We start from the raw sequence: 57,671 nt of genomic DNA, 5'->3' as shown, positions 1-57,671 counted from the left end.
GGAATGGTTTTTCCAATGAAACCAATTTTGGCAAAGATCTAACAGCTCTTGTGGCCAAACTTAAAAACCGAAAATCGAGAAAGATCGATACATTTACCGTTAATAAAAAACTTTCAATAAATGTTTCAGGAACGGGTTTTGACGGTAAAGTAGTGAAGGAATTCGAAAAAACCAACCGCGGATTTAAAAATTATATCAAAGTTTCCTTTAAAACCTTTTTTAATTATAAACCGATCACACTGCGTTTTTTTGATGAAAAATACAGCGCTTACAATGGTCGATATCTGATGGTCAACATCGCGAATACGCGCCAGTTCGGCAATAACGCATACATAGCACCGATGGCAAGCAAAAGTGACGGTCTGGTCGATATGGTTTTGGTGAAGAAATTTCCGCTAACTTATTCGCCCCTTTTTGCCTACCGAATGTTTACAAAACAGCTTCGTGACGATGATTATGTGACGTATTTACCGGTTTCAGAAGTTGAATTTGAAGTGAATACCAAAAACTGGCATCTCGACGGTGAGTTCAACCAGATAAAATCACCGATTCATATCAAAGTGCAGCCATCAAGTTTGAATATTCTCATCTAAACTTCAAGTCTTTCCTCAATTTTGTGGGGATTATTAAGGCTATACTGCAGCTGATCTTTATCCAGTTGTTTTTCCCAGTTGGCCACCACAATCGTCGCTACAGAATTCCCGATAACATTAGTTAAAGCTCGGCACTCGCTCATAAATTTATCAATACCTAAAATTAAAGTCATTCCCGCAATCGGAATTTCCGGAACCACTGCGAGTGTTGCCGCTAAAGTTACAAATCCTGCTCCGGTAACACCTGCGGCACCTTTCGAACTCAACATCGCGACTAAAAGTAAAATAAGCTGTTTCTCCAGCGATAGGTCGACATTAAGAGCCTGCGCAATAAATAATGAGGCTAACGTCATGTAAATATTGGTGCCGTCGAGGTTAAAAGAATACCCTGTGGGCACGACAAGCCCGACGATTGTTTTGGAACAGCCCGCTTTCTGAAGTTTTTCCATTAGGCCGGGAAGTGCCGATTCTGAAGAACTCGTTCCCAAAACAAGCAGCAGTTCTTCTTTGAGATAATAAAGAAGTTTAAAAATATTAAAACCGTTGTACCAGGAAACTGCGCCTAAAATTAAAACCACAAAAAGCGCTGCGGTAATGTAGAAAGTCCCGACCAGATAGATAAGGTTGAGAACTGAACCCAAACCGTATTTTCCGATCGTGAAAGCCATCGCACCAAACGCTCCGACAGGCGCAGCTTTCATTAAAATATGAACGATTTTGAAGATTGGAGTCGAAAGATCCTGCAGGAAATCTGTCACTTTCTGGCTTTTTTCTTTCGTTAAGACCAATGCAATTCCCATTAAGATGGCTACCAAAAGTACCTGCAAAATATTGTCTCCAACCAGCGGACTTATTAATGTTTCGGGAATAATGTTCATAATAAAACCCGTAAGCGTAGTTTCATGTGCTTTTTGCTGATATTGAGAAACATCGCCTGACAGACTTGCCGGATCAATATTTAAACCAGATCCCGGATGTAGAAGATTACCTACTATTAAGCCAATAACCAGCGCGAGTGTTGAGAAAAAGAAGAAATACAGCATCGCTTTAATTGCAATGCGGCCTACCTTTTTCAAATCGGTCATATGCGCAATGCCCAAAGTGAGGGTGATGAAAATCACAGGCGCAATAATCATTTTTACCAGTTTTATAAATCCATCACCCAGCGGTTTCATTTTTTCACCTATCTCGGGGTAGAATTTACCTAGTAGAATACCGAGAAGAATAGCAACGATGACCTGGAAATAGAGTTGCTGATATATTTTTTTTGATTTCATCTTTTAGTTTTGATGGTCTAATGTAGGAAATTATTTGATTAGGTTTTTTGTTTCGGCGGAGCCGCAGGCCCCGCCGAAACAAAAAATATATTTTAAAAACTTATTCCACAGCAATAGAATCGTCGCCTCTTCCGTCGGCAACAGCATGTACCGTTCCGCCGTCATCAATCAAAATCATTTCGGTTCGACCCAACTGTCCCCATCGTTCCACTTTATAGCCCAGTTTTTCAAGATCCTGAATTACCGTTTCAGGAAAATTTTTCTCAAAAGCCACCGTTTCCGGCAGCCACTGATGATGAAATTTTGGACTGTTCACCGACATATTTGCATTAAGTTTAAAATCTATGACATTAACAATTGACTGATATACAGATGTTGGAATTGTCGTTCCACCAGGCGTCCCAACGATCATGTAGGGTTTCCCGTTTTTCAAAACAATAGTCGGCGTCATCGATGAAAGCATTCTTTTATTTGGCTGAATAGAATTGGCTTCTCCGCCGACTGCTCCAAACATATTTGGAACACCGGGTTTTACAGAAAAATCATCCATTTCATTATTCAGAAAAAATCCTGCGCCCGATACAATTACTTTACTCCCGTAAAGACCGTTCAGGGTTGTGGTGACGGCGGCGGCATTACCGTCTTTATCCAATACCGAAATATGAGTCGTCTCGGTGGATTCTTTCGTCTGCGGAATAATTTTTCCGACTGCCGAGCTGAGCGTCGCTTTATTAAAACTGAAACTTTTCCATCTGCTTTTCAGATATTCATCAGAAATAAGATATGCAGTTTTATCCTGAATAAAATCAGGGTCACCCATATATTCTGCGCGGTCTGCAAAAGCACGCCGCTCAGCTTCCACCATAATCTGAACAGCTTTTGTCGAATTCTGTTGATATTGCTGCAGGTTTTCAAATGACGACATTTTCAGCATCTGTGCGATCAGAATTCCACCACTTGAAGGCAAAGGCATTGAGATAATTTGGTTTCCTTTATAATCAAATTCTAGAGCTTTTCTTTCAGCGACTTTATAGTTTTTGAGATCTTCGAGACCTATAATTCCGTTGCCGTTCTTCATTTCTTTTACTAAAAAATCAGCAGTTTTTCCTTCGTAAAATCCTTTCTGACCGTTTTTCTGAATCAGTTTTAAAGTTTCTGCCAGTTCTTTCTGAATCAAAATATCTCCGGCTTTCCAGTTTTGATCTTTCACAAAAGCATTTGAAATCTTATTATGTATCAGGAAAAAATCTTTGTTTGCATTCAGTAATTCGGCCTCTTTGTCAGTAATTTCAAAACCTTTCTCGGCAAGGTCAATGGCAGGCTGGATGAGTTTTTCCATAGAAAGTCTGCAGTATTTTAAAGTCGCAAAAAATCCCGCCACACTTCCCGGAATTCCTACCGCCAGTCTTCCGTTTTGAGAAAGATCGGTATTTGCATTGCCTTTTTGATCAAGATACATATCTCTAAAAGCTTTACGTGGAGCAGTTTCGCGGTAATCAATCGTAAATTTTTCTCCGTTATTTTTCACACCAACCAAAAAACCGCCGCCGCCAATATTTCCGGCCTGAGGATAAACGACCGCAAGTGCGTATTGCGTGGCAACGACAGCGTCAAAAGCGTTTCCGCCCATCTTCAGAATTTTGGCGCCTGCTTCACTCGCCAACGGATGTGCAGAAACGACCACACCTTTATTTTTTACTTTCACTTCTTTTACAATGGTGATATCTGTAAACTGTGCGTTGAGTGTAGAAAAAGCTAAGATGGCAAAGAAGAGATATTTTTTCATTTGAATGTGTTTGCTGAATTCAATTAATATTAATTTTTAAGAAAAAAAATTTGTGAAGTAAAAATACCTTCTAATTTACAATTTTGTTTTCTTAAAGAATTCAAAATCTCTATTTTTGCGGTATTCATCATATAAAAAATAATCATGGAATCTGTCACGGAAAAAATATTAATCACAGGAGCTTTAGGACAAATCGGAACTGAATTAACAAACCGTTTGGTGGAAATTCATGGAGCCGAAAATGTTGTCGCTTCCGGGCTCGACCGCTACCAGAAAGGGATGACGTCGGCCGGCTATTACGAAAGAATGGATGTGACGAATACGCAACTGATGAAGCAGATTATCCAGGATTACGAAATTACAACCGTTTATCATCTCGCATCACTGCTTTCGGGAACTTCCGAAAAACAGCCGCTTTTTGCCTGGAAACTCAACCTTGATCCGTTAATAAATCTTTGCGAAATGGCGAAAGACGGACTTTTGAAAAAGATCTTCTGGCCGAGTTCGATAGCCGTTTTCGGGAAAGGAATTCCGAAAAATGACGTTGGGCAGGATGTTGTTTTAAATCCGACCACAGTGTACGGAATTTCAAAAATGGCAGGCGAAAAATGGTGCGAATATTATTTTGATAAATATGGAGTAGACGTGCGCAGCATACGATATCCGGGTTTGATTTCCTGGAAGACGCCTGCGGGTGGTGGAACAACGGACTATGCTGTAGAAATTTTTTATGAAGCAGTAGAAAACGGAAAATACACCAGTTTTATCAGTGAAAATACTGCGATGCCAATGCTGTATATGGATGACGCGATCAATGCAACGCTTCAACTTATGGACGCTCCAAAAGAAAGTCTAACCGTTCGTTCATCGTACAATCTGGGCGGAATGTCTTTCACGCCGAAAGAACTGGCAGAAGAAATTAAAAAAGAAATTCCGGAGTTTGAGATCGATTACAAACCAGATTTCAGACAGGCGATTGCAGATTCCTGGCCTTCGTCAATTGATGATTCTGTGGCGAAAAAAGACTGGGGATTATCGTATAATTTTGGGATTGCAGAAATGTCTGCCGATATGATTAAAAACCTGAAAATCAAACTTAAAGCAAATTAGAATATTAAAATTCGGTATAATAACAGCAGATGATTTTACTTACTTTTAATATACTGAATAACGAAGCACCCTGCAAACGCGGACAGAAAATGAAAGAAGGAGAGCGCCTGAAGATCACAGAATCCAATGTGCGTTCGGTTCTCCGGATTCTTGACATTTACGAAATCCGGAGCAGCTTTTTCGTCGAAATTTCTCTGGCTGAAAATCTGCTGGATTTACTTAAAATCATTTCTGCCCAAGGTCATGAAGTGGCTTTTTACAATAAAAATTCAACGCCTGCTGAGATTGAAAATACTAAGAAATCTGTTGAAGATTATTTAGAAAAACAGATCAAAGGTTTTCGTCAGAAAGACGGTGATATTTCGACCGAACTGATCAAATCGATGGGATTTTCGTACATCTCAAATACCGATCATTCAAACATTATGTTTCCTTTTAAAAGACTAAAAAGAAGCTGTGAAATTACGGAAATTAACGGTTTAAGTATCGTTCCGGAAACAATATCACCGTACAGTCAGATTCCGTATAATGATTTTGCGTTTCAGGTTTTGCCGATGAAATATTATCAGAATATGGTTTTTGAAACGCTGAAAAGTGAAGATTTTGTGCTTGTTTATCTTGAATCCTGGCAGTTTACGGATATGGAAAAAAATGCCTTCAAAGTTCCTTTTTACCGCCGTTATAATTCCGGAAAGAAAATGGAAGACAAGCTTGAGGAATTTTTAATCTGGATCAACGAAAAAGAACTGGCAACGTCGCGAATGAAGGATTATATTTTTTAGTATGAAACCTGCGCTTACAGGAACTGTTGCTGTTTCACTTATACTCATCGGTGTGCTTTTTAATTATCGTTGGTTTTGAAAATAAAAATGTTCCTTTTCTGATTATTTTTCTGTGTTTTGTTGCCCTTTGTTTTCTCATTTCCAAACTTTTATATAGTAAAGCTGGAGGTTATGATGATGTTGAAAAAGAAATAAATCTTGAGCATGCGAACTCAGGTGAGTTTAAATATACTGACGACAGTTTTAGATTTAAAAATAATAAATCTGAGATTGAAATTAAATATTCTGAGATTTTAAAAGTGAGTTTCCGAAATGGTGCTTACGGTTATAAGCAAACTTCGCACGGCTTGGAAATTATATCTTTAAACGGTCTTTTTTATTTTGATCAGGAATCGACAAATGGCTTTATCAAACTGATTGATCAGCTGAACAAACATCTCGATATTTCTGATCGGGCAGAAGGAAAAATCTATTACATCAACGGCAAAACGACAATGACTACTGTTTTTGAGAAATAATTAGCTCAACTCAAACAGCGTAATTTCCGGTAAAACACCCACTCTTCCCGGATACGCCAGAACGCCAAAACCACGGTTTACATACAAAAATTTACCTTCGCTTTCATATAAGTCTGCCCATTTCGGATATTTGTACTGAACCGGCGACCACTTGATATTTTTCAAATCGAGCCCAAACTGCATTCCGTGCGTGTGCCCGGAAAGCGTAAGACTGATGTCGGCTGGATGCTTCTTCACGACGTAATCAAAATGTGTAGGATCGTGACTCATCAGGATTTTTGCCGCATTTTGCGGAACATTTTCAAGTGCTTTGTCAATTTTCCCGAATTGAGGAAAAGGTTTTAAACCCCAGTTTTCAACGCCTAAGATATAAAGTTTTTCACCGTTTTTATTGATCGCTACATTTTCATTCCTAAGCATCGTAAAGCCAGCTTCTTTTTCGTAAGAAACAAGTGTTTCCAGATTTTGCTTCTTCTCCTGAGGAGATTTCCAGTCTACATAATCACCGTAATCATGATTTCCGAGAACAGAAAATTTGCCGTCTTTAGATTTTATTTTAGAAAAAAGCGGAATGAAAGGTTTAAATTCTTCTGCCACATTATTGACCATGTCACCCGTGAACAGGATAAGATCAGCATTTTGTTCGTTTATTAAATCAATCGCATGCTGCAGTTTTGAGGGATCAGAGAAACTTCCGCTGTGCACATCGGAAATCTGAATGATTTTATAACCTTTAAAAGCCTGCGGAAGATTTTTGATCTTCACTTTTACTTTTCGCACCCGGTGCCGGTACCTTCCGAAAGCAATTCCGTCTATGAAAAGTCCGGAAAGTACGCCTCCAAAAGCCAATCCAAGTAAACTCAAAAATTTTCTTCTGCCAGGAAAATGATTGGTTTCAGGTTTGAAAACGCCAAAGAAATACGAAATCAAGCGCACGATATCATCAATGAGAAGAAATAATGCGATGAAAATTTTAGGCAAAATGAACACTAAAAACAGCGAAAACATAATCTGCGCGCGCGTTGTACTTCTGTCCGTACGCTGAAAATTTAATGCCTCATAGGCAAATATTCCGTAGATAATTACAGTAATTAAAATATAACCGCCACGCACCCAAACATTGCCAGAAATTGTTTTGATTGCCTGATAAATGTAAAATTCTAGCAGCAGAAAAATCGCTGCAATAATTAAAATATTTTTTCGCATTGTATTTTTTTAAAAAAAGCACAAAAGAAATTTCTTTGTGCTTTAAACTTTTTATGATGTTGGCAGCCCTCTACGGAAATCTATAAACTATCGCATTAATGTTCATTCCCGCGCCCACAGATGTCATCACGATATTTCCTTTTTCTTTAAACGTCTGACCGTCCATTTTTCCTTTAATTATCAAATCATACATTGTAGGAATCGTGGCTACAGAAGAGTTTCCGAAGCTTTGAATGGTCATTGGAGAGATCGCATGATCGTATTCTCTAATGTCGTAAAGCCTATGCAGACGCTCGATCATCGCGTAATCCATCTTTGCATTTGCCTGATGAATTAAAATTTTGTCGATATCTTCCATGGTAAGATCTGCGCTGTCGATGGTTTCTTTGATTGCGGCAGGAACGTTTTTCAACGCATATTCGTAAATTTTTCTACCGAGCATTCTGATGTAGAGTTTTTTATCTTCCACATTCGGGTTGATGGTTCCGCCGTTTCGAAGGTATTCGAGTTCAGGACCGTTATCGCAAATCGTATTGTGCGAGATAATTCCTACATTTTCCTGTTCGGTTGCCTGTACAACTACTGCACCGGCGCCGTCAGCAAAGATCATTTTATTTCTGTCGTAAGGATCTGTAACGCGGCTTAATGTTTCTGCACCAACGACCAAGATTGTTTTTGCAGCTTTAGCTTTAATGAGATTATTTGCCAAAATCATCGCTTCCACCCAACCTGGACAACCGAAAATCATATCGTAAGTGACACATTTTCTGTTGGTAATTCCTAAAAGATTTTTCACGCGCGCTGCCATATTGGGCATAAAATTAGCGTTTCCTTCAGGGCCAAGTTCACCAAAATTGCTGGCGTAGATGATGTAATCTAATGTTTCAGGATTTATTTTTGCGTCTTCAATGGCCGTTTTAGCAGCTTCAAAACCGATTTTAGAATTGCTCATATCATCGCTGATATATCTTCGGTTTTCGATCTCGGTAATTTCTACAAATTTTGAGATAATTTCTTCAGCAGGTTTATCGATTTTTTCGCCTTCATCAGTAAAAAACTCACTTTTCATAAAGTAATCTCTACCAATAACTCTTTCAGGAATATAAGAGCCAGAACCAATAATGATCGTATTCGGCATTCGCGTAAATGATTTTTTTTGAAGAGGCAAAGTTAATGATTAATATTAATAAGAAAGAATTAAAAATATTATTAAATTTGCAAAAATTGGTTTCACCACACATGAAAAACAATCCGTCGCTGAAAGGTTTACTTATCGCTATCGCACTCGGTATCTTCGCTTTCGGAGTTTATTTTATATACCTCGCAAAGCGGAACGATTATCTCGTAGACAATCCTACGCCGCAGACCTATTATTTTAAAATAAATAATGGCTCAGAAGGCATCATTGCTGCCGGACAGTCGGTAAAAGTGGATGTGAAAAAAGGCAAAAATACGATTCAGGTTTTCGACAGAAACAAAAAAATGCTGTACGATTCTGCCTTTAATGTTGAAAGACAGCGTGGTCTATTGAATATCGCACATCAGGATTATTACATAAACCGCCAGTTTTATGGCTACAACGTAAAGAAAGATTCATTACTTTTGGCATTGGATAAAGTGATGATCGACGGAAAACCTTATTATGGCGGCCCGAAACATTTCAACAAACTTTATACAGAAGATTTTTATTATAACGTGAACGAAGATTATGATAAGATAATCAAAAATATAGACAAGGTAGAATCGCGCACGAAGATTTTCAGAAAGCAGGATTACCTTAATTATTACAAAGAATATTACCAGTTTTGACAAAAGATATCACCAAAGTAACGCCCTACAACTCAGAAACGAGCAAGAAGAGTCAGGTAGAGGATATGTTTGATAATATAGCGCCGAAGTATGATCTTCTGAATCATGCACTGTCGATGAAGATCGATGTGCTGTGGAGAAATAAGCTTGTGCGCATGATGAAAACCGATGTACCGAAGGAAGTTTTAGACGTTGCAACGGGCACGGGAGATTTAGCTATCGCAGTCGAAAAGGGCACCCAGGCCAATGTGGTAGGGCTTGATCTTTCGCAGCAAATGTTAAATGTTGGCATTAATAAAATAAAAAAACTTAATTTAGACCGCAAAATTTCGATGCAAAAAGGAGATGCAGAAAATCTGCCTTTTGAGGACAATAGATTTGATGCTGTTTCCGTTGCATTTGGAGTGAGAAATTTTGAAAATCTGCAAAAAGGTCTTGCGGAACTGAGAAGAGTGGTGAAGGAAAACAAAAGTGTTTACATTCTGGAGTTTTCTAAAGTAGAGGGATTTTTGGGTCCGTTTTATATGTTTTATTTTAAAAATATACTTCCTGCAATCGGTAGGCTGGTTTCTAAAGACAACCGCGCTTATACGTATCTGCCGGATTCTGTAAATGCTTTCCCGTTTGGCGAAAAAATGAAACAGATTCTTTCAGACACAGGATTCCGAAAAGTAGAATACACAAAATTGAGTTTTGGAATTGCCACAATTTATAAAGCAACAAAATAACCTATGAATAAATTTCTATTAAAAGCGCTGGTTTTAGCCTCCGTAAATATTGCTGTTTTCGCAGATGCTCAGTTCAGAACAAGAAACCGTATGGATAAGCTGGAAGGTTTTGATCAGCAGGTTTTCAGCTGGGGTTTTTATCTGAATGGAAACCGACTTGATTACCACACCGTTTTTGATCCGACGTATGGTATGAGTGGCAACAATATTTTGGTTCAGACAAAAGAAAGCTATAGTTTTGGAGCAGGTCTTATCGCGAAATTCAGATTGAATGATAATCTTGATGTGCGTGTAGAACCAGGTTTGCAGTTTGGCCAGAGACAGCTTATTTTCAATACGCAGTCTAACGATTTTTATCAAAACGGAACGCTTACCAATGCACCGTTTACGCCTATTCCGCTTACAGAAAAAGACCGCATAAGAGAGATTAAATCAACATTGGTAGATGTACCGGTTTTGCTGGAACTACATGGCGACCGTTGGTATAACTCCAGACCATACGTTGCAGCGGGTGTAAATTACATTGTCAATCTTCAGTCAAACTCAAGTTCTACAGAAGACAATCAGCAGCAGGTTTTCAGATCGACAACGCATAATTTTGCTTGGTCTGCGGAAGTTGGGGTACAGTTTTACTTTAATAAATTTAAACTTACGCCTGGCGTGAGAGGAACTTTCTTCATGAATAATGAGATTGTTGCTGATAATCCTACAACGCCACCATACTGGTCTGCCGCGATTTCTACCCTTCAGACAAGAGCATTCATGTTCGTTCTGAAATTTGAATAAACCATAAAAAAGAAAGATATAAAAAGGAGATGCTGATGCGTCTCCTTTTTTGTTGACTACTCAAAATACAGGGATTTTTATTTTTATTAATGTTAATAATTTCCTACTTTTGCTCATAGTTAGAATAATTATAAACCTGAAATGCTACAAGAGTTAGAAAACCATTTTTCAGAGCTTGAAAAAAAGATTTTGGCCTTGCAGAAAAAAAATCAGCTGCTTCGGGAAGCTTACGAAGAACTGGATAAGGATCACAGCGAGATGAAGCAGAAATATGCTGAGGAGCGCAAAAAAAATCAGGTTTTAGCAGAAGAACAGAAAAGTATAAAATTGTATTCAGCAATATCAGGAAATCCTGAGCACAACAGACTTATGAAAAACCACATCAACAGATTGGTGAAAGAAGTAGACTTTTGTATTGCACAGCTTCAAAACAGCGGATTGTAATGGAGGTAAGGAGAATAACCATCAACATCGCGGGAAGAATATATCCTCTGAATGTACCTGCAGCAGAAGAAGAAACACTGCGCAAGGTCGGGAAGCAGATAGAAAATATGATTAAAGATTTTGAACAGAATTTTGATGTAAGAGATAAGCAGGATGCGATCGCCATGTGTGCCCTGAAACTTGGAACCAATGCTGAAGTGCTTTCTCTGAGCAACGAAAAAAATATACAATCGGCAAATGAGCGTCTGAAAAAGATCAATCAAATGCTGGATGATGCAGCTGAGTAATACTCGCCGCAAAACCTCTGCCTACAGTAATTCTAACACATTAAAGGTAAACTCAACGCTAAACAATTACCGGACAAATGTCTATGGAATGGCGCGCCGGCCTGCCGGATTACAGACCATAGAAATCAGTTCAAATCGTGTTGATTAGGAGTTTACTCTATATCACTGAATTATTGTAGGCTTTTTTTATTTAATAAACAGGACAATTAAAACTCAATATATATGATAACACCCATTATAGTAGGCGTGATTTGTTTGGTCGCAGGAGCACTTTTCGGAATCTTTTTTTCTAAAAGTTCGCTTAATACCAAAGCAAAATTTATTATAGATGATGCCAAAAAACAAGCTGAAAATCTTATCGAAAAGGCTAATGTGCAGGCAGAATCTATTAAAAAAGAGAAAAACGTACAGGCAAAAGAAAAATTTCTTGAACTGAAATCTCAGCATGACGCCGATATCCAGACTCGCGAAAAGAAAATGCAGGACGCAGAAAAGCGAATCAAAGACAAAGAAAATAAATTAAATGATGATCTGAATAAGACAGGTAAACTTGAAAAAGACCTTGACCGTCAGATCGCAGATTACGCAAGAAAGTCTGAAATTATAGATAAAAAACAGCAGGAACTTGACACTGCGGTTGCGAGAAAAGTAGAAATGCTCGAAAAAGTCGCCAATTACACTGCTGAAGAAGCAAAAGTAGAGTTGGTTGAAAGTATGCGAGCAGAAGCAAAATCTAGAGCGCAGGCACACGTACAGAGCATTATGGAAGAAGCTCAGCTGAATGCTAAAAGTGAAGCGAGAAAAATCGTTATTCAGACCATTCAGAGAATCGGGACAGAGCAGGCGATTGAGAACTCGGTTTCGGTATTCAATATCGAATCTGATGAAGTGAAAGGCAGAATTATCGGTAGAGAAGGACGAAATATCCGTGCTTTGGAAGCCATGACAGGAGTTGAAATTATCGTTGATGATACTCCGGAAGCGATTCTTTTATCTTGTTTTGATCCTGTGAGAAGAGAAATCGCAAGATTATCACTTCACCGTTTGGTAACCGACGGTAGAATTCACCCGGCAAGAATAGAGGAAGTTGTAGAGAAAACCAAAAAAATGATCGAAGAAGAGATCATCGAAGTGGGCAAGAGAACAATAATCGATCTGGGTATTCACGGTCTTCATCCGGAATTGGTGAAAATTATCGGTAGAATGAAATACCGTTCTTCTTACGGACAGAACCTTCTTCAGCACTCGAGAGAAGTGGCAAATATCGCTGCGACAATGGCTGCTGAATTAGGTTTAAATGTAAAATTAGCGAAAAGAGCAGGTCTTTTGCATGATATCGGGAAAGTTCCAGAACAGGAATCTGAACTTCCACATGCACTTTTAGGAATGCAGTGGGCAGAAAAATATGGTGAAAATGCTGAAGTAATCAATGCGATTGGCGCTCACCATGACGAAGTAGAAATGACGTCTTTACTTTCTCCGATCATCCAGGTGGCTGATGCGATCTCCGGCGCAAGACCGGGCGCAAGACGTCAGGTTTTAGAATCTTATATTCAGAGACTGAAGGATCTGGAAGCGGCAGCTTTAAGTTTTGAAGGTGTTTCCAGCGCTTATGCGATTCAGGCCGGTCGTGAATTGAGAGTAATGGTGGAAAGCGGAAAAGTAAATGACGAGATTGCTTCGCAGCTCTCTTACGATATTTCTGAGAAGATTCAGAATGAATTAACTTATCCTGGGCAGGTTCGTGTAACCGTTATCCGTGAAACTCGTGCAGTGAATATCGCAAGATAATTAAGCTTAAAACAATTAAAAAGTCCTTTCAAACCTATTTTGAAAGGATTTTTTATGATTTAATAAAAATTTAAGGCTAAAAATTATGAATTTAATGAAAAAAAATGGTATATTGTCAAAATATCCGTTTGGGATTTATACAATTGTTAAATAGCGACTTTAAATAATGAAAAAAGTTTTTTACCTCAATAGCTGCGAGACCTGCAGAAAGATTATAGCTAAATTTGATTTGCGCGGCTGGGAAATGCGTGAGATTAAAAAAGAGCCGATCACCAAAGAAGAAGTGGAGGCCATGCATAAAATTACAAACTCGTACGAAGATATTTTCAGCAAGAAATCTACTCAGATTAAACTTCGCGAAATTGATCCTAAAACCCTTACAGAAGATGATTACAAAGAGTTACTGCTTGATCATTACACATTCCTGAAGCGACCTGTTTTTCTTACCGACAACGAGATTTTCGTAGGAAACGACAAAAAAAATATCGATAATCTGAGAGCCTTTTTCAACGGCAATTAGTTTTAAAGAAATAAAAAACCACAGAATTTTATAGTTCTGTGGTTTTTTTTGTTTTTGATGATTTTAATGTCTTATACGAAAGGCATTTTAGTCACTACCGCCGGAATATTTTTATTTCTCACCTGAATAAAAATTTCCGTTCCCAGTTTAAAATGCGGCTTATCAACATAAGCAATGCCTAAACCAATCTTTTTCATCGGTGACTGCGTACCTGACGTAACTTTTCCGATAACGTTACCTTCGGCATCTACCACCGGATAATCATGTCTCGGAACGCCTTTTTCTGTCAGTTCAAAACCAACCAGTTTTCTCGTCACACCTTCTTCGTTCTGCTTCGCAAAAGTATCTTTTGAGACAAAATCTTTATCAAATTTGGTGATCCAGCCAAGTCCGGCTTCGATTGGTGAAGTTGTATCGTCGATATCCATTCCATAAAGGCAGAAACCTTTTTCCAGACGCAAAGTATCTCTGGCAGCCAATCCGCAAGGAATCATGCCTTCGCTTTCTCCAGCCTTCAAGATTTCATCCCAAAGTTTTTCGGCATTTTCATTTTTAAAATAAATCTCAAAGCCACCGCTTCCAGTATAGCCAGTATTTGAAATAATCACATCATTAACTCCGGCAACAGTTCCTTCCGTGAAGTGGTAATAAGGAATTTCAGATAAATTAGTTTCAGTAAGTTTCTGAAGAATTTCTGTCGCTTTCGGGCCTTGAACAGCAAGAAGAGACATCTCATCTGAAGCATTGGTCATTTTCGCACCAAACGTATTGAATTTAGAAATATGATTCCAGTCTTTATCGATATTTGAAGCGTTTACTACGACAAAATATTTTTGATCATCCATTTTATAAACAATCAGATCATCAACGATACCGCCGTTTTCGTTCGGCAGACAAGAGTATTGTGCTTTTCCGTTTTCAAGAGCATCCACATTATTGGTTGTCACGTACTGCAAAAGTTCTTTGGCGCCTTCGCCTTCGATGAAGAACTGTCCCATGTGAGAAACGTCGAACAAACCTGCTTTTTCGCGCACGGCAAAATGCTCTTCGGTAACGCCCGAGTACTGCACAGGCATATCAAAACCTGCAAAAGGAACTATTTTCGCTCCCAGAGAAACGTGCTTATCGTACAAAGCTGTTTTTTTCATATATTTTTATTGTTAAATTTTCTGGATTGTCTGAATTTTTATTTGTCTAAATGATCTTTGTATTCGGCAAGAATGATTTTAAACCATTCTGTGAAATTTTCAGGATTTTCTTTCATCTCTGTATCAAGATCAGCTGGAGAAATGTACCGCACCTCTTCAACTTCAGCAGAATCAAGCTGAAAAGCATCATTATAGATACCGGTGAAAACGTGGTCGAGCTCATGTTCCCAAAGTCCTTTTCCCACGTCGGCTTTATAAATGAAAGAAAATTTGTGATTTAAATCTGTTTCGATTCCCAATTCTTCGCGAAGTCTTCTAGCAGCGCCATCGAGGTAATCTTCGTTTTCCCGGGGATGTGAGCAAACAGCATTTGTCCACTGTCCCGGCGAATGATACTTTCCGGAAGCCCTTTTCTGAAGCAGCATTTCACCGTTATTATTAAAAAGGAAAACCGAAAAAGCACGGTGCAGAAGTCCGTTTTGGTGCGCCTGCTGTTTTTCCATGAGACCCAAAACCTGATCGTCAGGATTCACCAATACTACAAATTCTTCCATTCTTACAAATTTAAGTTTTAATCGCCATTGGTTAAAATTTTTTAGAGTGAAATTTTAAAGTAGTTATATCTTATTTTGAAAATAAAAAAAATGTCATCTTTGCGAATTGTTTACCGAAGAAGCATTTGCGATATAATGTAATTACTGATTTTTTGGATTATCTAAGATAAAATTAAATTAATATTATTCGTGTTTTGAGATTACGTAGCTTTGCAGCTTATTATTTTTAAACTATGGAGCTAGATTACCAACAACATATCAGCCCGGTTTTGAAAAACGGCGTAAAGAATTATTTAATTGATATCGACGGAACTATTACCGATGATATTCCGAATGAAGAACCTGAAAGAATGATGACTTGCATGCCTTTTCCCGATGCGCTTGAAACGATAAACAAATGGTACGATGAAGGTCATCAGATTTGTTTTTTTACTTCTCGTACTGAAGATCTGAAGCAGATTACAAAGGATTGGCTTGATAAAAACGGTTTTAAATATCACAGTATTCTGTGCGGAAAACCGCGCGGCGGAAATTATCACTGGATTGATAATCATCTCGTAAGAGCAACAAGATACAAAGGGAAATTCACTGACCTCATTGAGAAGCAGGTGAATATTGAAGTTTTTAAAGATTAAATTTTACGAGAGATTTAAAATCAGGCAAAAGAATTTTTTTTGTTTTGGTTTTAAATCTTTTGTTTTTAAATAAGAAATAAAATGAAAATTTTAGCAAATGACGGTCTCGATCAGTCTGGAATTGATGCACTTACAGCTCAGGATTTTGAAGTGATTACACAAAAAGTGGATCAGAAAGATTTACCTGAATTTATCAACACACATCAGATTAAAATAATTTTGGTACGCAGTGCAACCACAGTTCGCAAAGAACTCATTGATGTTTGTCCCTCAATAGAAATTATTGGTCGTGGTGGTGTCGGGATGGATAATATTGATGTCGAATATGCGCGTGAAAAAGGTATTCATGTCATCAATACACCTTCGGCTTCGTCTGAATCTGTTGCTGAACTTGTATTTGCTCATCTTTTTTCCGGTGCACGTTTTCTTCAGGATTCAAACCGAAAGATGCCTCTAAAAGGTAATACCGAATTTGCTTCTCTGAAAAAAGCGTATACTGCCGGCATCGAGCTTCGCGGAAAAACCATCGGCATCGTTGGTATGGGAAGAATCGGGCAGGAAGTTGCCCGCATCGCCCTCGGATTAGGAATGCGCGTGGTTGCCGCTGATAACAATGTTGGGAAAGCCAGCATTAAAGTAAAGTTTTACAACAACCAGTATATTAATGTTGATATTGAAACCGAGCCTTTAGCGGAAGTTCTGCAGGAATCTGACTTCATTACTTTGCATGTTCCTGCGCAGAAAAATGGTTTTATGATTGGTGAAGATGAATTTGCTTTAATGAAAACCGGCGTGGCAATTGTGAATTGTTCGCGCGGTGGCGTTATCGATGAAAAGGCTTTGTTGCAGGCTTTAGATTCCGGGAAAGTGCGTTTTGCTGGTTTGGATGTTTTTATCAACGAACCAACACCGGATAATCAGATTCTCAATCATCCGAAAATTTCGCTTACACCACATACAGGAGCTGCGACGCTTGAAGCGCAAGACAGAATCGGATTGTCACTTGCCGAGCAAATCATGAATCTGTTGAAAAATAAGTAGATTTAAAATAAATAAAAAACGCCGCAAACAAAGTTTGCGGCGTTTTTTATTATGAAATGTTTTTCGATTTAAGCAAATCACGAATTTCCATCAGAATTTTCTGATCATCCGTGGGGCCTGCTGGTGCGGGTTCCGGTGCTACTTTGGGTTTCGTCAGTCTGTTAATACCTTTTATCATCATGAACAGTACGATGGCGATGCATAGAAAATTAATAACTGCGGCGAGAAAGTTTCCGTATGTCACACCTTTCCATGCAAGATCCTGAATATTTTTGGCTCCTGCAGCTTCAAGAGCAGGATTTAAAAGTAGCGGCGTAATCACATCTTCTACCAATGAAGAAACAATTTTGCCGAATGCAGCACCGATAATAACACCGACTGCCAGATCAATCACATTGCCTTTCACGGCAAATTCTTTAAATTCTTTAATGAAACCCATAGTTTTGTTTGTTTTAAGTGTTTTTAACGTTTTAATTTTTCATAAAATACATTTCATTCGCGGGAACCTCGTATTTTTATGCTAAATATAGATAAAATAACTGCATGAAGATTTATCCGGCCGAAAAAATTCGTGAAGCAGACCGACAGACCATTCAGGAAGAGCAGATTTCTTCTGCAGATTTAATGGAACGCGCCGCGAAGGCTAGTTACGATTGGCTTGTCAAATCAATAAAGAGTTTTCAGAAGATTGCGGTATTTTGTGGTTCAGGTAACAATGGCGGAGACGGTTTTGCTGTAGCAAGAATGCTTTGTGAAAAAGGTTTTCAAGTATTTGTTTTTCATGATCATAGTAAAGAAAAGATCTCTGATGATGCTAAAATAAATCTTGATAAGCTTAGTGGTACTAGCGTTGATCTTCGTGATTTTAGTGAAGCTGACCATTTTGATTTTGCGGAAACCCTAATTGTCGACGCAATTTTAGGAACAGGGTTCACAGGAAAAATCAATAAAAAACTTTCAAAAGTAATATCAGCGCTCAATAAAATTTCAACATCAAAAATATCAATTGATATTCCTTCCGGTATGTCTGCGGATCTTCCTTGCGAAGACACTGAAGAAATTTTTAAAGCAGATTTTACACTAAGTTTTCAATTCTGGAAACGCAGTTTTCTTCATCCCGAATGCGGAAAATTTGCAGGAAACATTCAGATTCTGGATATCGGCATCAGTAAAAAATTTTTACAGGAAAATGATTCAGATTATAGTTTAATAGGTGAAGATTTAATTTTAAAAATCTTTAAACCAAGAAACGAATTTGGGAATAAAGGCACTTTCGGAAAAGTAATGTTGGTGGCAGGAAGTTTTGGTAAAACGGGCGCCGCAGTTTTATGTACTCATTCAGCATTGAAATCGGGCGCCGGTTTGGTTGTAACGCAGTCGTCGAGTAGAAGCAGTGACATTTTGCAGGTCTCCTGTCCGGAAGCCATGTTTATAGGTGCGGGAAACTGGTTTGTAGAAAAGATTTATCTTGATGAAAAAGCAACATTTGGACTTGGTCCAGGTTTAGGAACCGATGAATTAACAGAAAAAGCACTTTTTTTCTTTCTGAAAAATCATATTAAACCTGTTGTTTTGGATGCTGATGCTTTGAATATTCTCGCTTCAGATAAAAAATATCTGCTTTTTATTCCAGAAAAATCGATCATCACCCCTCATCCGAAAGAATTTGAAAGGCTTTTCGGAAAAACTTCGAACTCATTTGAACGTCTCGAACTTGCAAGAAAAATGGCTGAGCTTTTTAATATTACGATCGTTCTCAAAGATCATCATACGCAGATCATTACACCGGAAAAAGAAGTTTTTTATAATGTTACAGGAAATTCCGGGTTGGCGAAAGGTGGAAGCGGTGATATTCTGACGGGAATTATCACTTCATTATTAGCGCAAAATTATACGCCAAATGACGCTGCCCTTCTTGGTGTCTGGCTGCACGGAACGGCTGCCGATTTAGCTGCAGAAAGACTTTCCCACGAAACGATGCTGCCGAGCGACGTGATTGCCGAACTCAGCAGTGTTTTCAAAAAATTAAATGAAAAGGTTACTAAAAAACTTTAAAATGTTTTGTCAACTTCCGGTTCGATGCGGTTGTTTTTAGAATAAATCATAATGGCAACTCCGGCGATCATGAAAGGAATGGAGAGAACCTGACCCGTATTTAACCCCGCAAACGAGATAAATTCGTCACCTTGTGGTTCTTTAAGAAACTCTACGAAGAAACGTACTGCCCAAAGGATGATGAAAAATAAGCCGAAAAGCCAGCCCTGCTGATATTTTTTATCAGTTTTTCTATACAAAACCCAAAGTAGAATAAACAGCGCAATATAACCAGCAGCTTCGAAAAGTTGGGTTGGATAACGCGGAACCGTAATTCCGTATTCGCTGCTCTGCTGCGGAAAGAGAAATGCAAACGGAGAATTTTCATCAACTTGTTTACCGATGATTTCAGAATTGAAAAAGTTTCCGAAACGCACAAATGCACCACCAATTGCCACGACAATTCCCAGACGGTCGTATACCCAGAAAGGATTTTTCTTAATAATTTTAAATGAGTAATATAGCGTCGTAAGAATTAAGGCCAATGTTGCTCCGTGACTTGCAAGACCAGAAAAACCGGTAAATTTAATTCCGTTTTTTGTGCTGATCGGTAAAAACACGCTCCAGAAGTCTTCTTTGAAAAGTTCAGGCTGATAGAAAATAACGTGACCCATTCTCGCGCCCAAAATGGTTCCGATAAGTGTCCAGGTGAAAAGTGGTTCAAGATATTTCATGTTTACACGGTCGATTGTAAACATTTTGTGCATCAGGAAATAACCGATCCCGAAAGCCAAAATAAACATCAGACTGTAATAGTGAATGGTGATGGGGCCAATGTGAATTCCTGTAGAAGGATCCCAGATTTTAAATTTGGTTTCTAACGAAACTTTTTCGTTTTCTGTGATCGTTTTTGGAATTTTTACAGCGTATTTGAAAGCATCAACATTTTCTTTTGTTACCTGATCTTCAATTTTGTTGTAATTTTTATCTAAAAACTGATAGCCTGAAGATTTGAAATTACTTAAAACAATTGAGCTACTAACGTAATGTGCCTCGTCAATATTTACCTTGTTTAAAATCACAATATTATTATCGCCACCCCTTTTTGAAAGTGAAAAACTCTGAAGACTGTCGAAGTCGGTGGTAGAATAAATTTTTACAGGAATTTGGCTTTCATTTACTTTCAAAGTACCGTCTGATAAGCCTTGCGGATAATTTTGCGCTAATACAAACTGCGCAAGCAAAGCAAAAACGACAACGTAAAATCGGATAAAAAATCTATTCATAATTTTGTAAAATTAATTTTCTGAGCGGGGTGGAACCGGATCGTAGCCACTTCCTCCCCAAGGATGGCAGCGAAGAATTCTTTTCGTACCAAGCCAAAAACCTTTAAAAAGACCGTGCGTTTCTAAAGCCTGCAACATATACGCAGAACAGGTCGGCTCGTAGCGGCAGTTTTTCGGAAGCAGCGGCGAGATCATCCGTTGGTAAATTTTAATTAAAACGACCAGCGGAAATTTAATTATTTTGTTGAAAGTAAGCCTCAAAACAGTGCAAAAGTAGTTTAAAAAATTTGAAATTAGTTTAAATTTGTTGTTCTTTCCGGTAATGAAGGCGAAGGAAATAATTACTTTGTCCGATTTCTAAAGTCAAAATTTCTAAAGTCAAAATTTTTATTACCGGGAATCTTAAAATCTGATATTTTGAATCATAATATACCTTTAGCAGAAAAACTTCGGCCGAAATCTCTCGATAATGTTTTGGGACAGGAACATCTTACCGGAAAAACGGGAACGATACGAAAGATGATTGAGAACGACAGTCTTAATTCGTTGATTCTCTGGGGACCGCCGGGAACTGGGAAAACGACCATTGCTGAGATTATTTCTGAAAAATCCGGGCGTAAATTTTTTAAACTTTCTGCCGTTTCTTCAGGGGTAAAAGATGTGCGCGACGTGATTGAAGATGCTAAAAAGCAGAATCTTTTTTCCGGAAAATCGCCGATTTTATTCATAGACGAGATTCACCGTTTTAATAAATCTCAGCAGGATTCTTTATTGCACGCAGTAGAAAAAGGCTGGATTGTTTTAATTGGTGCGACCACAGAAAATCCGAGCTTTGAAGTGGTTTCGGCGCTTTTATCACGCAGTCAGATGTATATTTTAAAACAACTGACTTTTGAAAAATTGGAAGAACTTGCAGATATTGCTTTAAAACAATTTAATGCCGACGAAAAAACTGATTTTTCTTTTGCCGATAAACAAGCTTTAATACAGTATTCAGGTGGTGATGGAAGAAAACTGATCAATTCGGTTGAACTTGTTTTGGGTCAGTTTAAAAATTCCGGAAAAATTGAAATTACCAATGAAGATGTACTTTCGGTTTTGCAGGAAACGATGGCGCTTTATGATAAAAACGGCGAGCAGCATTATGATATTATTTCTGCGTTTATAAAATCGATGCGAGGAAGTGATCCCAACGGAACTGTTTATTGGCTTGCCCGAATGATCGCAGGAGGTGAAGATATTAAATTTATTGCCCGAAGAATGTTGATTTTAGCAAGCGAAGATATCGGATTGGCAAACCCGAATGCACTGGTTATTGCAAACAGCTGTTTTCAGGCAGTGAATGTGATCGGAAATCCAGAATCGAGAATTCTACTAAGTGAAACTGCGGTTTATCTTGCAGTTTCTCCAAAAAGCAATTCCACTTATTCTGCAATCAATGAGGCGTTGGCTTTTGTCAAAAAAACAGGAAATCTTCCGGTTCCGTTACATTTGCGAAATGCGCCGACGAAGCTGATGAAAGATCTAGATTATGGTAAAGAATACAAATATGCTCATTCTTTCGACGGAAATTTTGTTGATCAGGATTTTTTGCCGGAAGAAATTAAAGATCAGAAATTTTATCAGCCGGGAAATAATGCAGTGGAAAAAAAAATTTATGAAGAGCTGAAAAAGAAGTGGAACGATAAGTATTAAAGAAGGCGCGGAAAATTCCAAAGGAATTTTCCGCGCCTCACAATTAACAATTAAAACTATTTTGCTGAAATGAATAGCATTTTTTTGCCGTTTACATCTTTTACTTCAGCAGTTTTTATCATCTCTGCGAAGATATTTGTATCGGAAGGAATTTCATAACCTTCAACCATTACAGGCTGATCTTTCGGCAATTTATATTGTTCGTTCAGTGAACCTGCGGAAAGGAAATCCAGCGTACCGAAATCTTTTTTAAATTTTATTTCAGCCAATCCCCGGTCAGAAATATCACTGAATTTTTTCAGATCTTGTGGTAAGGTTGCTGCTGATTTATAGACATGCATGCTTTGGATAAACTGCTTGTTGGCTTCAAACATATTAACCGTACCGATCGCGTTGTTTGCCACTGCAAATTTTACTGTATTACTTTTCTGCCCAAAAACGGTTGCAGAAGCGAAAATCAAAAGTGTATAGAGGATTTTTTTCATAGTGTAGGATATGATATGTTTAACGTGATAAATATACGCAAAAATTATTTTCACAAATCAATTATTTAATCATAGTTATAAAATATTGAATATTATATATTTTAATTTGAAGATTTCTATCATAATAGCCATTTAAATAATTTCGTGCAGATTGTAACAGATTTATATATATTCAAAGTTTTTTCTAAATGTCATAAAAAAAAACCCCACTTATAAAAGTGAGGCCTCTGATTATTATTTGATAATTTTAGTTGGAAACTTTGTGAATATTGATCGACGCAAAACTGGAAGATAAAAGTCCTGCGTTTAGAAGTCCGGTCTGATTCATTCCAAACGATATTCTGTCGCCTGCCTGAAAAGAATAGAGATTGGTAATGGTGCCTTCAGTAATCGTTAAATTTGCTATGGCTAGATTTATCCCATTAAAATTCTTGGAATCAATTACTGTAATTGTGTTAGCACGATTTCGCAGGATAGCAACATTGGGAGGTGTCGATAATAAAGAAGTTTGAAGACCACTTCCATAACGGAATGTGAAGCTAAGGTTATAGATACCAGTAGATGGTACTACATAACTATGATCCGAATCGGCTAATAATGTAGCTGCACCTATTGTGCGGTCAGTTGCTACAAAATTAATGACTTCATAACCTGACGGAAGAATTGCAATACTTGCCAGACCAAAACCTGAAGTTTTTCTTGCGGAGAATACGGTAGTATTTGTGATACCTTCGGTGCCAATCGTTGCAGGATCCATTTTTACAACTTCAAAACTGCCTTGGTTTACAGCAAGAATCATATGATTGTTCATGGTTGCTGCTAATGGTGTCGTTCTGATTTTTGTATTTCCATTTACATCAAGTGTGGCTGTAGGACTGCTTGTGTTGATGCCGACGTTTCCGGTTTGAGCGAATACTAACGGGAATATTCCTGAAAGTAACAGTGTGTAGATTTTTGATTTCATGATTTTGTATTTAAAATTAATATTGCCTCTTACAGTAACATTGTAAATTTAATACAAAATATGCATATAATCAATAAAATATTTACGAATAATAAGTTAAAATTACATAATTTGTAATAAAATATTAATTAAGATCTGATTTAAAATTAATTAGATACACCTACAAATTATAATTTGGTTAAAAATTTTAATCATTTAAGAGAAATTGATTAAATATTTTAAATTTTCAAGTAAAAAATTTGTATAATGTTATTTATTTACAATCATATTGAGGAATTTTTAGTAAATAGTAAATTTAAGATACCATTTCACTTTAAATATGAAAATGTTAGTATAATATTTTGAATAATTCTTCACACATTAATCCAGTTATTTTTTATTAAATCAAATAAAAATTCCGGACATTTTATGATTTTTTTATTTTCTGCAGATAGAAAAAACAAGGTAGTGGATGCCCTCGTGATTAATACTTTTTTTTCATTATAAATTTCATATTCAAACTCAATCCTCACATTCGGAATTTTTTTTAAAAAAGTATGAATTTCCAGTTTTTCATCGTAAAATGCAGGCTGTAAATATTTTATGGAATATTCTGCCACCGGAAGCCAAATTCCCTGCTTCTCGATCTCATCATAAGACATCCCTATACTTCGGAAAAGCTCAACGCGACCGAGTTCAAAATAGGTGGCGTAATTGCCATAATATACGTATTTCATAGGATCTGTTTCGGCGTAACGTACTCGTAATGTGTGTATTGAGTGAATCATAAAATTTTGTTAAATTTTTATACAAATATATTTTTTAATAATCAATAGCTGCATAATTTTTTTTTTGGGATAAAAAACTTCACCTTTGTCTTCCTCCGAAATATTACTACAAAACCATAATCAACTAGGGCATAAAATGGATGAAAATTTAATGATGATCTGGCAGAAATGCCTTCAGTTTATGCGGGATAATCTCAACGCAGCTGAGGACAATTCTGACCTGAAAAAGCTGGAAAAATCTTTCGACCTGCTTTTTGATAAGGTGCAGCCCATTTCGTTGGTTGACCACAACCTTACGCTTATGGTTCCCAGTGATTTTTATAAAGAATATATCGAAGACAATTACCTGTCGCTGCTTTCTGCTGCCCTGAAGAAAAACATCGGTAAAGGCGTAAAACTTTGGTATTCTGTGATGGAAAATAAACCCGCAGGAGAGGAAAAGCCGATGACGATGAATATGCGTGGCAAAACCGTCCCTACACCGAAAGTGCAGGAAACGATGCCTCAGGGTTTCTCCGGAAATATCGTCAATCCTTTTGTGGTGCCGGGAATCAAGAAAGTAAATATTGATTCTAATCTAAAAGCTGATTTTTCTTTTGACACTTACATTGAGGGCGAAAGCAATAAATTTGCAGCAACTGTGGCGCGTTCTATTGCGAAACGTCCAGGTTCTACGGCTTTTAATCCTTTATTTTTATACGGTGGTTACGGAGTCGGAAAAACGCATTTGGGTCAGGCAGTTGGTCTTGAAGTGAAGAGCCAGTTTCCTGATAAAGTGGTTTTGTATCTTTCTTCCGAAAAATTTATTCAACAGTTTATTTCGGCGGCGAAAGCTCATAAACAGACCGAGTTTGCCAATTTTTATCAAATGGTAGACGTACTGATTATAGATGATATTCAGTTTTTATCCGGAAAATCGGCGACGCAGGACAGTTTTTTCCATATTTTCGATTATCTGCATCAGAATGGGAAACAGATTATCCTTACATCAGATAAAGCGCCTGTGGATATTATGGATATTCAGGACCGTATTGTTTCTCGTTTTAAATGGGGACTTTCGGCGGAAATAAAATCTCCGGATCTTGAAACACGAAGAAAAATCATCGTTGACAAACTAAGCCGTGACGGTATTGTTCTGACGGATGATATGCTGGATTTTCTGGCAGCAGAAGCCAAAACAAATGTTCGCGAACTGATCGGAGTTATTAACTCAGTCATAGCATATTCTACTATTTATAAGTCAGATTTAAGTCTTGAACTTTTAAAGGAAACCATAAACAAGATCACCGCAAATCAGCGCAAAGTCATAAATATTCCTTTCATTCAGGAAGTGGTTTGCGAATATTTTGGTATTAAGCGCGAGCAGCTTTTATCTAAAACTAGAAAAAGAGAAATTGCGCTTCCTAGACAGTTGGCGATGTATTTTGCGAAAGAATTTACCAACGCAACATTTACAAAAATCGGTGAAGAAATGGGCGGAAAAGATCATTCGACTGTAATGTATGCGTGCGATACGATAAAAGATGTTTCAAAAATTGATAAAGAAGTAAAAAAATACGTGAAAGAGCTGACAGAAAAGATAAAAATGTAGCGACATCACTTTTGTTATTATATAAATGGAGAATATTTTATTCTTCATTTTTTGTTTAATTTTGATTTTAAAGCGAAGAAAATTCAATGAAAATATTAATGGTTTGCCTTGGCAATATTTGCAGAAGTCCGCTCGCAGAAGGCATTATGAAAACAAAACTGGGCGGCGATTTTTTCGTAGACTCAGCCGGAACAATTGATTTACATAAAGGAGAACATCCCGATAAACGTGCGGTAGAAACAGCAAAAAATCACGGCGTTGATATTTCGAAACAGTATTCAAGACCGATTACTGCGCAGGATTTGGAAGATTTTGACAGAATTTACTGTATGGATTCTAAAAATCTTGAAGATGTTATATCGCTCGCGAAAAATGATGAGCAGCGAAGCAAAATCGCTTTGCTGATGGAAGCTGCTGATCTGAAACCACGCGAAGTTGCCGACCCTTATTTTGGCGGTGTAGAAGGTTTTGAGACCGTTTTTAAACAAATTGATGCAGCCTGCGAATCGATTGCAGAAAAACTTTCCACTTTAAAATAATGACTAAAATCTGACGTATGCTTTTCCTTTTACCCGCTTATCTATCAGAAAATACTCCGGTCTCGCATTTTGGGCCGGTGATCCAAGAATACATCATGCAGACCAATTTTTTCTTTGTTGAAAACGAGAAAACGGCCCGCAAAGTCATCAAGTTTTTTGCTCCGGAAAAAAAACAGTCAGATCTGCGGCTTTTCCTTTTGGATAAATACACCGAAAGTGCCGACATCAAAGAAGCACAGGAAAGAATGCTTGACGGACAAGATTTTGCGCTCCTCAGTGAAGCTGGACTTCCCTGCATTGCAGATCCCGGGAATCTCATTGTGAAATGGTGCCATGAAAAAAATATCAAAGTGATTCCTGTTTCAGGGCCTTCGTCGATTATTTTAGCTTTAATTTCAAGCGGTTTTAACGGTCAGGAATTTACTTTCAACGGCTATTTACCCATCGATAAATCTGAGAAAAAGAAAAAAATTCTGCAGCTGGAAAGTGAAATGCAGAAGACAGGTTTCACACAGATTTTTATGGAAACTCCTTACCGTAATGTTCCGCTTTTTGAGGATCTTACGAAAGTATTATCTCCAAACACGAAACTTTGTGTAGCTGCCAATATCAACGATCCACAAGGTGAAATGATTAAAACAAAATCTATTAAAAACTGGCAGAAAACGACGCCTGAACTGCACAAAATACCGGCTATTTTTTTAATAGGAAAATAAGTTTAACAAACGTTAACATGACTTTTGCACCATCTTTGTGATTCTGGTCATAACATTAAAATTATATAATCATGACCGAAAAGAAATTAGCAGGATTGTGGATGGATAAAGAGAAAGCCATCGTAGTAAAAAATCATGATGCTCAGAATGCATTTAAATTTTTCCTATGTTCTCCTGTAAAAGCTACCATCCAGCACGGAAACTCAAGTGAAAATGCCGGAAATAATGCTGAGCAGACCAATAAGGCAAAGTATTTCAAAGAAATTGAGCATTTACTGATCAATTCTGAAGAAGTATTGGTAACTGGTCCGGGAACAATTCAGGAAGAGTTTAAAAATCATCTGAATGATACGGCTCAGTTCAAAAATCTTAAAGTAACTTTAGAAACCTCTCAGCAGATGTCTGAAGATCAGGTTTTAGAATTGGTGAAGGAGCATTTTAACGCATAATATTTACATCAGTAAAAAAATCCGGAAATCAATAGATCTCCGGATTTTTTTGTTATATTTTTCTTCGGTTTCTCCACTTTTTCCATCCAAATATTAAAAAAGGAATCAGGAGGAAGAAAGGCCAGAAAGAAATTAATCCAAGAAAAAAGGCTACAAAACTGTTCCAGCCCTGTGTGAATGAGTCGCCAAAACGGCTGCCGAAACCTACAGTTGAAGTTGTAGAAGTTCTTACTTTTTCCTTAAAAAGTATCAGTTCCAGCGTGCTGAAATTTACACGGTCATCGATAAACTTCAGGCGGCCTTCAGATACATCAATCTCATCTTCGAGTTCACGTATGTTTTCCTGAATCTCGAGCATATCTTTCGTCGTCTTTGCATTCAGCAGCATATCTCGATATTTATAAAGATATATTTTCTTATTTTCAAGTTTAATCGAAACATCCGTATATTCTTCAGTAAGGTCATCCGACGAAATATTTTTAGAAAGGACCGAGCCCACGCCGTCTGAAAGCGAGTTGACGAGTGCATCAAAGTTTCTGTGAGGAACGCGTATCGTTAATGCTAAACTTTCACTCATGTCACTGTTGTCAAATTCTTCCTTCTGTATGTACGCGCCGTTATCTTGGATGGCTTCTTTGACTTTAGTCTGAGATTTCCCGATGTCGCCCACCTGAATTCTTACTGCTCCGTTTTTGACTATTTTTTTATTGAAAGATATATTCAGCGAAGATTTTTTATTGACTTCAGATTCATCATTTGTCGCATCAGAAACATCATCGGTGCTTGTAACTGCTGAAGGCGGTGGCGGCGGCATTTCTGCAGCTGCAACGCTTGGTTCATCGATCACTTCCATCAGATCAGCTTTTAGCTGCGGTTGTCCTTCAGGATTATTGCAGCTAAAAATTAACAGGAGAAAAACAGGAATGAAAATTTTCTTCATGAGTCAAGTTTTTAATTTGTTTAAATTTAATCATAAATTAAGAATTAGTTTTTATTTTTAATCCATGAAAAACAGACTGCTCGCTTTTGCATTTCTTCCCGGATTATTTCTCAGTCAGACTAAACCCAAACTCAGTGATGATATGGCATTGAAATTAGCCGAAAAACCGCTGCACTGCATTCTTCAGGAATATCCAAACAAAACGGCGCACATCATTAATAACGCCGGCGAAGCGGCTTTAACGCCAAAAGTTTTACATCCGGCATTTTATGGCTGTTTCGATTGGCATTCTTCAGTACATGGCCACTGGATGCTCGTCCGTCTGCTGAAAACTAAACCTTCATTGTCGGTCGCAAAAGACATCGAAAATATTTTAGATCAATCATTCACAAAAGAAAATCTCCAGTCTGAAGCTGAATATTTTAGTAAATATCAGCTCACGACAACATTTGAGCGCACTTACGGCTGGGCATGGCTGTTAAAACTTGACCAAGAACTGATGACATGGGATCATCCGAAAGCAAGAATCTGGCACCAGAATTTAAAACCGCTTACCGATAAAATTATTGCTTCGTGGAAAACGTATCTCCCAAAACAAACCTACCCAAATCGTACAGGTGTACATCCAAATTCAGCGTTTGCGATGGCATTTGCGATTGATTGGGCTCGGGCCGCCAAAGATCAGGCGTTTGAAAATCAGCTTACTGAAAAAGCAAAATATTTTTTTCTGAAAGACGAGAAAACACCCGCTTATCTCGAGCCGGACGGTTCAGATTTCTTCTCGCCAAGTCTTGAAATTGCCGATCTTATGCGCAGGGTTTTGCCTCAAAAAGATTTTGTGAAATGGTTTGATGCCTTTTATGATCAGCGAAGCCTGGAAAATATCAAGAAAATTCCGGTGGTGAGTGATCTTTCAGATTATCAGACGGTGCATCTCGTTGGGCTTTCATTTTCAAAAGGCTGGTGTATGAAAGGCATCGCGAATGTTTTACCTGCAGGTCATCCTCAGAAAAAAACGTTTAGCAGTACCGCAGATATATTTCTTAATAATGCTTTGCCCTTGTTGTTTCAGGGGAATTATGGAGGCGATCACTGGCTTTCAAGTTTTGCGGTCTATGCTCTGGAAGATTAATATCTGATTCTTATTTTTTTTAAAATAAAACTTAAAAGCCAGACCGGCCCAATGAGAAGGAACTGCAGGTCTTTCAGAAAAGATGGTTTTTTGCCTTCAATTTTGTGCCCGACAAACTGAAAAATCCACGTGATAACAAAAACAATTGTGTAAACCGACCACGGATGATCGTATCTGGTATTTACGCCGTACACGAAACTTTCCATCAAAATCATCAGGAAAAACATAATGAAACCTAGCACGAATGAAAGTCTCATGTAAAATATCGTGACTAAAATTATGGCTGCCACGCTCACAAAACTGATGCATCCGATATAAATAAAGCAGATCGATTTGGAAGGAATCAGAGAAATAAAACCGAGAATCGACCAGAAAATCAGCGGCACACAAAGCCAGTGAATCAGCTTATTGGCAGCGTTTCTGTGACTATCACCGTACTCGGCAAAAAGCGAATCTATTTTTCTCATGACGTTCTTCTTTGGTTGCTCTAAAATAAAAAAAAATAACAGAAAATCTTTACATTAAATTTCGGTTTTTCAACATAAGATTATGCTTATTACTCTAAATGTTAAAGTTTTGGAAATAGCAATGTTATATAGTATAAAAGCCAAAAAGCTCATGAGTAAAGGGCCCAGCACACGTGCGTCAACTTTTCGGGAAGACCTGAAAGTCTCTTTCACCCATGCGAAAGACTTTCGGGTAAACTTGATTTGCCCTTGCACAACTGCAAGATACTTCCGGGAAAGTTTTGCCTACAAGATCTGTTTTTTCTGAAATTCAGCATTAAAAAAATCCTCTGCAAAACGCAAAGGATTCTATGTATAGGATAATCTGCTTATTTAATTTTTAAAATATGATTTTACATCTGCAGAATCAAACGTAAACGCCGCGCTGTTCTCGCTTTTATCAAGTTTTTTATTAATAGAAAGCGCCCAAAGCACCAGCTCTTTGCAGAAGTTTTTATCCTCAGCGCTCATCGCATCGATATTTTCTTCAATCAAAACATTCAGCGGAGTGATGCGGTCGAGTTTTGCGTAAAATTCTTTATCTGTATCGCTGTAATTCAGCTCAAGTGAATTTTTATTAAACCACTGAATCAAATCGGTGTATGGCGTTTTGATGCCTTCTTTTTCAAGTTTCGGAATTCTTGGGAAAAGACTTTCAAACTGCAGCATTACCGCCTGATCAATCAGTATTTTAGCAACGAAATCGGCACCTTCCTGCTCGCCTTCGTACACGAGTTCAATTTTTCCGCTGATGGATGGAATGATCGACATGAAATCTAGAAGCCTGATTTTTGTTTTATCTGAACCGGTTTCGATCAGTCTGAGTTTAGCAGCTGCGAACAGATTCTCCATGGCACTGATCGTCAACCTTGCGCTGACACCGCTTTTCGCATCAACATATTCGCTGTCTCTCGCTGCAAACGCGACCTCTTCCAAAAGATCTTTTGCCAGCTCCGGAATCTGAATTTTTGCACGGTCGTCAGCAGAAATTGTGGCCTCCTGCTCGGTAATCGATCTTGCCAAAGCCACGGTCTGCGGATAATGTGTAAAAATCTGCGAACCAATTCTGTCTTTCAAAGGCGTTACAATGCTTCCACGGTTGGTGTAATCTTCAGGGTTTGCGGTGAATACAAACTGAATATCCAAAGGCATTCTCAGTTGGAAACCACGGATCTGAATGTCACCTTCCTGCAGAATATTAAACAGAGAAACCTGAATTCTAGCCTGAAGATCGGGCAGTTCATTCAGCACAAAAATACAGCGGTTGGCTCTCGGAATCATTCCGTAATGCAAAACGCGCTCGTCGGAGTAGGGAAGTTTCAGAGTTGCCGCTTTTATGGGATCGATATCGCCGATAAGATCGGCAACATTTACATCGGGTGTGGCCAGCTTTTCAAAAAACCGGTCTGAGCAGTGTACCCACGAGATCGGTGTTTCGTCGCCTTTCTCTGCCACAAGATCGCGCGCAAATTTCGAAATCGGCTCAAACGGCGAATCGTTGATTTCCGAACCTTTTACAATCGGCATGTATTCATCCAAAAGGCTTACCATGCTTCTTGCAATACGTGTTTTCGCCTGTCCGCGAAGCCCGAGAAGATTAATATGATGACCGGCAAGAATGGCTTTCTTAAGCTGCGGAATTACGGTGTCTTCATATCCCCATAGGCCTTCGAAAACGGTTTCTTTTGCCTGAATTTTAGCAATCAGATTATCCTGAATTTCCTGGCTGATGGTTTTGTGTGTATATCCTGAAGATTTTAATTCTTTAAATGTTGTATCGTTTTTCATTTTTTTTACTTGGAATGATTTTTTTATTTTTTAACTAAAGTTGTGTTTGAAACATCAATCTCGCAGCCCGACTTGAACGGAGCTCTTTTTGTGAGGAGGTACGACGAGCAAAAAAGCGGGAGTGGAAGGCGGAATAAGCTGCCCAAATTATTATTAAATTAAACTTGTACCCTTAACTTTTGCCGTCGATTTTCTTAAATTCTTTTAATCCTGTTTTTCTCATAATCTTCAAAGATCATTTCACCGAGATTTGAAAGTCCGGTGAGGAAAGCTTTGCCTTTATTTTGTGCCGTGAATGCATTCACAAACTTTCTGAGGTAAGGATCCTGCGCGATCATAAATGTGGTGATGGGAATTTTCAATTTTCGTGCCTGCGCAGCGCGGTTCAGACATTCGGTAACGATTCTTTCATCAAGACCGACGCTGTTCATATAATATTCACCGTTCGGAAGTTTAAGGCAGCTCGGTTTTCCGTCGGTAATCATGAAAATCTGCTTGTTGGTATTTCTTTTCCGACGGAGAATATCCATGGCAAGTTCCAGCCCGGCAACGGTATTGGTGTGATAAGGTCCGACCTGCAGATAAGGTAAATCTTTAATCTTGATAGGCCATGCCTCGTCACCAAAAACAATAATGTCGATCGAATCTTTAGGGTATTTTCTTTTGATCAGTTCCACCAAAGCCATCGCCACTTTTTTGGCCGGTGTGATGCGGTCTTCGCCGTAGAGAATCATCGAGTGGCTGATATCGATCATCAAAACCGTGCTCATCTGTGCTTTGTGGCGCGTTTCTTCCACGATTAAATCATCTTCGGTAAGTCTAAGATCGGCAATTCCGTTGTTGATCTGTGCGTTTTTGAGACTTTCGGTCATATTCACCAGCGAAAGATCATCACCGTACTGATACGAACGGTTGTCGCCGTCTTTATCTTCGCCAACGCCCGACTTATTGGTCCGGTGATTTCCGATGCCGCTTTTCTTCAGCTTTCCGAAAATCTGGTCTAAGGCATACTCACGCAAAGCTGCTTCCAGCTTGGCAGTAAGTATGTTTTTGCCTTCGCCACTTCCTGTGTTTCCTTCTTTATTTTCATCCTCTCTTTTAATATAGCCGCGTTTGCGAAGATCTTCTTCAAAATCTGCAAGTGTATATTCGTCGGTGAAAATATCGTATTCTTTATCGAGCATCTCGAGCCACTCAAAAGCTTCCTCAATATCTCCGGAAGTGTGGGTGAGAAGATCTTTAAACACATCAAAAACACGGTCGAAGTGTGAAACTTCTTCGGGAGTGTATTTGCTGAAGGTAAATCCCTGATTAAAATTAAACTGTTTCTTCTTCATTAGTATTTCTTGTAATAGCATACAATTTAGGGAATTTAAATTTCAGATCAAATCATCAGCGAATAGAAAATATGAATGACTGTTATTTTGGTAAATACAATAATCTACCTCTAAGATTTACAGATAATATTTCTACTTAAATTTGCCATGTCTAAACCTATATTTGCTATTACTAAAAATTCAGAATGAAAGACTTAATGGGACGCGCGATCTGTGATTATTTTCAAAACGGAAATACTGAAGATCTGCAGACAGAAACTTCAATTTCCGAACTCGATGAGCTTCCGGTAGACTATCTTTTCAGAGATTTTGATGAGATGAATAAAATCGAGCAGAAAGCTTTAGAACTTTCTAATGGAAAAGTGTTAGACATTGGGGCTGGAGCGGGTTCGCATTCGCTTTACCTCCAGAATGAAAGAAAATTGGATGTTACGGCACTGGATATTTCTCCATTGGCAATTAAAGTGTGCCAATTAAGAGGAATTGAGAAAACAGCTGCCCAAAATATGCTTGAATTTTCAGCAGAAACTTTCGATACGATCCTTCTTCTAATGAACGGAACCGGAATTTTTCAAAGCCTGAATGTGATTGATATTTATTTACAGAAACTTTATTCTTTACTGAACAGAAAAGGACAAATCCTCATCGACAGCACAGATATTCTTTACATGTTTGATCAGGACGAAGACGGCGGAGTTTTGATTCCTGCAAATGGATATTATGGCGAACTGGATTATATCGTTCATTACAAAGGCGAGTCGGAAGATCCTATCAAATGGCTGTATCTTGATTTTAATACTTTACAAAATGCTGCAGTAAACAATGGTTTTAAAGTTGAAATGATTGTGAAGGACGAAGATTCTTATCTGGCAAGACTGACAAAGAAATAGTTTTTCAGGAAAAAATGCTTTGATTGCGCTCAGTATCTCTTTATATTCAAACAAAAAAGACGCACGATTTGTACGTCTTTTCTTATCTGAAATATTAGAATATTATCCTATCTCAATTCCATTCTCAACGGTTTCCTCAGGCATCACAAATGACAGTTTTCCGTCGGCTTTTGTTGTCAGCAACAGCATTCCCTGAGATTCAATTCCACGGATTTTTCTTGGAGCAAGGTTTAATAAAATCATGACCTGCTTTCCGATTACTTCTTCAGCAGTAAAGCTTTCTGCAATCCCTGAAACAACCGTTCTTACGTCAACACCTGTATCAACAGTCAGTTTTAATAATTTGTCTGCTTTTTCAACTTTTTCAGCCGTTAAAATTGTTGCTGTTCTCAAGTCTATTTTCGTGAAATCATCAAACTGTATTTCGTCTTTCATGGGGTTGGCGTTAGGGTTTGTTTTTTTATTGCTTTGTTTTGTATTTTCTAATTTCTGGATTTGAAAGTCAATCACATCATCTTCAATTTTTGAGAAAAGAAGAGACGATTCGTTGATCTGGTGTCCGGTTTCAATTAAAATATTTTTAGTTTCAACATCATTCCATGTTGATTTTTCAACATTAAACATATTCAGTAACTTCTCAGAACTGAAAGGCATAAATGGTTCACACAACTGTGCCAAGCCAACTGCAATCTGAGCACCTACAAATAATGACTGAGCTGCTTTTTCCGGATTGTCTTTAATGGTTTTCCAAGGTTCTTCAGCCTGAAGATACTGGTTTCCAAAACGTGCCAAATTCATTAATGCAGTTAAAGAATTTCTGAATTCATAGTTTTCGAGAAATCCTGAAATTTCTTTCGCTGATTTATTTATTTCCTGTAATTCAGGTGCATTTACGTCACCTTGAGGAACAATTCCATCATAATATTTATGAATCAAAACGGCAACTCTGTTGATAAAGTTTCCGAAAATCCCAACCAATTCCGAGTTGTTTTTAGTCTGGAAATCTTTCCACGTAAAGTTGTTATCCTTTGTTTCAGGAGCTGATGAAAGCAATGCGTAACGCAAAACATCCTGCTGTCCCGGAAATTCTTCTACATATTCATGTGCCCAAACTGCCCAGTTTCTTGATGTGGAAATTTTATCGTTTTCAAGATTCAAAAATTCAAAAGCCGGAACATTTTTCGGCATAATGAAATCTCCGTGAGCCTTCATCATCGCAGGGAAAATAATACAGTGGAAAACAATATTATCTTTTCCGATAAAATGAACCAAATCAGATTCTTCACTTTGCCAGTAATCTTTCCAGTCTTTTCCGTTTTTCTCAGCCCATTCTTTGGTGAAAGAAATATAGCCAATCGGTGCATCAAACCAAACATATAAAACTTTTCCTTCTGCATTTGGAAGTGGAACAGGAACGCCCCAATTCAGATCTCTGGTCATTGCACGAGGCTTTAAACCGTCGGTTAACCACGATTTTACCTGTCCGTAAACGTTTGGTTTCCAGTCGTCTTTGTGACCTTCAATAATCCATTTGTTTAAGAAATCTTCATATTCATTTAAAGGCAGATACCAGTTTTTGGTATCTTTTAAAATCGGAACATTTCCACTCAGCATTGATTTTGGATTGATCAGTTCTGATGGAGAAAGGGTGGTACCACATTTCTCACACTGATCTCCATAGGCATTTTCATTGCCACAGTTTGGGCAGGTTCCAACGATATATCGGTCTGCTAAGAATTCATTCGCCTGCTCGTCAAAATACTGCTCAGACATTTCTTCTGTGAACTTTCCTTTTTCGTAAAGCACTTTAAAGAAATCCTGACTTGTTTCCCGGTGATTGGCTGATGTAGTTCGTGAATATTCATCAAACGAGATTCCTAAATCTGCGAAAGATTTTTTGATAATTTCATGATATTTATCTACAATATCCTGTGGGGTAACGCCTTCTTTTTTAGCACGTATAGTAATTGGGATTCCGTGCTCATCACTTCCGCAGATAAAAGCAACATCTTTTCCTGATCTTCTCTGGAATCTTGCATAGACATCTGCAGGAATGTAAACACCCGCCAAATGCCCTATATGAACCGGTCCGTTAGCATAAGGCAAAGCCGCTGTAATCATCTTTTTGTTTGACATTTTATAGTAGAATTTAAATCGTAAAGATACGGTAATTTGATGTAAAAATATCACCGTTTCAGTTTGTCAAATTCTTCTATAATCTCAAATTGATGCAATAATAAGTTAAACGAATGTTTAATTATGCAATTCGTTTTATAAAATAATATGCATAGAATATTATATATAAGTGACTGATATTTATATATTTATAGTTTAATATTTTATGTAACTTATCATATTTTTTAAAATTTCATATTAAATCTAATTTTAACAAAATTTTTATACATTGCAGAATTCATTAACATTAGCTTAACATTCATCGTAAACCATAAAACATAAACCGTTTTGAAAAACTTTACAACAGTACTGAAAATTGCACCGGCATTTTTACTTGCCGGCACACTAATGCACGCGCAGAGCAGCGATACGATTCCGAAAGAAAAACAGATTGAGGAAGTCGTTTTAATTGGTTTTGGAGCGAAGAAAAAATCTGATCTTACAGGCTCGATAACGTCGGTATCCGAAAAGGATTTTAATAAAGGTGCCATTGTGTCGGCCGACCAGCTGATCCAGGGAAAAGCGCCTGGTGTAAGGATTACCACAAACGGTGGTTCGCCGGATTCTAATCCGAACATCAGAATACGTGGCGGATCTTCATTAAGTGCCTCAAACAATCCATTGATCGTTATTGACGGAATTCCGCTTGACAGCACCAATCCTGCAGGTATTCAAAACCCCCTTTCTTTGGTGAATCCAAACGATATAGAATCTTTTTCTATTCTTAAAGATGCTTCGGCCACTGCGATTTACGGAGCAAGAGCTTCGAATGGTGTCATTTTAATTAAAACAAAATCTGGTGGTGGAAAACTGAAGATGAGTTTTAACACCAATGTTTCGGTAGGTAAAGTTTCTAAATACATTGACGTGATGGATTCTGAGCAATATGTGTCTTTCGTGAAAACTTATTTTCCGAACGATGTCTGGAAATTGGGAGTTGGCGGAAGCATTGCAAACAGGACACAACCGGGAAAAATTTACAGCACCAACTGGCAGGATGTTGTTTACAGAACTTCGGTATCTACCGATAATAACTTCAGTGCTTCCGGTAATCTGTTTAAGGCTTTACCGACAAGACTTTCATTGGGATATAACAAAACCGAAGGTGTCGTAAAAAATGATGATTTTGAGCGATTCTCAGCGGCGATTCGTATTACACCCACTTTCTTTGATAAACATTTGAAGATTGATATTAATGCAAAAGGGTTTAAAGTTGATAAAAATACAGTAGATGCGGGCGGTGCGATCGGAAGTGCGCTTTCGAGAAACCCAACTTTGCCCGTTTACAACCGTGAAGCATTTGGAGAAAATGGGTCAAATTATTTCGGAGGCTATTATCAGAATTACTACATTGATGCAACAGGAAAATATAATCTCACCAACGACACAAACCCTTTGGCAGCGCTTGAGCAGAGACAGAGACCGGAAAATACAATGCGTTTTTTAGGTAACATCGAGCTTGATTACAAATTTCACTTTCTGCCGGATTTGAGAGCAGTCGTAAATGTAGGCGGAGACTTTTCGAGAACAAAAATTCGTGAAACGTATGATAATAATGCACGAAATTCTGTAATTAACCAAGTGTACAATTCTCTGGATCAGGTAATCTACAATCCGGGGCTTAGCTATGCTGAAAACCAGTTTACGAACAACAGGAATTTAGATGCATATTTAGTGTATAACAGAAAAATCAATGATTTTTTTACTAATTTCTTAATCCAAGGCGGTTACACATATCAGGATTTCAGATATGATGGAAACAAAGAACAGTATTACGGTGATCCTACAGGAAGCGGAATCAGAATCCCTCAGCCCAACAGAGCAAATCCTACTTATGGATATTTTAATAATCTGAATTTGCAGTCGTTTTTTGCAAGAACCAATGTAGATATCAGAAATAAATATTTATTTACAGCATCTTTTAGAGCTGATGCCTCTTCACTGTTCAGTGGTTTTGATAATCGTTGGGGATACTTTCCGTCAGCTGCACTCGCCTGGAAAATTCAGGAAGAAGATTTTCTTAAAGATGTCGCTGCTGTAAAAGAACTTAAACTGAGAATCGGCTGGGGACAAACTGGTCAGCAGGATATTACGCAGGTTTCCGGAGGTTTTTATCCGTCAAGACCATTGTTTTCTCTAGGATCAGAAACAGCGCAGTATTTACCTGGTTTCAACATTTACAATGCTTTGCCATTTAATCAGAATCTGAAATGGGAAACCACAACCAGCTGGAATGTTGGTTTAGATTTTAGTTTCTTTAATAGTAATGTCATTTCCGGAAGCATTGATCTTTATGACAGAACATCAAGAGATCTACTTGTGAAAGCACCATTGCCACCTGGGCAGGGACTTACCAATCAGTTTTCAGACAATGTAGGTTCTCTCAGAAACCGAGGTGTAGAGATGAATTTAAACATCAATCCTATAAAAACAGAGAATATCAGCTGGAATGTTTTCGGTAATTTTTCTTACAATAAGGGAGAGATCTTAGATCTTAAATATACTCAAAGACTTGAGGCTGGCGGTGATCTGCCTGTGGGAACAGGTGTGAAAATTGCCTACAACGTTGTCGGTTTGCAGCCTTACTCGGCATGGATGTTTCAGCAGGTGTATGATGCCGGAGGAAATCCAATTTCTGAATCTTTTGTAGATAGAAATGGTGACGGCACAATTAATAACGATGACCGATACAATGTACAGATGATCCCGAATTTTACCTACGGATTTGGAACTTCCTTTAATTATAAAAACTGGGATTTAACCGCCAATCTTCGCGGTCAGATCGGAGGTAAAGTGTATGACGGGCGTCACGTAGCGCAGGGATTTATTAATCAGGCAAAACCTTCAAATTCTGAGAATCTGAATAATCTTGTTGATTTTTCTAACCCACAATATTCAATCAATCTTGTACAGCCAACAGACAATATGTTTTTCTCAGATTACTTCCTTCACGATGCCACTTTCCTTAGAATGGATAACGTAACTTTGGGTTACAGAGTCGAAAAAGTTTTTGGTAACAAACTCGATCTGAGAGTGTACGGATCAGTAAATAATGCATTTATTATCACTAAATATAAAGGACAGGATCCGGAGAATTTCGGTGGTATCGATAATAATTTTTATCCTAGACCAAGAATTTACACTTTAGGTTTAAACTTTAATTTCTAATTTAATTTAAAATGAAAAAAACAAAAATATATGGTCTTTTGGCAGTTGCTTGCTTATTTGTGTCTTCGTGTACCGATGATCTGAATACTGAGCCGAAATTTGAACTCACTCTTGAGGAACTTCTGATAAGAGATCCAAACGCGGTTGAAGGTTTGCTGTCAAGAATGTATTCCACTTTTGCGCTTTCAAGCGTTTCCGGACCAGGAGATTCTGATATTGCGGGTGCCGATGCCGGTGAATCGCCTTTTATCCGTGGTTTGGTTAATTTGAATGATTTTACCGCAGACGGAATGAAAAACAAGTGGGGAGACAACGGATTAGACCAGCTGACCACAACAAAAGGCTGGAATTCTAATAATAAATTCTTTAAATATGTATATGACAGAATTTATTATACCGTACCTCAAACTACCAACTTAATTCTTATTTTGAAACAGAAAGTTGATGTACCAAACGAAGATCAGTATATCAGCGAATTGAGATTTTTACGTGCATTATCATATTATTACCTGATTGATTTTTTCGGAAAAGGACCTTTGATTAATGATACAAATTACGGAGCACCAGTTCCGGTTGCTGAATCTTCTCGTGCAGAACTTTTTGCATTTGTAGAATCTGAATTAAAAGATATTGAATCTAAAATTGCACCCACGAATACTTACGGTAGAGCAAACAAGGCTGTTGTACAGATGCTGCTGGCAAAACTTTATCTGAATGCTGAGGTTTACACAGGTACTGCAAGATATTCTGATGCTGCAACGTACGCTTCAAAAGTGATCAGCAGCGGTACATATCAGCTGGAAAGTAATTTCACAAAAAACTTCCGAGCAGATAATAACACTTCAAAAGAAATTATTTTTCCGCTGATCGCTGATGCGACAAACTCACAAAGTTTTGGAAACACAACCTATATTGTAAACGGAAATCTTAATTCTGCCACCATGACGCTCAGTACCTATGGAGCAACAGAAGGTTGGGGCGGTCATAGAGCAACAAAAGCCTGGTACGGATTATTTGGCGCGAATGCTGCGTCTCTGGCAACCAGTACAGATATCAGAGCAAAACAGTTTTGGTTAACGGGTCATAATTACGAAATGACCGATTATAAAGAGTGGACAGACGGCTATCCGTCAATTAAATTTACAAATAAAAATTCTGACGGCTCTGGAGCGATAACTTCTTTTTCATCTACAGATTTCCCTTTATTCAGACTCTCAGATACCTATTTGATTTATGCTGAAAGTTCCCTGCGTGGCGCTACAACTGGAAACGTGGCTCAGGCGCTTACTTACGTAAACCAGATCAGAACAAGAGCGGGCGCATCAGCATTACCCACGCTTACGCTTCAGAATATTTTGGATGAAAGAGGCCGCGAGCTAGGTTTGGAAGGTGTGAGAAGACAGGATCTAATTCGTTTCGGAAGATTTACCGGAGGTACTTATTTATGGCCATGGAAAGGTGGAGTGCAGGCAGGAACTTCGATCTCCGATAGTTATAAAGTTTTTCCTATTCCTGCGTCGGCATTACAGGCAAACCCAAATCTGACTCAGAATCCTGGCTATTAATCTTTAATTACAATCAAAATGAGAAATTTTATAAAAATATTATTTTTAGGATTATTTGTTTCAGTTTTGTTTTCATGTGATAACGAAGATGAAAAAATAATTCTAAATAACACAGCTCCGGGAAGTTTAGCGGTAAATAAAACTGCTGTAAATTTAGATGAGTTGATTGCTGATCAGTCTGCTCTCACATTTACTTATGTGAATCCTACATTCAGTCCGAATATCGTTTTTACCAACGAGGTGGAAATTGCAGTGGCAGGAACAAATTTTTCACCAAGCAAAAAAGTTATCGTTTCCAAAGAATCTAATTCATTTTCTTTGACTCACGTGCAGCTAAATACAATTTTGGCAGATCTGATGGTAGCGCCGAACGTGGCGAAAAATGTCGAATTTCGCTTAAAGACAAGTGCTAATTCAGTAACTGCATTTTACTCGCCAAGCGTTGCTGTTTCAGTGAAAGGCTACACCCCAAACCCAGATCTGGTATATCCTAAAATCAATGTTCCCGGCAATTACGCAGGTGCGGCAGGATATCAGGACTGGACTCCTACCAATACCGCCAATCTTTTTTCTCCTGAAAAAGACAGCAAATACAGAGGTTTTATTTATGTTTCTGCTGCTAACAGCGAGTATAAATTTACCATCAATCAGGATTACACAGGTGACAAAGGTGATGACGGAACCTTTACCGGTAAACTCGTTGAAACAGGAGAGGTGAATCTGAAAGCAGCTACAGCCGGAACCTATTATATTAAAGTTGACTGGCTTGCAAATACCTATTCTACAGCAATCATGAATTTTGGTGTAATCGGTGACGCCACGCCAACCGGTTATGCTTCTGATACTGATTTTGTGTATAATCCCACTACAAAAACATATGTGATTAATTCGATTGCTTTGAATAGTACAGGCGTTTTCAAATTCAGAGCAAATGACGACTGGGCAGTGAAAATTCAGCCGGCATCTACAGATCAGACTTTGGTTACAGGAACGGGCGTGAAGGTTTTTATCAGTAATGAAGGTACGGTTACAGGCGACCCAAGCTATAAAGTGGGTGTTGCAGGAAACTACAAAATCGAACTCGATTTGCATAATTCTGCAAACTACAAACTGACGGTTACAAAACTTTAAATTTGATTTATTCATAAAAAAACTGCTGCTAAAGGCGGCAGTTTTTATTTTACCTATTTAATATTATTGAGAATGAAGAAAATGACAATCGGGGCAATGATGCTCTCAATGATGTGCGGATTTGCAAATGCACAATCTTTAAAATCACCGGACGGAAAATTTGAAATGTTTTTTCAGCTGAAAAACGGTGTTCCTTATTACAATCTGAAATTTAACGGTAATACAGTAGTTGAAGATTCTAAACTGGGTTTAAGAATTTTTAAAGAATCAGCGATAAAATTTGCTTCAGAGATTGCCAAACCAGACGATGCAAAATCTGATCTGAACAGCGGTTTTACAAAAACTGCAGAAAAAAGAGATTCAAAAAATGAAACCTGGCAGCCGGTTCTGGGCGAAAAGAAAAACTATATCAATCACTATAATGAATTAGCTTTGACTCTTAATCAGGCGAGTACAGACCGAAGCATTATTGTAAAATTCAGACTTTTTAATGACGGTTTGGGTTTCAGATATGAATTTCCTCAGCAGAAGAATCTAAATTATTTCGTTATCCGAGAGGAAGATTCTGAAATCGATTTCCCGAGTGATATGAAAGCATGGTGGATGGTTGCCGATTACGATTCTCAGGAATATCAGTATCAGGAAACCAAAGTTTCAGAAATTCCAGGAAGATGGTCAAAAGCGGCAGATGCCAACGCGTCGCAGACTTTGATTAAAAATGCCGTACAGTCACCGCTGATGCTTAAAATGGAAGGAAAAAATCCACTGTACATCAACGTTGCAGAAGCAGCAGTTTTAGATTATCCGGCTTCTCACCTTGAAGTTGACGCGCAGAATTTTAAATTCAAAACCCATCTTACAGCAGACCGTCAGGGCGCGAAAGGCTACATGCAGACACCAATGGTTACGCCATGGAGAACAATTATTGTTTCGCCAAAAGCGGAAGAGGTGATGGATTCTAAAATGATTTTTAATCTTAACGAGCCTACAAAATATAACGACACTTCCTACATTCACCCTACAAAATATATGGGTGTTTGGTGGGAAATGATCATCGGGAAGTCTCAGTGGGCATACGGTCAGCCGGAATCTAACGTGAGAATCGGCGAGACCGATTTTGCAAAACTGACGCCCAACGGAAAACATGCGGCAAACAATACAAAGGTAAAAGAGTATATCGATTTTGCTGCAGAAAATGGTTTTCAGGGATTGCTTATTGAAGGCTGGAATATCGGCTGGGAAGACTGGTTCGGGCGTTCCAAAGAATTTGTTTTTGATTTTATTACGCCATATCCTGATTTTGATATTAAAATGCTGAACGAATACGCACATTCAAAAGGCATTAAATTAATCATGCACCACGAAACTTCAGGTTCTGCTACCAATTATGAATGGTGGTCTGACAAAGCTTTTCAGCTCATGAATAAATACGGTTACGATGCAGTGAAAACGGGTTATGTAGGCGATATCATTCCGCGGGGCGAACATCATTATTCGCAGTGGATGATCAATCATTACTACAGAATTGCCGAAAAAGCCAACGAGTATAAAGTAATGGTCAATTCTCACGAGTCTGTGCGCCCTACCGGTGAAAGCCGTACGTATCCAAACTATATTTCTGCAGAAGCAGCGCGCGGGACAGAATATGAAGCTTTTGGCGGAAATAATCCGGATCATCAAACCATTCTTCCTTTCACACGCTGGATGGGCGGCTCGATGGATTACACACCCGGAATCTTTCAAACGAAGCTCGATTATTATTTTCCGGGGGACACAAGATTTGTGAAAACCACGTTGGCAAAGCAGTTGGCGCTGTATGTGACGATGTACATGCCGCTTCAGATGGCTGCCGATTTGCCGGAAAATTATAAAAAGCACATGGATGCTTTTCAGTTTATCAAAGATGTGGCTGCAGATTGGGACGATACCAAAATTCTTTCGGCCGAGCCTGGCGATTACGTCATCACGGCGAGAAAAGCAAAAGGTACAGAAAATTGGTTTGTGGGCGGAATTACCGATGAGAACAAGCGTGATTATACCGTAGATTTCTCTTTCTTAGATAAAGGTAAAAAATACGAAGCGACGATTTACGAAGACGGAAAAGATGCCGATTATATCAACAATCCGCAGAGTTACAACATCTACAAAAAGCAGATTACCAGCAAATCAAAATTGCCTATGAAAATGGTACGAAGCGGTGGTTTTGCCATCTCTTTGAAGCCTGTTAATTAGGAGCTATTTCCCGCTTTCACTACTCGCTTTTTTACGCCAGGGCTTTATCATTTTGGTAAAAAGAGCTCAGACATGCCGTTCAATCGGGGCTGGGAAGGTGTTGTATATTCAGACTTTGTCAAAGCCACTAAACTTTGACAAAGTTTTTTCAATTATAAAATCATTCACAAAATGAAATTGTTACAAAAGATCATCAACAAACAGAATGTCTTTCTTTTTCTGCTGATCGCGATGGTAATTTTGGCCAGGTTTGTTCCTTTTCAGAAAACCTACAACGAAGTTTTTAATCTTTCTGCATTCATCGATTGGGGAATCGCGGGCATTTTTCTTCTGTACGGTCTCAAACTTAACTTAAAAGAAGTCGTAAAAGACATTTCAAACTGGAGGCTACACCTTCTGATACAGTCCGGAACATTTATCATTTTTCCGCTGCTGGCTTTGCTTTTTTATCCGCTTGCAAAAGGAACAGAATATTACGACATCTGGCTTTCGGTATTTTTTCTTGCCAGCCTTCCATCTACGGTTTCTTCTTCGGTGGTTATGGTTTCGATTGCCAGGGGAAATGTAACTTCTGCAATTTTCAATGCATCGGTATCAGGAATTATCGGGATTTTGATGACACCGCTTCTGATGAGCTTTTTTCTGGTTTCCAATTCTGAAAGTTCAGACACCGGTGAGATTTTGCAGCAGTTGCTCGCCAAAGTTTTACTGCCGATAATTTTGGGCGTTTTGCTGAATCCATATCTGAAAAAGTGGGTAACGAAATATTCAAATATCATTGCCGAATTCGACCGACTCATTATTTTGCTGATTGTTTACGAAAGTTTTTCGACGGCATTTGTAGAAAATGTATTTTCTTCAGTTCCTGGAGTCATCTTTGTGATACTCGCCCTCAGCGTCGTTTTTTTGTTTTTTGCGGTGTATTATATTCTGAAATTTATATCTCAGAAAATGAAATTTCCAAAGAAAGACATAATCACCACGACATTTTGCGGATCAAAAAAATCGCTCGTTCACGGAAGTCTTTTCCTGCTCGTCCTCGGAATTCCGGATGATAAAAAAGTTCTTTTTCTGCTTCCTGTGATGATTTATCACAGTTTTCAGCTGTTTTACGTAAGCTGGCTGGCCAACAGAATCGCAAAAACTTCGACCGATTTTGAAGTAGAAACTCTTTAGTTTAGATTTAAAATTATCAAAAAAATATCCACATTATACAACCGTAAAAAATGAAAAAAATAATTTTCGCAGGTGCTTTTCTCACCGCATCTTTTGCGTTTTCTCAGATCAAAGTTTTGGAGAAAGTAGAACCCGCTTTTTGGTGGAAAGGCATGCACAATCCGGAAATTCAGCTGCTTCTGTACGGCAAAGATATTGCGAAAAACGAGATCCGCTTTTCAGACGGAATCGTAGCAAAAGACATTCAGAAAGTTGAAAATCCAAACTACGTTTTCGTGACTTTGAATACCAATGAAATCAATGTTTCAAAATTTAAAATTGATATTCAAAACAGAAAGAAAAATGTTGCCTCATATACCTATGAACTGAAAGAAAGAAATCCAAATTCTGCAAACCGGCCGTCTTTCTCGTCAAAAGATGTGATGTATCTCATCATGCCCGAGCGTTTTGCCAATGGCGATGAGAAAAATGATTCTGTTCCGTATCTCACCGAAAAAGCAAACCGAAGTCTTCCAAACGGCCGACACGGCGGAGATCTTAAGGGTATTATCAATAATCTCGATTATCTTCAAAACGTGGGGGCGACCGCAATTTGGCTCACGCCGGTGAATGAAGATAATGAAAAAACATATTCTTATCACGGTTACGCGCAGACCGATTTGTATAAAATCGACGGAAGATATGGTTCCAATGATGATTACCGCGAACTTTCGCGTGAGCTCAACAAAAGAAATATGAAACTGGTGATGGATTATGTCACCAATCACTGGGGAATTTCGCACTGGCTGATCAAAGATTTGCCGACCAAAGACTGGATTCACTGGTTCGATGACGGCGAAAAAGGTTTTAAAAGATCAAACTATAAGATCACTTCACAATTTGACACAAACGCTGCGGAAGTCGATAAAACCTTGGCTCTGGATGGATGGTTTGATACGTCGATGCCCGATATCAACCAGAAAAATCCGTTGGTTTTAAAATATTTAATTCAAAATGCAATCTGGTGGATTGAATATGCTGAACTGGGCGGCTTTCGAGTCGATACGTATCCTTACAACGACAAAGATGCGATGGCAAAATGGGCGAAAGCAATTACTGATGAATATCCGAATTTTAATATCGTCGGAGAAACGTGGCTGAATAACGCAGCGCACATTTCCGCATGGCAAAAAGATTCTAAAACCGGAGAAGCGGCGCATTACAATTCTCATCTTCCGTCGGTGATGGATTTTCCGCTGTATGGCGAAATCCCAAAGGCGATTAAAGAAAAAGACGGCTGGGACAACGGAATGAATCGGCTTTACAATAGTTTTACCAATGATTTTCTCTATCCGGATATTAATAATCTTTTGGTTTTTTTTGAAAACCACGACACCGAAAGATGGAACGAAATGTTTAATTCAGATCCAAAAGCCTACAAACTGGCGATGACGCTGATCTCAACCGTTCGCGGAATTCCACAAATTTATTACGGAACTGAAATCGGAATGCGTGGCGATAAAAATAAGGGTGGCGATGCAGATATCCGAAGAGATTTTCCTGGCGGCTGGAAATCTGATGCTCAAAATGCGTTCAATATTGCAAAGCAGTCGGCACAGCAAAAAGAATTTTACGGTTTTACTCAGAAATTACTCAACTGGAGAAAAGGAAAAAACGTCATTCATACTGGCAAAACTAAAAATTTCGTGCCTCAGAACAATGTTTTTGTGTATTTTAGATACGACGAAAAAGAAACGGTGATGGTGGTTTTGAATGCGAATGAAAGCGATCAGGAAATTGAATTAAGCAGATTTTCTGAATCACTGAAAAATTTTAAAGAAGGAAAAGAAATAATTTCCGGGAACAATTTTTCGCTTCAGAAAACATTGAACATTCCAGCAAAATCATCAATGATCCTTGAACTGAATTAAAATCAAATTAAACAAATAAACTATGAAAAAATCAGTTTTTAGCTTTGCTTTAATCATTTTCCTGTCATTTTTTTCGGCAGTTTCTGCGCAGACAAAATTTGAAAAAGAAAAAAGTGAGATCAGCAAAATGCTGAATCAGTTTAATATTGCTGCGGCAAAAGCAGATTACAAAACGTATTTTGATTTCTTCGCAGACGAGTCGACCTTCATTGGAACAGATGCTACCGAAGTGTGGGACAAAAAACAGTTTATGGTTTGGGCAAAACCATATTTCGATAAAAAATCAACATGGAATTTTACCTCGATTCAGCGACATATTTACTTCAGCAAAGACGGAAAAATGGCTTGGTTTGATGAATTGCTTGATACGCAGATGAAAATCTGCAGAGGTTCTGGCGTTGTAGAAAACATCAACGGACAGTGGAAAGTGCGTCAGTATGTTCTTTCGATGACTGTTCCTAACGATGTTGTCGACAAAGTGGTTTCTGTAAAAGCTCCGATCGAAGAAGAGTTGATCAACAAATTAAAGAGCGAATAAACTGATGCAGAAAAAAGTAAAACCAAATCTTTCGATGGCTCAAATCATTAATATGAGCATGGGATTTTTGGGAATTCAGATGGCTTTTGGTCTACAGAACGGTAACGCCAGCCGTATTTTGCAGAATCTGGGTGCAGACATTCATCAACTCTCGTGGTTTTGGCTTGTAGCGCCGGTCACAGGATTAATCGTTCAGCCAATTATCGGTCATTTGGGAGATAATACATGGGGATTTTTGGGAAGAAGAAAACCGTACTTTTTAATAGGGGCAATTTTGTGCGCTATTGGTTTGGTTTTGCTTCCGAATGCCGCTTCTGCTAATCAGATGATCGCCGCAAATGTGCTTCTTTTAGCGGTGATTTTTCTCGCGATGATGGATGCTTCAATCAATGTGGCTATGGAACCTTTCCGTGCTTTGGTGGGAGATATGCTTCCAAAACATCAGGGAACTTTAGGGTTTTCTGTACAGACCGTTTTGATCGGAATCGGCGCGGTGATTGGATCTTATCTCCCAGATTGGCTTACTAAATTAGGCATATCAAATGTTGCTGAAAAAGGTTTTGTTGCAGATAATGTGATCTATGCATTTTACTTTGGAGCGGCGATTCTATTGCTAAGTATTATCTATACAATCATTACAACGAAAGAATATTCTCCGAAAGAATTTATAGAATTTGAAGACGAAAATGAAGAACATCATCATACATCGAAGTTCTCAGATATGTTCAGCGATTTTGCTAAAATTCCGACGCTTATGAAAAAGCTGGGAATTGTACAGTTTTTCTCATGGTTTGCGCTCTTTACAATGTGGGTTTTTACGACCAGTGCTTTGGCAACGCATCATTTCGGGCTATCACCGGAAGATACACATTCTTTAGAATTTAATAAAGCAGGTGATCTCACCGGAAAATTATTCGGAATGTATAATCTCTGGGCGATTCCGTTTGCGTTTTTGCTGACACCTATGGCGAACAAAATCGGAAAAAAACAGACGCATGCTTTTGCTCTTCTGTGTGGCGGACTTGGCTTAATTTCTATGTATTTTATTAAAGACACTTCGCTTTTATGGATGTCGATGATTGGGCTTGGTTTTGCCTGGGCAAGTATTTTGGCAATGCCTTATGCGATGCTGATAGACGCGATTCCGCAACGTAAAATGGGCGTTTTTATGGGGATTTTTAATTTCTTTATTGTGATTCCGCAGATCATCAACGGATTATTTGGTGGGCCAATTGTAAGCAGATATTTTGGAAATATGGCAATGGGTTATGTGGTTGTTGGCGGAATATGTATGGTTTTAGCAGCAGTTTTAACGATGATTTTCATTAAAACAGAAGATTCGAATACAAAAGAAATTGAAGAAGATATTCAGCAGGTTCATTTTTAAAATTAATTTAAAACAGAAAACTATTATATAAAAAGCGGGTAGAAGTCCGCTTCTTATCATTTTAAAGAAATGCATCTACTAAACTAAACGAATCGCTTCTTACCTTATATCAATCATTTCTGCGGATTCTGACTGTACATTTGTACTATAAATAATCAATAAAATTTACAAAATGAAAACAGTTTATCACAAAGCAGATTCCAGAGGTCACGCCAATCACGGTTGGCTCAATTCTTATCACACATTCAGTTTTGCAGGTTATCAAAACGCAGAACGGATGAATTTCGGAGTTTTAAGGGTTTTAAACGACGATGCCGTTTCCCAGGGAATGGGTTTTGGAACGCATCCGCACAAAAATATGGAGATCATTTCGATTCCTTTGGAAGGCGATTTGGAACATAAAGATTCAATAGGAACGACTGCGGTAATCAAAAAAGGAGAAATTCAGGTGATGAGTGCCGGAACCGGCGTGATGCACAGTGAATACAATAAAAATAAAGACGAAAGTGTAAAATTTCTGCAGATCTGGATTTTTCCGCGTGAAGAAAATGTAGCGCCAAGATACGATCAGGTCAGTATATCCGAAGGAATGAAAGTGAATGATTTTCACCAGATTTTATCACCGAATCAGGATGACACAGGCGTTTGGATTCATCAGGATGCATGGTTTAATCTCGCTAATTTCACAAAAGGAAACGGCAGAGAATATCAACTGCATAAAGATGGAAACGGTGTCTATATTTTTGTTTTGAAAGGAAGTGCAAAAGTGGGCGAACAGACTTTAAATGAGAGAGATGGTTTTGGTATCTGGGACGCAGAAAGTTTCACTCTGGAAGCTACAGAAGACTCCGAAATATTACTGATGGAAGTTCCTATGGAATTTCCGGCGTATTTAAAATAAGTCAAACCGATTTTTTGCATTTGAGATTTAACTTTAAATTAATATCTTTGCAAAAAGAAAATAGATGAAAATTGAGTCCGCTTTCAAAGAATGTTTTTCAGCAAACGGAAAAACTGTGGGCTCTGAAATTTTCAGATAAAATACCAGCCGATAATTGTTAAAGATTGTCGGCTTTTTTATTTTCTTTCAGTCAAACCAAAAGTTAATTTTAAAAGATAAAAGATGTCAGTCTGTGATCTGAAATCTCGCATCAAAAATCTATTACAATGAGTAACACATACAAATCGGCAGGCGTAGACAAGGAAGAAGGCTACAAAACGGTAGACAAAATAAAGAAAGCAGTTGGCGAAACGCACAATGCTAATGTTTTGAATCATTTGGGAAGTTTCGGTGCATTTTACGAAATCGGCGGTTACAAAAACCCGGTTTTGGTTTCCGGAACCGACGGCGTGGGAACGAAGCTGAAAGTCGCTTTAGACTCGAAAAGATATGATTCTATCGGCGTCGACTGTTTTGCAATGTGTGCCAACGATATTCTTTGCCACGGTGCGAAGCCTTTGTTTTTCCTTGATTATTTAGCTTGCGGAAAACTTGATTCTGAGATTGCTGCAGAGATTGTTTTGGGAATGGTAAAAGCCTGTAAAGACAACAACTGCGCTTTGATCGGGGGTGAAACGGCCGAAATGCCGGGAATGTATCAGCCTGGAGATTATGATGTGGCAGGTTTTTGCGTAGGAATCGTTGAAAAAGATCAGATCATAGACGGTACAAAAATCAAAACCGGAGATAAAATTATTGCATTGCCAAGTTCAGGATTCCACTCAAACGGATTCTCATTGGTAAGAAAAATCTTCCCTAATTTCGAAGAAGAGTTTGAAGGAAAACCTTTGTATGAGACACTTTTGGTTCCTACAAGATTGTATTACAGAGACATTCACAAAGTTATTGAAGAAGTTGAGGTGGCAGGTATTGCGCACATTACGGGTGGCGGTTTGTACGAAAATATTCCAAGAATTATCGGTGACGGACTATGTGCTTCCATTGATGCTTCTAAAATCCAGATTCCGAGCGTAATGCTTGAGCTTGAAAAACGTGGAAATATTGCCCGCGAAGAAATGTTCGGAACCTTCAATATGGGCGTTGGGATGATCGTTGTAGTAGATGCGCAGCACGCCGAAAAGGTTTTACATCTTTTGGATGACGCTTATGAAATCGGTGAAATTACTGCAGGAGACGAAAAAATTGACCTTAAATTTTAAAAAGACATCAGATTTCAGATGCGAGATTCCAGACTTTAATTCTGATATCTGACATCCTGAATCTACCATCTAAGTTCAATGAAAAATTTAGTCATTTTAGTTTCGGGTTCCGGGACAAATTTTCAGAGAATCATCGATACTGTTGCCAGCGGAGAAATTCGCGATGCAAATATTTCTCTGGTGGTTGCCGACAGAGAATGTTTTGGTCTAGAGAGAGCGAAAAATCATCAGATCAAAAACATCATGATTCCACGTGGGAAAGATTTCAGCGAAGAGCTTGCAGAGAACATTCATGACAATACTGATCTCATTATTCTTGCCGGCTTCTTATCTATCCTGAAACCAGAATTCTGCGAAAAATGGCAGGATAAAATCATTAATATTCATCCTGCTTTATTGCCGAAATTTGGCGGAAAAGGAATGTGGGGACATCATGTGCACGAAGCGGTGATTGCCGCCGGCGAAAAAGAAAGCGGCGCAACGGTTCATTATGTGACTTCAGGAATTGACGAAGGCGAAATTATTCTCCAGAAATCTTTTAAAATAACTGAAAATGACACCGCCGAAACAGTTGCGGAGAAAGTACATCAGGTGGAATATGAAATTTTCCCGGAAGCGATCAACAAAGTGCTTCACAAATAAAAAATCTAAGTAAAATAAAGCCGGAAGTGAAAGAACCGGCAACAGTTTGAAACAGCTGTAAAAAGTAAAAATTGAAAGTAAGATGAGTAAAAAGAGAGTGTTGATCAGTGTTTCTGACAAAAGCGGATTGATTGATTTTGCAAAATTTCTGGAAGCAAAAGACTACGAATTAATTTCCACAGGCGGAACGTTTAAGCATTTAAAAGATGCAGGATTAAATCCGATTCAGATTGATGAGGTGACCGACTTCCCGGAAATGCTTGACGGAAGAGTGAAAACCCTTCACCCGAAGGTTCATGGAGGATTACTTGCTGTTCGTGCCAATGAAGAACACATGAAAACGGTTAAGGAACACGGAATTGGTCTGATCGACATGGTGATTGTGAATCTTTACCCTTTCTTTGAGAATGTAAACAAAGATATTCCGCTTCACGAAAAAGTGGAATTTATCGATATTGGCGGACCTTCAATGCTTCGCTCAGCGGCAAAAAATTTCGATTCCGTAACAGTCATCACCGATGTTGAAGATTACGCAAAAGTGCAGTCTGAAATGGAAAATGTTGGTGATACTTCGATAGAAACGCGGAAAAAACTTGCCGGAAAAGTATTCAATCTGACGTCAGCATACGATGCGGCAATTTCGAGAATGCTTTTAGATGAAGAATATCCAACCTATTTAAGTGCTTCTTACAAAAAAGTAGCAGACTTGAGATATGGCGAAAACCCTCATCAAACCGCAGCTTATTACGCTTCGACTTTCGAAAACGGTGCGATGAAAGATTTTGAACAGCTCGGCGGCAAAGAACTTTCTTTCAACAATCTTCGGGATATGGATCTTTGCTGGAAAGTGGTAACAGAATTTAAAGAAGAAATGGCCTGTTGCGCCGTAAAACATTCTACACCTTGCGGTGTAGCCATCGGAACTTCAGCTTTAGAAACGTATCAGAAAACTTTTGAGTGCGATCCGGTTTCTATTTTTGGCGGAATTGTCGCGATGAATTATAAAATTGATGCAGCGACGGCCGAAGAATTGAACAAGACTTTCCTTGAGATTGTAATGGCTCCGGATTTTGACGAGGAAGCACTGGAAATTTTAAGAAAGAAAAAGAATCTAAGAATTATAAAAATCGTCAATCCCGTTTCAGATAAGCAAACCTGGGTGAAAGTAGACGGTGGAATTTTAGTTCAGGATAACGACAGTGTTTTCTCAGACGACATTAAAGTGGTGACTGAAACGCAGCCGACTGAACAGCAGAAAAGGGCTTTATTGTTCTCTCAGAGAGTCGTAAAATATGTAAAATCAAATGCAATTGTGGTTTCAAACGGCATTCAGGCATTTGGTATTGGCGGCGGGCAGGTTAACAGAATCTGGGCAACGCAACAGGCGATCGAGAGAGCTAAAGGAAAATTTGACGGAGATTTAGTTTTGGCTTCTGATGCATTTTTTCCATTCAGAGACGTAGTTGATTTCTGCGCTCAGGAAGGTATTACAGCGATTATTCAGCCTGGCGGAAGCGTAAAAGATCAGGAAAGTATTGATGCAGCCAACGAGCACCATCTTCCGATGATGTTTACGGGCGTGCGTCATTTTTTCCATTAAAATTGTATTAAAAACCGATCCTTGCGATTGCTTCTATGGCAGTCAAAATTATATATTTGTAAAACAGACTAGATAATAAATAAAATATGAGAATATTAATCATTGGTGAAGGTGGTAGAGAATCTGCACTTGCTGCGAAACTTCAGAAAGATGCCAGAATCACAAAGATGTTTTTTGCCAACGGTAATGCATCGACAGAGAAAATCGGGCAGAATGTAAATCTTTCTGAAATCCACGAGCTGAGAGATTTTGCCATCAGAGAAAAAGTAGATCTCACCATTGTAGGCCCGGAAGCACCTTTGGTTGCAGGCCTTAAAGATGAATTTAAAAAACACGACCTTAAAGTGTTTGGTCCTACCAAAAAAGTGGCGAGCCTGGAAGGAAGTAAAGCATTCTCAAAAAAATTCATGCAGAAGTATGACATCAAAACGGCTAAAGCAATGGTTTTTGATTCATACAACGAAGCAAAAGCATACGTTCAGGATCACGAATATCCTTTAGTAATTAAAGCCAGCGGTTTGGCAGGTGGAAAAGGTGTAGTGATTTGTGATACAGTAGAAGAAGCAGAAGCGACGATTCACGATTTTATGATCCGCAGACTGTACGGTGATGCCGGAATCCGTTTGGTGATCGAAGAATATCTTCAAGGCTTTGAGGCGTCGATTATCGCGTTTTCGAACGGAGAAAAACTGTTTCCGTGTATTCCGGTAAAAGATTACAAAAAAGCCGGAAACGGTGATAAAGGTCCGAACACTGGCGGAATGGGTTCTGTGGCACCAAGCCCGGAATTTACTGCTGAGCATTTTGCAGATTTCGAAAAAAACATTCTTGAGCCAACTGTTACAGGTTTGAAGGCGGAAGGTTTTGGCTTTAAAGGAATCATTTTCTTTGGTTTGATGATCACTAAAAACGGAACCTATCTTTTAGAATACAACATGCGTTTCGGAGATCCTGAAACTCAGGTTTTGATGGCTTTAATGGAAAATAATCTTCTCGACGTCATCAATGACTGCATGAGCAATAAAGAGATTAATCTTAAATTCAGAGATGAAAAAGCAGTGTGTCTGGTAATGTGCTCTGGCGGCTACCCGAGAAATATTGAGCTTGGCTTTGAAATCACAGGCGAAGAAAGAGTAAAAGACAGCCAGCTTTTGTATGCCGGTGCCACTAAAAAAGGAGATAAAATTGTCTCAAACGGCGGTCGTGTATTGAATATTGTGGCCACAGGCGCAACCTTCGACGATGCGCGCAAGAAAGTATACGAAGATGCATCGCACGTGCATTTCGATTACAGCTTTTATAGAGAAGACATCGGCAAATTTTAAAATATAGCCCTGCTTTTACGGGGCTTTTTTTATTTGTAGCCTGGAACCTGCTATCCGCTCATACTCCTCGCTCGCCGGCTCCGCTTCGCTCCGCCGCCTCACTGCGGGGTAACCGCTGCTATCAGGGCTAAGGGAAACTAGGTAAAATACCACGATAAAAGTAAAAAGGATTAAGCTTAGATAAAAGGAATTAAACATTTCAAACTTCAAAAAAACAAAATGACCAACGGTATCATTATATTAGATTTCGGATCGCAGTACAACCAACTTATAGGACGCAGAATCCGTGAGATGGGTGTATATTCCGAGATTTTGCCATTCAATACACCTTTAGAAATCATTCTGGAAAAACAGCCAAAAGGAATCATTCTTTCAGGGGGACCAAGTTCTGTAAATGCAGAAAATGCGCATCTGGTTGAAAAAGAATTGTACCAAAAGGGAATTCCCGTCTTGGGAATCTGCTACGGAATGCAGCTTACAGCACATCTTTTAGGAGGTAAAGTACACAAAGGAGTAAAAGGAGAGTACGGAAAAGCACATCTGGAAATTGTAAAAGAATCTTCGTTATTAAAAGGTGTAACCAACGATTCTATTGTTTGGATGAGTCACTTTGACGAGGTGGGAATGTTGCCTCCGGGTTTTGAGTTAAATGCAAAATCAGGTGTAATTGCTTCAATTGCCAACGAAGAAAAGAAAATATACTGCGTACAGTTTCACCCGGAAGTTTCTCATACTGAAGAAGGCGGAAAAATGTTGGAGAATTTTGTTTTTGCCATCTGCGATTCAGAAAAAAACTGGAAACTGACTAATTATATAGACAAAACCGTTCAGGAAATTAAGGAAAAAGTAGGTGATCAGAAAGTGATTCTTGGTCTTTCCGGAGGCGTAGATTCTTCTGTTGCTGCAGTTTTAATTCACAAAGCTATCGGCGATCAGCTTCACTGTATCTTCGTAGATACCGGACTTCTAAGAAAAGATGAAGATGTAAAAGTGATGACCAACTACGGTGAAAGTTTTCATATGAACATCAAGCTTGTTGACGCGAAAGAAAGGTTTCTTTCAAAACTCGCTGGCGTAGATGATCCTGAAACCAAAAGAAAAATCATTGGAAACGAATTTATTCATGTTTTCGACGAAGAATCGCATAAAATTGAAGGCGCTAAATTCCTGGCACAGGGAACCATTTATCCGGATGTGATCGAAAGTCAATCGGTAAACGGCCCTTCAGCGGTAATAAAATCGCACCACAACGTGGGCGGACTTCCGGAAGAAATGGAATTTGAACTGCTTGAGCCTTTGAGAGAATTATTCAAAGACGAAGTAAGAAAAGTAGGTGAAGAGCTTGGTATTCCGCATCATCTGGTACACAGACATCCTTTTCCGGGTCCAGGTTTGGGAATCAGAATTTTGGGTGCAGTGGATGCTGAAAAAGTCAAAATTCTTCAGGAAGCTGATGATATTTTCATTGAAGAATTATATAAAAATGACCTTTATGACAAAGTTTCTCAGGCTTTTGTCGTTTTGCTTCCGGTAAAATCTGTAGGAGTGATGGGTGACGAAAGAACTTACGAATACACCGCAGTTGTTCGTTCTGCCAACACGATTGATTTCATGACCGCAACGTGGAGCCGGCTTCCTTACGAGTTTTTAGATACGGTTTCCAGCAGAATCATCAACGAAGTAAGAGGAATCAACAGGGTCGCGTACGACATTTCAAGCAAACCACCGGCAACCATCGAGTGGGAATAATTTAAGATAAAAAAAGAATCCGTCTCACAATCAAATGAAGGGACGGATTTTTTATTTTAAAGTAACTGTTAAAAGAGGTTCAGATTATAGTTTCACGCTTATAAATGTCGTTTGATCGAAGAGTGAAATCAGTTACTTTTTTAACAATTTTCTTTCGAATTTCTTTCTGTCTTTTTCCAGTCTTTCGTTTTCTTTCTGTTTATTTTCAGCGGCTAACTTTTTATTTTCTTCAGCTTCCTCTTTTTCATGCTTTTCTTTTATACCTCGTACTTTTGTAATTTTTGACTCAAGTCTGGCGATTTCATCTGAATTTTTCCCCAAATTGTTTTCTGCTTCAAGACTTAATTTTTTCTTTTCAAGTCTTGCGATACTTTTATCAAGCATCGAATACAGTAAAGCATTTGGGCCTCCAGAAGATGGACCATTTTTCTCACTGTTTCTCCTTGCAAGTTCACGCTGAAATTTAATATTTTGTTCTGCAATCTGTTGATTATGGAAGTAAGTACTATTAAACTGTGAAAACGCAAAATGAAAAAAGAAGAGTAAAAAGATTGAAAAAAAATTTTTCATGAGAACTTATTTACGATGTGAATAAATTGTGAAACCCAAGTAGCTCATTAAATCAATACAATATATACCTAAGATAAAATTAACTTAAGTATTTATCTATTTAAAACTGATAAGCAATCGCATTGATATTCATTCCCGCGCCGACTGATGCGAAGAGCACAATATCGCCCTTTTCAAAAGCGTGATCACCCATTTCGTTATTCATGATC

54 protein-coding genes (2 of these 54 running past the window's edge) are annotated in these 57,671 nt (G+C 38.4%); 35 read left to right on the top strand and 19 right to left on the bottom strand.

Going from position 1 to position 57,671, the window contains the following annotated elements; genetic code table 11:
- Positions 1-593, top strand: partial view of a diacylglycerol/lipid kinase family protein gene (locus tag ASG01_RS03440; RefSeq protein ID WP_410492796.1) — the 3' portion only. It extends 286 nt beyond the left edge of the window; the window shows 593 of its 879 coding nt (coding positions 287-879); its start codon lies off the left edge, out of view; its stop codon occupies positions 591-593.
- Here the strand turns inward: ASG01_RS03440 and ASG01_RS03435 are convergent.
- Both ASG01_RS03435 and ggt read right to left on the bottom strand, forming a co-directional pair.
- A complete protein-coding gene (locus tag ASG01_RS03435; RefSeq protein WP_055859925.1) occupies positions 590-1,870 on the bottom strand; it encodes a dicarboxylate/amino acid:cation symporter in 1,281 nt (426 codons plus the stop codon). The two genes, ASG01_RS03440 and ASG01_RS03435, sit on opposite strands and share 4 nt — an antisense overlap.
- A gap of 100 nt (positions 1,871-1,970) precedes the next feature.
- A complete protein-coding gene (gene ggt, locus ASG01_RS03430) occupies positions 1,971-3,656 on the bottom strand; it encodes a gamma-glutamyltransferase (RefSeq protein ID WP_055859922.1) in 1,686 nt (561 codons plus the stop codon).
- A gap of 144 nt (positions 3,657-3,800) precedes the next feature.
- On the opposite strand from ggt, the gene ASG01_RS03425 reads away from it, so the two are divergent.
- Genes ASG01_RS03425 through ASG01_RS03415 form a run of 3 tightly spaced genes read left to right on the top strand, consistent with a single transcriptional unit; the run spans position 3,801 to position 6,066 of the window.
- On the top strand, positions 3,801-4,766 hold the full coding sequence (locus ASG01_RS03425; protein ID WP_055859919.1) for an NAD-dependent epimerase/dehydratase family protein: 966 nt from the start codon (positions 3,801-3,803) through the stop codon (positions 4,764-4,766).
- A 29-nt stretch (positions 4,767-4,795) separates the two neighbouring features.
- Entirely contained in the window at positions 4,796-5,548 is a 753-nt protein-coding gene (locus ASG01_RS03420) for a hypothetical protein (protein WP_055859911.1), read from the top strand.
- Between the two features lie 50 nt (positions 5,549-5,598).
- Positions 5,599-6,066: a hypothetical protein gene (locus ASG01_RS03415; RefSeq protein ID WP_055859909.1), complete on the top strand. Its 468-nt coding sequence runs from the start codon at positions 5,599-5,601 to the stop codon at positions 6,064-6,066.
- Here ASG01_RS03415 and ASG01_RS03410 read toward each other — a convergent pair whose 3' ends face one another.
- Entirely contained in the window at positions 6,067-7,272 is a 1,206-nt protein-coding gene (locus ASG01_RS03410) for a metallophosphoesterase (protein WP_055859906.1), read from the bottom strand.
- A 70-nt stretch (positions 7,273-7,342) separates the two neighbouring features.
- Positions 7,343-8,410, bottom strand: a complete 1,068-nt coding sequence (locus ASG01_RS03405) for a 3-oxoacyl-ACP synthase III family protein (RefSeq protein WP_055859904.1) — start codon at positions 8,408-8,410, stop codon at positions 7,343-7,345.
- 101 nt (positions 8,411-8,511) lie between these two features.
- On the opposite strand from ASG01_RS03405, the gene ASG01_RS03400 reads away from it, so the two are divergent.
- The 7 genes from ASG01_RS03400 to ASG01_RS03370 all read left to right on the top strand — a co-directional run bounded on the left by ASG01_RS03400 (position 8,512) and on the right by ASG01_RS03370 (position 13,637).
- Positions 8,512-9,081 carry a DUF1206 domain-containing protein gene (locus tag ASG01_RS03400; protein WP_055862135.1) on the top strand — a complete coding sequence of 190 codons (570 nt, stop codon included), beginning with the start codon at positions 8,512-8,514 and terminating at the stop codon, positions 9,079-9,081.
- The gene (gene ubiE, locus ASG01_RS03395) at positions 9,078-9,809 is read left to right on the top strand and encodes a bifunctional demethylmenaquinone methyltransferase/2-methoxy-6-polyprenyl-1,4-benzoquinol methylase UbiE (protein ID WP_055859902.1); all 732 of its coding nucleotides are present in this window, start codon (positions 9,078-9,080) and stop codon (positions 9,807-9,809) included. Before ASG01_RS03400 ends, ubiE begins: the two co-directional genes overlap by 4 nt.
- Before the next feature lie 3 nt (positions 9,810-9,812).
- Positions 9,813-10,595 (top strand): porin family protein, encoded by a 783-nt coding sequence (locus ASG01_RS03390; RefSeq protein ID WP_055859899.1) that lies wholly within the window; start codon positions 9,813-9,815, stop codon positions 10,593-10,595.
- Positions 10,596-10,736: 141 nt separating this feature from the next.
- Positions 10,737-11,039 (top strand): hypothetical protein, encoded by a 303-nt coding sequence (locus ASG01_RS03385; RefSeq protein ID WP_055859896.1) that lies wholly within the window; start codon positions 10,737-10,739, stop codon positions 11,037-11,039.
- Complete coding sequence (locus ASG01_RS03380) at positions 11,039-11,326, top strand: cell division protein ZapA (RefSeq protein WP_055859893.1); 288 nt, start codon at positions 11,039-11,041, stop codon at positions 11,324-11,326. Before ASG01_RS03385 ends, ASG01_RS03380 begins: the two co-directional genes overlap by 1 nt.
- A gap of 222 nt (positions 11,327-11,548) precedes the next feature.
- Positions 11,549-13,117 (top strand): ribonuclease Y, encoded by a 1,569-nt coding sequence (gene rny / locus ASG01_RS03375; RefSeq protein WP_055859891.1) that lies wholly within the window; start codon positions 11,549-11,551, stop codon positions 13,115-13,117.
- A gap of 166 nt (positions 13,118-13,283) precedes the next feature.
- Complete coding sequence (locus ASG01_RS03370; protein WP_055859887.1) at positions 13,284-13,637, top strand: arsenate reductase family protein; 354 nt, start codon at positions 13,284-13,286, stop codon at positions 13,635-13,637.
- 71 nt (positions 13,638-13,708) lie between these two features.
- Here ASG01_RS03370 and gcvT read toward each other — a convergent pair whose 3' ends face one another.
- Together gcvT and idi are read right to left on the bottom strand one after the other, a co-directional pair.
- Positions 13,709-14,785 (bottom strand): glycine cleavage system aminomethyltransferase GcvT, encoded by a 1,077-nt coding sequence (gene gcvT / locus ASG01_RS03365; RefSeq protein WP_055859884.1) that lies wholly within the window; start codon positions 14,783-14,785, stop codon positions 13,709-13,711.
- A 38-nt stretch (positions 14,786-14,823) separates the two neighbouring features.
- Complete coding sequence (idi, locus tag ASG01_RS03360) at positions 14,824-15,339, bottom strand: isopentenyl-diphosphate Delta-isomerase (protein ID WP_055859881.1); 516 nt, start codon at positions 15,337-15,339, stop codon at positions 14,824-14,826.
- Positions 15,340-15,572: 233 nt separating this feature from the next.
- Here idi and ASG01_RS03355 point away from each other — a divergent pair, with 233 nt between their 5' ends.
- Both ASG01_RS03355 and ASG01_RS03350 read left to right on the top strand, forming a co-directional pair.
- Positions 15,573-15,974 (top strand): hypothetical protein, encoded by a 402-nt coding sequence (locus tag ASG01_RS03355; protein WP_055859877.1) that lies wholly within the window; start codon positions 15,573-15,575, stop codon positions 15,972-15,974.
- Positions 15,975-16,055: 81 nt separating this feature from the next.
- Positions 16,056-17,015 carry a D-2-hydroxyacid dehydrogenase gene (locus ASG01_RS03350; RefSeq protein WP_055859874.1) on the top strand — a complete coding sequence of 320 codons (960 nt, stop codon included), beginning with the start codon at positions 16,056-16,058 and terminating at the stop codon, positions 17,013-17,015.
- Between the two features lie 49 nt (positions 17,016-17,064).
- On the opposite strand, the gene mscL is transcribed toward ASG01_RS03350, so the two are convergent.
- Positions 17,065-17,454, bottom strand: coding sequence for a large conductance mechanosensitive channel protein MscL (gene mscL, locus ASG01_RS03345; RefSeq protein WP_055859871.1), 390 nt, complete (start codon positions 17,452-17,454; stop codon positions 17,065-17,067).
- A gap of 104 nt (positions 17,455-17,558) precedes the next feature.
- Here mscL and ASG01_RS03340 point away from each other — a divergent pair, with 104 nt between their 5' ends.
- The gene (locus ASG01_RS03340) at positions 17,559-19,070 is read left to right on the top strand and encodes a bifunctional ADP-dependent NAD(P)H-hydrate dehydratase/NAD(P)H-hydrate epimerase (RefSeq protein WP_055859868.1); all 1,512 of its coding nucleotides are present in this window, start codon (positions 17,559-17,561) and stop codon (positions 19,068-19,070) included.
- Here ASG01_RS03340 and lgt read toward each other — a convergent pair.
- The gene (gene lgt / locus ASG01_RS03335) at positions 19,067-19,912 is read right to left on the bottom strand and encodes a prolipoprotein diacylglyceryl transferase (protein ID WP_055862131.1); all 846 of its coding nucleotides are present in this window, start codon (positions 19,910-19,912) and stop codon (positions 19,067-19,069) included. The two genes, ASG01_RS03340 and lgt, sit on opposite strands and share 4 nt — an antisense overlap.
- Positions 19,913-20,347: 435 nt before the next feature.
- Positions 20,348-20,572, bottom strand: coding sequence for a membrane protein insertion efficiency factor YidD (gene yidD / locus ASG01_RS03330; RefSeq protein WP_055862128.1), 225 nt, complete (start codon positions 20,570-20,572; stop codon positions 20,348-20,350).
- A 180-nt stretch (positions 20,573-20,752) separates the two neighbouring features.
- Here yidD and ASG01_RS03325 point away from each other — a divergent pair, with 180 nt between their 5' ends.
- The gene (locus tag ASG01_RS03325; protein WP_055859865.1) at positions 20,753-22,030 is read left to right on the top strand and encodes a replication-associated recombination protein A; all 1,278 of its coding nucleotides are present in this window, start codon (positions 20,753-20,755) and stop codon (positions 22,028-22,030) included.
- Between the two features lie 56 nt (positions 22,031-22,086).
- Here the strand turns inward: ASG01_RS03325 and ASG01_RS03320 are convergent, their stop codons facing one another.
- The 3 genes from ASG01_RS03320 to ASG01_RS03310 all read right to left on the bottom strand — a co-directional run bounded on the left by ASG01_RS03320 (position 22,087) and on the right by ASG01_RS03310 (position 24,246).
- A complete protein-coding gene (locus ASG01_RS03320) occupies positions 22,087-22,515 on the bottom strand; it encodes a hypothetical protein (protein ID WP_055859862.1) in 429 nt (142 codons plus the stop codon).
- Between the two features lie 247 nt (positions 22,516-22,762).
- Entirely contained in the window at positions 22,763-23,479 is a 717-nt protein-coding gene (locus ASG01_RS03315) for a hypothetical protein (protein WP_055859859.1), read from the bottom strand.
- 353 nt (positions 23,480-23,832) lie between these two features.
- On the bottom strand, positions 23,833-24,246 hold the full coding sequence (locus tag ASG01_RS03310) for an acyl-CoA thioesterase (protein ID WP_055859856.1): 414 nt from the start codon (positions 24,244-24,246) through the stop codon (positions 23,833-23,835).
- A gap of 136 nt (positions 24,247-24,382) precedes the next feature.
- On the opposite strand from ASG01_RS03310, the gene dnaA reads away from it, so the two are divergent.
- The 4 genes from dnaA (at position 24,383) to ASG01_RS03290 (ending at position 27,541) form a co-directional block, all read left to right on the top strand.
- Entirely contained in the window at positions 24,383-25,837 is a 1,455-nt protein-coding gene (gene dnaA / locus ASG01_RS03305; protein WP_055859853.1) for a chromosomal replication initiator protein DnaA, read from the top strand.
- Positions 25,838-25,923: 86 nt separating this feature from the next.
- On the top strand, positions 25,924-26,376 hold the full coding sequence (locus ASG01_RS03300; protein WP_055859851.1) for a low molecular weight protein-tyrosine-phosphatase: 453 nt from the start codon (positions 25,924-25,926) through the stop codon (positions 26,374-26,376).
- Positions 26,377-26,393: 17 nt separating this feature from the next.
- Positions 26,394-27,092, top strand: a complete 699-nt coding sequence (locus ASG01_RS03295) for an SAM-dependent methyltransferase (protein ID WP_055859847.1) — start codon at positions 26,394-26,396, stop codon at positions 27,090-27,092.
- 71 nt (positions 27,093-27,163) lie between these two features.
- Positions 27,164-27,541: a hypothetical protein gene (locus ASG01_RS03290; protein WP_055859844.1), complete on the top strand. Its 378-nt coding sequence runs from the start codon at positions 27,164-27,166 to the stop codon at positions 27,539-27,541.
- 52 nt (positions 27,542-27,593) lie between these two features.
- Here the strand turns inward: ASG01_RS03290 and ASG01_RS03285 are convergent, their stop codons facing one another.
- On the bottom strand, positions 27,594-28,481 hold the full coding sequence (locus ASG01_RS03285; RefSeq protein ID WP_055859841.1) for a DUF4349 domain-containing protein: 888 nt from the start codon (positions 28,479-28,481) through the stop codon (positions 27,594-27,596).
- Between the two features lie 64 nt (positions 28,482-28,545).
- Here ASG01_RS03285 and ASG01_RS03280 point away from each other — a divergent pair, with 64 nt between their 5' ends.
- Positions 28,546-29,613 (top strand): DUF2891 domain-containing protein, encoded by a 1,068-nt coding sequence (locus ASG01_RS03280; RefSeq protein ID WP_055859838.1) that lies wholly within the window; start codon positions 28,546-28,548, stop codon positions 29,611-29,613.
- Here the strand turns inward: ASG01_RS03280 and ASG01_RS03275 are convergent.
- The 3 genes from ASG01_RS03275 to ASG01_RS03265 form a co-directional block, all read right to left on the bottom strand.
- Entirely contained in the window at positions 29,610-30,080 is a 471-nt protein-coding gene (locus ASG01_RS03275; protein WP_055859835.1) for a DUF962 domain-containing protein, read from the bottom strand. The two genes, ASG01_RS03280 and ASG01_RS03275, sit on opposite strands and share 4 nt — an antisense overlap.
- Positions 30,081-30,452: 372 nt before the next feature.
- Positions 30,453-31,907 (bottom strand): sigma 54-interacting transcriptional regulator, encoded by a 1,455-nt coding sequence (locus ASG01_RS03270; RefSeq protein ID WP_055859833.1) that lies wholly within the window; start codon positions 31,905-31,907, stop codon positions 30,453-30,455.
- 194 nt (positions 31,908-32,101) lie between these two features.
- Positions 32,102-33,244, bottom strand: a complete 1,143-nt coding sequence (locus ASG01_RS03265) for a vWA domain-containing protein (RefSeq protein WP_055859830.1) — start codon at positions 33,242-33,244, stop codon at positions 32,102-32,104.
- Positions 33,245-33,429: 185 nt separating this feature from the next.
- Here ASG01_RS03265 and ASG01_RS03260 point away from each other — a divergent pair, with 185 nt between their 5' ends.
- Positions 33,430-34,134, top strand: coding sequence for a class I SAM-dependent methyltransferase (locus ASG01_RS03260; RefSeq protein WP_055859827.1), 705 nt, complete (start codon positions 33,430-33,432; stop codon positions 34,132-34,134).
- Between the two features lie 102 nt (positions 34,135-34,236).
- On the opposite strand, the gene metG is transcribed toward ASG01_RS03260, so the two are convergent.
- A complete protein-coding gene (gene metG / locus ASG01_RS03255; protein WP_055859824.1) occupies positions 34,237-36,270 on the bottom strand; it encodes a methionine--tRNA ligase in 2,034 nt (677 codons plus the stop codon).
- A 327-nt stretch (positions 36,271-36,597) separates the two neighbouring features.
- Here metG and ASG01_RS03250 point away from each other — a divergent pair, with 327 nt between their 5' ends.
- The 14 genes from ASG01_RS03250 (at position 36,598) to guaA (ending at position 56,892) form a co-directional block, all read left to right on the top strand.
- On the top strand, positions 36,598-39,477 hold the full coding sequence (locus tag ASG01_RS03250) for a SusC/RagA family TonB-linked outer membrane protein (protein ID WP_131725314.1): 2,880 nt from the start codon (positions 36,598-36,600) through the stop codon (positions 39,475-39,477).
- Positions 39,478-39,488: 11 nt separating this feature from the next.
- Positions 39,489-41,042 carry a RagB/SusD family nutrient uptake outer membrane protein gene (locus ASG01_RS03245; RefSeq protein ID WP_055859817.1) on the top strand — a complete coding sequence of 518 codons (1,554 nt, stop codon included), beginning with the start codon at positions 39,489-39,491 and terminating at the stop codon, positions 41,040-41,042.
- 18 nt (positions 41,043-41,060) lie between these two features.
- Positions 41,061-42,173, top strand: coding sequence for a SusE domain-containing protein (locus ASG01_RS03240; protein ID WP_055859812.1), 1,113 nt, complete (start codon positions 41,061-41,063; stop codon positions 42,171-42,173).
- A gap of 72 nt (positions 42,174-42,245) precedes the next feature.
- Positions 42,246-44,405, top strand: a complete 2,160-nt coding sequence (locus ASG01_RS03235) for a glycoside hydrolase family 97 protein (protein ID WP_055859811.1) — start codon at positions 42,246-42,248, stop codon at positions 44,403-44,405.
- Positions 44,406-44,576: 171 nt separating this feature from the next.
- A complete protein-coding gene (locus tag ASG01_RS03230; RefSeq protein ID WP_055859808.1) occupies positions 44,577-45,581 on the top strand; it encodes a bile acid:sodium symporter family protein in 1,005 nt (334 codons plus the stop codon).
- Positions 45,582-45,631: 50 nt separating this feature from the next.
- Positions 45,632-47,491, top strand: a complete 1,860-nt coding sequence (locus ASG01_RS03225; protein ID WP_055859805.1) for a glycoside hydrolase family 13 protein — start codon at positions 45,632-45,634, stop codon at positions 47,489-47,491.
- A 22-nt stretch (positions 47,492-47,513) separates the two neighbouring features.
- Positions 47,514-48,029 carry a nuclear transport factor 2 family protein gene (locus tag ASG01_RS03220; RefSeq protein WP_055859802.1) on the top strand — a complete coding sequence of 172 codons (516 nt, stop codon included), beginning with the start codon at positions 47,514-47,516 and terminating at the stop codon, positions 48,027-48,029.
- Positions 48,030-48,033: 4 nt separating this feature from the next.
- Positions 48,034-49,416, top strand: a complete 1,383-nt coding sequence (locus ASG01_RS03215) for an MFS transporter (protein WP_055859799.1) — start codon at positions 48,034-48,036, stop codon at positions 49,414-49,416.
- Positions 49,417-49,588: 172 nt separating this feature from the next.
- Positions 49,589-50,317 (top strand): pirin family protein, encoded by a 729-nt coding sequence (locus ASG01_RS03210; protein ID WP_055859797.1) that lies wholly within the window; start codon positions 49,589-49,591, stop codon positions 50,315-50,317.
- A 266-nt stretch (positions 50,318-50,583) separates the two neighbouring features.
- Entirely contained in the window at positions 50,584-51,576 is a 993-nt protein-coding gene (purM, locus tag ASG01_RS03205; protein ID WP_055859794.1) for a phosphoribosylformylglycinamidine cyclo-ligase, read from the top strand.
- Between the two features lie 78 nt (positions 51,577-51,654).
- Entirely contained in the window at positions 51,655-52,218 is a 564-nt protein-coding gene (purN, locus tag ASG01_RS03200) for a phosphoribosylglycinamide formyltransferase (protein WP_055859791.1), read from the top strand.
- Positions 52,219-52,300: 82 nt separating this feature from the next.
- Positions 52,301-53,818 carry a bifunctional phosphoribosylaminoimidazolecarboxamide formyltransferase/IMP cyclohydrolase gene (gene purH, locus ASG01_RS03195; RefSeq protein ID WP_055859788.1) on the top strand — a complete coding sequence of 506 codons (1,518 nt, stop codon included), beginning with the start codon at positions 52,301-52,303 and terminating at the stop codon, positions 53,816-53,818.
- A gap of 86 nt (positions 53,819-53,904) precedes the next feature.
- Positions 53,905-55,143, top strand: coding sequence for a phosphoribosylamine--glycine ligase (gene purD / locus ASG01_RS03190; RefSeq protein WP_055859786.1), 1,239 nt, complete (start codon positions 53,905-53,907; stop codon positions 55,141-55,143).
- 219 nt (positions 55,144-55,362) lie between these two features.
- Positions 55,363-56,892, top strand: coding sequence for a glutamine-hydrolyzing GMP synthase (gene guaA, locus ASG01_RS03185; RefSeq protein WP_055859783.1), 1,530 nt, complete (start codon positions 55,363-55,365; stop codon positions 56,890-56,892).
- 132 nt (positions 56,893-57,024) lie between these two features.
- Here guaA and ASG01_RS03180 read toward each other — a convergent pair whose 3' ends face one another.
- Together ASG01_RS03180 and ASG01_RS03175 are read right to left on the bottom strand one after the other, a co-directional pair.
- On the bottom strand, positions 57,025-57,462 hold the full coding sequence (locus ASG01_RS03180) for a hypothetical protein (RefSeq protein ID WP_055859778.1): 438 nt from the start codon (positions 57,460-57,462) through the stop codon (positions 57,025-57,027).
- A 100-nt stretch (positions 57,463-57,562) separates the two neighbouring features.
- On the bottom strand, positions 57,563-57,671 hold the 3' end of the coding sequence (locus ASG01_RS03175; RefSeq protein ID WP_055859775.1) for a 3-oxoacyl-ACP synthase III family protein. Its footprint extends 947 nt past the window's final position; 109 of the gene's 1,056 nt are visible here — the last part of the coding sequence; the start codon falls outside the window, past its right edge — the gene reads right to left on this strand; it ends in the stop codon at positions 57,563-57,565.

The organism is Chryseobacterium sp. Leaf180 (genome assembly GCF_001424585.1).
In the GTDB taxonomy this organism is placed as follows: Bacteria; Bacteroidota; Bacteroidia; order Flavobacteriales; family Weeksellaceae; genus Chryseobacterium.
This window is presented reverse-complemented; position numbering and strand designations above follow the sequence as displayed.

Coding starts and splice junctions, on each gene's coding strand:
- ASG01_RS03240 (WP_055859812.1), top strand. CDS start 41,061: ATGAGAAATTTTATAAAAATATTATTTTTAGGATTATTTGTTTCAGTT.
- ASG01_RS03290 (WP_055859844.1), top strand. CDS start 27,164: ATGACCGAAAAGAAATTAGCAGGATTGTGGATGGATAAAGAGAAAGCC.
- ASG01_RS03380 (WP_055859893.1), top strand. CDS start 11,039: ATGGAGGTAAGGAGAATAACCATCAACATCGCGGGAAGAATATATCCT.
- ASG01_RS03295 (WP_055859847.1), top strand. CDS start 26,394: ATGCTTTTCCTTTTACCCGCTTATCTATCAGAAAATACTCCGGTCTCG.
- ASG01_RS03300 (WP_055859851.1), top strand. CDS start 25,924: ATGAAAATATTAATGGTTTGCCTTGGCAATATTTGCAGAAGTCCGCTC.
- ASG01_RS03435 (WP_055859925.1), bottom strand. CDS start 1,870: ATGAAATCAAAAAAAATATATCAGCAACTCTATTTCCAGGTCATCGTT.
- ASG01_RS03235 (WP_055859811.1), top strand. CDS start 42,246: ATGAAGAAAATGACAATCGGGGCAATGATGCTCTCAATGATGTGCGGA.
- ASG01_RS03245 (WP_055859817.1), top strand. CDS start 39,489: ATGAAAAAAACAAAAATATATGGTCTTTTGGCAGTTGCTTGCTTATTT.
- ASG01_RS03230 (WP_055859808.1), top strand. CDS start 44,577: ATGAAATTGTTACAAAAGATCATCAACAAACAGAATGTCTTTCTTTTT.
- purH (WP_055859788.1), top strand. CDS start 52,301: ATGAGTAAAAAGAGAGTGTTGATCAGTGTTTCTGACAAAAGCGGATTG.
- purM (WP_055859794.1), top strand. CDS start 50,584: ATGAGTAACACATACAAATCGGCAGGCGTAGACAAGGAAGAAGGCTAC.
- ASG01_RS03425 (WP_055859919.1), top strand. CDS start 3,801: ATGGAATCTGTCACGGAAAAAATATTAATCACAGGAGCTTTAGGACAA.
- guaA (WP_055859783.1), top strand. CDS start 55,363: ATGACCAACGGTATCATTATATTAGATTTCGGATCGCAGTACAACCAA.
- purN (WP_055859791.1), top strand. CDS start 51,655: ATGAAAAATTTAGTCATTTTAGTTTCGGGTTCCGGGACAAATTTTCAG.
- metG (WP_055859824.1), bottom strand. CDS start 36,270: ATGTCAAACAAAAAGATGATTACAGCGGCTTTGCCTTATGCTAACGGA.
- ASG01_RS03310 (WP_055859856.1), bottom strand. CDS start 24,246: ATGATTCACTCAATACACACATTACGAGTACGTTACGCCGAAACAGAT.
- ASG01_RS03420 (WP_055859911.1), top strand. CDS start 4,796: ATGATTTTACTTACTTTTAATATACTGAATAACGAAGCACCCTGCAAA.
- mscL (WP_055859871.1), bottom strand. CDS start 17,454: ATGGGTTTCATTAAAGAATTTAAAGAATTTGCCGTGAAAGGCAATGTG.
- ASG01_RS03410 (WP_055859906.1), bottom strand. CDS start 7,272: ATGCGAAAAAATATTTTAATTATTGCAGCGATTTTTCTGCTGCTAGAA.
- ASG01_RS03210 (WP_055859797.1), top strand. CDS start 49,589: ATGAAAACAGTTTATCACAAAGCAGATTCCAGAGGTCACGCCAATCAC.
- ASG01_RS03350 (WP_055859874.1), top strand. CDS start 16,056: ATGAAAATTTTAGCAAATGACGGTCTCGATCAGTCTGGAATTGATGCA.
- ggt (WP_055859922.1), bottom strand. CDS start 3,656: ATGAAAAAATATCTCTTCTTTGCCATCTTAGCTTTTTCTACACTCAAC.
- ASG01_RS03260 (WP_055859827.1), top strand. CDS start 33,430: ATGAAAGACTTAATGGGACGCGCGATCTGTGATTATTTTCAAAACGGA.
- gcvT (WP_055859884.1), bottom strand. CDS start 14,785: ATGAAAAAAACAGCTTTGTACGATAAGCACGTTTCTCTGGGAGCGAAA.
- ASG01_RS03355 (WP_055859877.1), top strand. CDS start 15,573: ATGGAGCTAGATTACCAACAACATATCAGCCCGGTTTTGAAAAACGGC.
- ASG01_RS03340 (WP_055859868.1), top strand. CDS start 17,559: ATGAAGATTTATCCGGCCGAAAAAATTCGTGAAGCAGACCGACAGACC.
- ASG01_RS03385 (WP_055859896.1), top strand. CDS start 10,737: ATGCTACAAGAGTTAGAAAACCATTTTTCAGAGCTTGAAAAAAAGATT.
- dnaA (WP_055859853.1), top strand. CDS start 24,383: ATGGATGAAAATTTAATGATGATCTGGCAGAAATGCCTTCAGTTTATG.
- ASG01_RS03400 (WP_055862135.1), top strand. CDS start 8,512: ATGAAAAACAATCCGTCGCTGAAAGGTTTACTTATCGCTATCGCACTC.
- ASG01_RS03315 (WP_055859859.1), bottom strand. CDS start 23,479: ATGAAATCAAAAATCTACACACTGTTACTTTCAGGAATATTCCCGTTA.
- ASG01_RS03275 (WP_055859835.1), bottom strand. CDS start 30,080: ATGAGAAAAATAGATTCGCTTTTTGCCGAGTACGGTGATAGTCACAGA.
- ASG01_RS03220 (WP_055859802.1), top strand. CDS start 47,514: ATGAAAAAATCAGTTTTTAGCTTTGCTTTAATCATTTTCCTGTCATTT.
- ASG01_RS03265 (WP_055859830.1), bottom strand. CDS start 33,244: ATGAAGAAGAAACAGTTTAATTTTAATCAGGGATTTACCTTCAGCAAA.
- ASG01_RS03370 (WP_055859887.1), top strand. CDS start 13,284: ATGAAAAAAGTTTTTTACCTCAATAGCTGCGAGACCTGCAGAAAGATT.
- purD (WP_055859786.1), top strand. CDS start 53,905: ATGAGAATATTAATCATTGGTGAAGGTGGTAGAGAATCTGCACTTGCT.
- ASG01_RS03280 (WP_055859838.1), top strand. CDS start 28,546: ATGAAAAACAGACTGCTCGCTTTTGCATTTCTTCCCGGATTATTTCTC.
- ASG01_RS03405 (WP_055859904.1), bottom strand. CDS start 8,410: ATGCCGAATACGATCATTATTGGTTCTGGCTCTTATATTCCTGAAAGA.
- rny (WP_055859891.1), top strand. CDS start 11,549: ATGATAACACCCATTATAGTAGGCGTGATTTGTTTGGTCGCAGGAGCA.
- ASG01_RS03225 (WP_055859805.1), top strand. CDS start 45,632: ATGAAAAAAATAATTTTCGCAGGTGCTTTTCTCACCGCATCTTTTGCG.
- ASG01_RS03270 (WP_055859833.1), bottom strand. CDS start 31,907: ATGAAAAACGATACAACATTTAAAGAATTAAAATCTTCAGGATATACA.
- ASG01_RS03320 (WP_055859862.1), bottom strand. CDS start 22,515: ATGAAAAAAATCCTCTATACACTTTTGATTTTCGCTTCTGCAACCGTT.
- ASG01_RS03390 (WP_055859899.1), top strand. CDS start 9,813: ATGAATAAATTTCTATTAAAAGCGCTGGTTTTAGCCTCCGTAAATATT.
- ASG01_RS03285 (WP_055859841.1), bottom strand. CDS start 28,481: ATGAAGAAAATTTTCATTCCTGTTTTTCTCCTGTTAATTTTTAGCTGC.
- ASG01_RS03215 (WP_055859799.1), top strand. CDS start 48,034: ATGCAGAAAAAAGTAAAACCAAATCTTTCGATGGCTCAAATCATTAAT.
- idi (WP_055859881.1), bottom strand. CDS start 15,339: ATGGAAGAATTTGTAGTATTGGTGAATCCTGACGATCAGGTTTTGGGT.
- ASG01_RS03180 (WP_055859778.1), bottom strand. CDS start 57,462: ATGAAAAATTTTTTTTCAATCTTTTTACTCTTCTTTTTTCATTTTGCG.